38 protein-coding genes (1 of these 38 only partly in view) are annotated in these 42,212 nt (G+C 68.2%); 22 read left to right on the forward strand and 16 right to left on the reverse strand.

The features are described from left to right. From A5708_RS06405 to A5708_RS06435, 7 genes are all read left to right on the forward strand, one after another. Window positions 1-842 carry the 3' portion of an ABC transporter substrate-binding protein gene (locus tag A5708_RS06405; protein WP_065027809.1) on the forward strand. 163 nt of this gene lie to the left of the window's left edge, so only the last 842 of its 1,005 coding nucleotides appear in the window; its start codon lies off the left edge, out of view; its stop codon occupies window positions 840-842. A 112-nt stretch (window positions 843-954) separates the two neighbouring features. Continuing rightward, a complete protein-coding gene (locus tag A5708_RS06410; RefSeq protein WP_065027810.1) occupies window positions 955-1,629 on the forward strand; it encodes a 5-oxoprolinase subunit B family protein in 675 nt (224 codons plus the stop codon). Between the two features lie 37 nt (window positions 1,630-1,666). After that, complete coding sequence (locus tag A5708_RS06415; RefSeq protein ID WP_065027811.1) at window positions 1,667-2,578, forward strand: 5-oxoprolinase/urea amidolyase family protein; 912 nt, start codon at window positions 1,667-1,669, stop codon at window positions 2,576-2,578. Between the two features lie 468 nt (window positions 2,579-3,046). After that, a complete protein-coding gene (locus A5708_RS06420) occupies window positions 3,047-4,444 on the forward strand; it encodes a nitrate/nitrite transporter (RefSeq protein ID WP_081292841.1) in 1,398 nt (465 codons plus the stop codon). 89 nt (window positions 4,445-4,533) lie between these two features. Next, on the forward strand, window positions 4,534-5,685 hold the full coding sequence (locus tag A5708_RS06425; RefSeq protein ID WP_155765914.1) for a uroporphyrinogen-III synthase: 1,152 nt from the start codon (window positions 4,534-4,536) through the stop codon (window positions 5,683-5,685). After that, window positions 5,676-6,449, forward strand: a complete 774-nt coding sequence (locus tag A5708_RS06430) for a sirohydrochlorin chelatase (protein ID WP_065027813.1) — start codon at window positions 5,676-5,678, stop codon at window positions 6,447-6,449. Before A5708_RS06425 ends, A5708_RS06430 begins: the two co-directional genes overlap by 10 nt. Window positions 6,450-6,527: 78 nt before the next feature. Continuing rightward, window positions 6,528-6,980, forward strand: a complete 453-nt coding sequence (locus A5708_RS06435) for a hypothetical protein (protein ID WP_065027814.1) — start codon at window positions 6,528-6,530, stop codon at window positions 6,978-6,980. A 15-nt stretch (window positions 6,981-6,995) separates the two neighbouring features. Here the strand turns inward: A5708_RS06435 and nirD are convergent, their stop codons facing one another. Together nirD and nirB are read right to left on the reverse strand one after the other, a co-directional pair. Next, entirely contained in the window at window positions 6,996-7,364 is a 369-nt protein-coding gene (gene nirD / locus A5708_RS06440; protein WP_065027815.1) for a nitrite reductase small subunit NirD, read from the reverse strand. Between the two features lie 10 nt (window positions 7,365-7,374). Beyond that, entirely contained in the window at window positions 7,375-9,957 is a 2,583-nt protein-coding gene (nirB, locus tag A5708_RS06445; RefSeq protein ID WP_081292839.1) for a nitrite reductase large subunit NirB, read from the reverse strand. Window positions 9,958-10,184: 227 nt separating this feature from the next. Here nirB and A5708_RS06450 point away from each other — a divergent pair, with 227 nt between their 5' ends. After that, window positions 10,185-10,625 (forward strand): Hsp20/alpha crystallin family protein, encoded by a 441-nt coding sequence (locus A5708_RS06450; RefSeq protein WP_065027817.1) that lies wholly within the window; start codon window positions 10,185-10,187, stop codon window positions 10,623-10,625. 70 nt (window positions 10,626-10,695) lie between these two features. On the opposite strand, the gene A5708_RS06455 is transcribed toward A5708_RS06450, so the two are convergent. After that, complete coding sequence (locus tag A5708_RS06455) at window positions 10,696-11,457, reverse strand: isocitrate lyase/PEP mutase family protein (protein ID WP_065027818.1); 762 nt, start codon at window positions 11,455-11,457, stop codon at window positions 10,696-10,698. 106 nt (window positions 11,458-11,563) lie between these two features. On the opposite strand from A5708_RS06455, the gene A5708_RS06460 reads away from it, so the two are divergent. The 4 genes from A5708_RS06460 to A5708_RS06475 all read left to right on the forward strand — a co-directional run bounded on the left by A5708_RS06460 (window position 11,564) and on the right by A5708_RS06475 (window position 15,485). Further along, a complete protein-coding gene (locus tag A5708_RS06460; RefSeq protein WP_065027819.1) occupies window positions 11,564-11,869 on the forward strand; it encodes a hypothetical protein in 306 nt (101 codons plus the stop codon). Between the two features lie 81 nt (window positions 11,870-11,950). Beyond that, window positions 11,951-12,778 (forward strand): hypothetical protein, encoded by an 828-nt coding sequence (locus A5708_RS06465; RefSeq protein ID WP_065027820.1) that lies wholly within the window; start codon window positions 11,951-11,953, stop codon window positions 12,776-12,778. A gap of 44 nt (window positions 12,779-12,822) precedes the next feature. Beyond that, the gene (locus A5708_RS06470) at window positions 12,823-14,742 is read left to right on the forward strand and encodes a fumarate reductase/succinate dehydrogenase flavoprotein subunit (RefSeq protein WP_065027821.1); all 1,920 of its coding nucleotides are present in this window, start codon (window positions 12,823-12,825) and stop codon (window positions 14,740-14,742) included. After that, the gene (locus tag A5708_RS06475; protein ID WP_065027822.1) at window positions 14,739-15,485 is read left to right on the forward strand and encodes a succinate dehydrogenase/fumarate reductase iron-sulfur subunit; all 747 of its coding nucleotides are present in this window, start codon (window positions 14,739-14,741) and stop codon (window positions 15,483-15,485) included. Before A5708_RS06470 ends, A5708_RS06475 begins: the two co-directional genes overlap by 4 nt. Window positions 15,486-15,593: 108 nt before the next feature. On the opposite strand, the gene A5708_RS27135 is transcribed toward A5708_RS06475, so the two are convergent. The 3 genes from A5708_RS27135 to A5708_RS06485 all read right to left on the reverse strand — a co-directional run bounded on the left by A5708_RS27135 (window position 15,594) and on the right by A5708_RS06485 (window position 17,397). After that, window positions 15,594-15,770, reverse strand: coding sequence for a hypothetical protein (locus A5708_RS27135; protein ID WP_196772550.1), 177 nt, complete (start codon window positions 15,768-15,770; stop codon window positions 15,594-15,596). A 29-nt stretch (window positions 15,771-15,799) separates the two neighbouring features. After that, on the reverse strand, window positions 15,800-16,288 hold the full coding sequence (locus tag A5708_RS06480; RefSeq protein WP_065027823.1) for a flavin reductase family protein: 489 nt from the start codon (window positions 16,286-16,288) through the stop codon (window positions 15,800-15,802). Between the two features lie 83 nt (window positions 16,289-16,371). Continuing rightward, window positions 16,372-17,397, reverse strand: a complete 1,026-nt coding sequence (locus A5708_RS06485; RefSeq protein ID WP_065027824.1) for an isopenicillin N synthase family dioxygenase — start codon at window positions 17,395-17,397, stop codon at window positions 16,372-16,374. Window positions 17,398-17,597: 200 nt separating this feature from the next. On the opposite strand from A5708_RS06485, the gene A5708_RS06490 reads away from it, so the two are divergent. Then, window positions 17,598-19,433 (forward strand): acyl-CoA dehydrogenase, encoded by a 1,836-nt coding sequence (locus A5708_RS06490; RefSeq protein WP_065027825.1) that lies wholly within the window; start codon window positions 17,598-17,600, stop codon window positions 19,431-19,433. Window positions 19,434-19,756: 323 nt separating this feature from the next. Here A5708_RS06490 and A5708_RS06495 read toward each other — a convergent pair whose 3' ends face one another. After that, window positions 19,757-21,091 (reverse strand): acetyl-CoA C-acetyltransferase, encoded by a 1,335-nt coding sequence (locus tag A5708_RS06495; RefSeq protein ID WP_065027826.1) that lies wholly within the window; start codon window positions 21,089-21,091, stop codon window positions 19,757-19,759. Window positions 21,092-21,243: 152 nt separating this feature from the next. Between A5708_RS06495 and A5708_RS06500 the strand changes: the two genes are divergently transcribed. Together A5708_RS06500 and A5708_RS06505 are read left to right on the forward strand one after the other, a co-directional pair. Then, entirely contained in the window at window positions 21,244-22,608 is a 1,365-nt protein-coding gene (locus A5708_RS06500; protein WP_065027827.1) for a 3-oxoacyl-ACP reductase, read from the forward strand. A gap of 9 nt (window positions 22,609-22,617) precedes the next feature. Further along, window positions 22,618-23,460: a MaoC/PaaZ C-terminal domain-containing protein gene (locus A5708_RS06505; protein ID WP_065027828.1), complete on the forward strand. Its 843-nt coding sequence runs from the start codon at window positions 22,618-22,620 to the stop codon at window positions 23,458-23,460. A 106-nt stretch (window positions 23,461-23,566) separates the two neighbouring features. Here A5708_RS06505 and A5708_RS06510 read toward each other — a convergent pair whose 3' ends face one another. The 3 genes from A5708_RS06510 to A5708_RS06520 form a co-directional block, all read right to left on the reverse strand. Continuing rightward, on the reverse strand, window positions 23,567-24,820 hold the full coding sequence (locus tag A5708_RS06510) for a chloride channel protein (RefSeq protein ID WP_065027829.1): 1,254 nt from the start codon (window positions 24,818-24,820) through the stop codon (window positions 23,567-23,569). Between the two features lie 25 nt (window positions 24,821-24,845). Continuing rightward, window positions 24,846-25,496: a TetR/AcrR family transcriptional regulator gene (locus tag A5708_RS06515; protein ID WP_065027830.1), complete on the reverse strand. Its 651-nt coding sequence runs from the start codon at window positions 25,494-25,496 to the stop codon at window positions 24,846-24,848. Window positions 25,497-25,584: 88 nt separating this feature from the next. Further along, entirely contained in the window at window positions 25,585-26,742 is a 1,158-nt protein-coding gene (locus A5708_RS06520; RefSeq protein WP_065027831.1) for a glycoside hydrolase family 3 N-terminal domain-containing protein, read from the reverse strand. Window positions 26,743-26,862: 120 nt separating this feature from the next. Between A5708_RS06520 and A5708_RS06525 the strand changes: the two genes are divergently transcribed. From A5708_RS06525 to A5708_RS06540, 4 genes are all read left to right on the forward strand, one after another. Further along, complete coding sequence (locus tag A5708_RS06525; protein ID WP_065027847.1) at window positions 26,863-27,066, forward strand: DUF2613 family protein; 204 nt, start codon at window positions 26,863-26,865, stop codon at window positions 27,064-27,066. Window positions 27,067-27,153: 87 nt separating this feature from the next. Further along, window positions 27,154-27,327 (forward strand): DUF2613 domain-containing protein, encoded by a 174-nt coding sequence (locus tag A5708_RS06530; RefSeq protein ID WP_007769006.1) that lies wholly within the window; start codon window positions 27,154-27,156, stop codon window positions 27,325-27,327. A gap of 67 nt (window positions 27,328-27,394) precedes the next feature. Continuing rightward, window positions 27,395-31,570, forward strand: coding sequence for a DUF3367 domain-containing protein (locus A5708_RS06535; protein WP_065027832.1), 4,176 nt, complete (start codon window positions 27,395-27,397; stop codon window positions 31,568-31,570). Between the two features lie 87 nt (window positions 31,571-31,657). Continuing rightward, window positions 31,658-33,109: a lipase maturation factor family protein gene (locus A5708_RS06540; RefSeq protein ID WP_065027833.1), complete on the forward strand. Its 1,452-nt coding sequence runs from the start codon at window positions 31,658-31,660 to the stop codon at window positions 33,107-33,109. A 15-nt stretch (window positions 33,110-33,124) separates the two neighbouring features. On the opposite strand, the gene A5708_RS06545 is transcribed toward A5708_RS06540, so the two are convergent. Then, a complete protein-coding gene (locus A5708_RS06545) occupies window positions 33,125-34,279 on the reverse strand; it encodes an NAD-dependent formate dehydrogenase (RefSeq protein WP_065027834.1) in 1,155 nt (384 codons plus the stop codon). Window positions 34,280-34,383: 104 nt separating this feature from the next. Continuing rightward, the gene (locus A5708_RS06550; RefSeq protein WP_065027835.1) at window positions 34,384-35,295 is read right to left on the reverse strand and encodes a LysR family transcriptional regulator; all 912 of its coding nucleotides are present in this window, start codon (window positions 35,293-35,295) and stop codon (window positions 34,384-34,386) included. Between the two features lie 263 nt (window positions 35,296-35,558). Here A5708_RS06550 and A5708_RS06555 point away from each other — a divergent pair, with 263 nt between their 5' ends. Further along, a complete protein-coding gene (locus A5708_RS06555) occupies window positions 35,559-35,966 on the forward strand; it encodes a DUF4189 domain-containing protein (protein ID WP_231117830.1) in 408 nt (135 codons plus the stop codon). Between the two features lie 22 nt (window positions 35,967-35,988). On the opposite strand, the gene A5708_RS06560 is transcribed toward A5708_RS06555, so the two are convergent. Further along, window positions 35,989-37,638, reverse strand: coding sequence for an acetolactate synthase large subunit (locus A5708_RS06560; RefSeq protein ID WP_065027836.1), 1,650 nt, complete (start codon window positions 37,636-37,638; stop codon window positions 35,989-35,991). Between the two features lie 90 nt (window positions 37,639-37,728). On the opposite strand from A5708_RS06560, the gene A5708_RS06565 reads away from it, so the two are divergent. Continuing rightward, window positions 37,729-39,105, forward strand: coding sequence for an NADP-dependent succinic semialdehyde dehydrogenase (locus tag A5708_RS06565; protein WP_065027837.1), 1,377 nt, complete (start codon window positions 37,729-37,731; stop codon window positions 39,103-39,105). 4 nt (window positions 39,106-39,109) lie between these two features. On the opposite strand, the gene A5708_RS06570 is transcribed toward A5708_RS06565, so the two are convergent. Together A5708_RS06570 and A5708_RS06575 are read right to left on the reverse strand one after the other, a co-directional pair. Continuing rightward, the gene (locus tag A5708_RS06570; protein ID WP_065027838.1) at window positions 39,110-40,045 is read right to left on the reverse strand and encodes a R2-like ligand-binding oxidase; all 936 of its coding nucleotides are present in this window, start codon (window positions 40,043-40,045) and stop codon (window positions 39,110-39,112) included. Then, window positions 40,042-40,737: a TetR/AcrR family transcriptional regulator gene (locus A5708_RS06575; RefSeq protein ID WP_065027839.1), complete on the reverse strand. Its 696-nt coding sequence runs from the start codon at window positions 40,735-40,737 to the stop codon at window positions 40,042-40,044. The genes A5708_RS06570 and A5708_RS06575 overlap by 4 nt, the downstream gene beginning before the upstream one ends. Before the next feature lie 226 nt (window positions 40,738-40,963). Between A5708_RS06575 and A5708_RS06580 the strand changes: the two genes are divergently transcribed. Then, on the forward strand, window positions 40,964-41,890 hold the full coding sequence (locus A5708_RS06580) for a DUF5996 family protein (protein WP_065027849.1): 927 nt from the start codon (window positions 40,964-40,966) through the stop codon (window positions 41,888-41,890). 160 nt (window positions 41,891-42,050) lie between these two features. On the opposite strand, the gene A5708_RS27140 is transcribed toward A5708_RS06580, so the two are convergent. Beyond that, window positions 42,051-42,212: hypothetical protein (locus A5708_RS27140; protein ID WP_196772548.1), on the reverse strand; the 162-nt coding region annotated here is incomplete at its 5' end.

Genomic DNA, 42,212 nt, shown 5'->3' on the forward strand with positions numbered 1-42,212 from the left:
CCGTCATCAAGGAACCACCCAAGCGCGTCGTCAGCGCCGGCTATACCGAGCAGGACGACCTGCTCGCGGTCGGCGTGGTGCCGATCGCCGTGACCAACTGGTTCGGTGACCAGCCCTCCGCCGTCTGGCCATGGGCCGCACCCAAACTCGGCGGCGCGCAGCCGACGGTGTTGAACCTGGACAACGGCATTCCGGTCGAGCAGATCGCCGGTCTCAAACCGGACCTGATCGTGGCCGTCAACGCCGGCCTGGACGCCGACACGTATCAGAAACTGTCCGCGATCGCCCCGACCATCGCGCAATCGGACGGCGACGCCTTTTTCGAGCCGTGGAAGGAGCAGGCCTCCACCGTCGGCCAGGCGGTCTTCCAAGCCGACCGGATGAAGTCGCTGATCGACGGCGTCGACCAGAAATTCACCGACATCGGCAAGAAGAATCAGCAGTGGACCGGCAAGAAGGCGCTGCTGATGCACGGCGCGTTGTGGCAAGGCACGGTCGTTGCCACCATGGCGGGCTGGCGGACGGACTTCCTGAATCAGATGGGACTGCCCGTCTCCGACGCCATCAAGCCGTTCGGCACCGATCAGCGGGCCGTCATCCCCCGCGATCACATCAAATCGGTGCTGGAGTCGGCCGACGTGGTGATCTGGGCGACGCAGAACCCCGACGATCAGAAGGCGATACTGGCCGACCCCGAGGTGGCCGGGTCGCTGACCACCGCGCAGAACCGCAACATCTTCACCACAAAGGACCAGGCCGGGGCGATCGCGTTCGCGTCGCCGCTGAGCTACCCCGTCCTCGCCGATGAACTGCCGCCACTGATCACCAAGATCCTGGGCTAGCCGCGCGGCGATGCCAGGGCTGTTTGAGCGTTTGCTAAGGCAGCTCTGGCAGAGCTCGAAATTCCGTCGGCGACCCTCGCACATGCCCCGATCCCGGGGTTACCGTCGAGTAATGAGCGTGACGGACCTTAGCGGCGACCTGGCCCACAACCTGCCGACCGAGCTGGTCGGCAACACCGTCGTGGACTACGGCGACCGCGCGCTGATGGTGCAATGCGGAAGCACCGCCGAGGTATTGGCGTGGGCGGACGCGCTGCGCGCCGCGGCGATACCGGGCGTGGTCGACGTCGTCCCGGCGGCCCGCACGGTGCTGGTGAAGCTGGACGGCCCGCGCCACCAAGGCGTCATCCGCCACCGGCTGCGCAGGATGGACGTCGCCGCCACCCCGGACGCCGCCCCCGAGCGCCGCGCCGACGTGGTCATCGACGTCGTCTACGACGGTCCGGATCTGGCCGAGGTCGCAGGACACACCGGACTGACCATCGCGGCGGTGATCGACGCCCACAGTTCCACGCTGTGGCGGGTCGGGTTCAGCGGATTCGCACCCGGTTTCGCGTATCTGGTCGACGGCGACCCGCGGCTGCGGGTGCCTCGCCGCCCGGAGCCGAGGACCTCGGTGCCGGCCGGCTCCGTGGGCCTCGCCGGTGACTTCAGCGCGGTGTACCCGCGTCAGTCCCCCGGTGGCTGGCAACTCATCGGCCGCACCGACGCGGTCCTGTGGGACCTGCAGCGGCCGAACCCCGCGTTGCTGACGCAGGGCATGTGGGTTCAGTTCCGGGCCGTCTAGCCAGTGGCGGGTCGCCACCCTAGCTAAGGAGACAACCGTGGCAATCCTGGAGATCCTCCGCACCGGACCGCTCGCCGTCGTCCAAGACCTCGGCCGCCCGGGACTGGCGCATCTGGGGGTGAGCCGGTCCGGGGCCGCCGACCGGCGCGCGCACCGGCTGGCCAATCGGCTGGTGGCCAACCCCGACGACAGCGCCACCGTGGAGGTGACGTTCGGCGGTTTCGTGGCCCGGGTGTCCGGCGGCGACGTCGACATCGCGGTGACGGGCGCCGACACCGATCCCACCGTCAACGGAATCAAGTTCGGCACCAACAGCATTCATCATGTTCGCGACGGCGAGGTGATCGCGCTGGGCGCCCCCCGCGCCGGCCTGCGCAGCTACCTGGCGATCCGCGGTGGCATCCGCGTGGAGCCGGTGCTGGGCTCGCGCAGCTACGACGTGATGTCGGGCATCGGACCGGCGCCGCTGCGGGCCGGCGACCGGCTACCGATCGGCGAGCACACCGACGCCTACCCCGAACTGGATCAGGCGCCGGTGGCGGCCATCACCGGAGGCGTCGTCGAGCTGTTCGTGGTGCCCGGGCCGCGCGACGATTGGTTCGTCGAGCCGGACCGCCTGGTGCATACGTATTGGATTGCGTCCGATCGCAGCGACCGGGTGGGGATGCGGTTGACCGGCCGGCCCCTACAGCACTGCTACCCGGACAGGCAGCTGCCCAGCGAGGGTGCGACCCGCGGCGCGATCCAGGTGCCGCCCAACGGTTTGCCAGTGATCCTGGGACCCGACCATCCGGTCACCGGCGGCTATCCGGTGATCGGCGTGGTGGTCGATGAGGACGTCGACAAGATCGCCCAGGTGCGGCCCGGCCAGGCGGTGCGACTACACTGGGCGCGGCCCAGGACTTTGGTGGGCGCCCACTCCGGCGCCGCGAGTTGGCCGTTCTCCTAACGTAATTCGTTCGGTATGTGTCGGCGCCGGAGGCAAGCTGTATGCCAGCTCACACGAACCCACGGGTATGTGTGAAATCACTTGATGGCGGCGCTCATTCGGGCTTGATGAACTGCGCGCTCGCGAACTGATTGCCGCTCAGGGATTTACCAGATAACTGGTAATCAACTAACAGGCGATATTGGCCCGTTCCGGTTGACCCGCTGACGTCGTAAATGTGAGCATCGGACCGTGCGACGGGGCACGCCCCTTCATTCGGGGCGCCCAAGCGTCGAAAGCCAGCCTCCGAACAGCTTCCCGATACCGGGCGAGCGCGGTGCCCTCTGGCGTGGCGGCGGCCGGATGCGGCGGTTCGTGGGGCCTGACGAGAGGGAGCTGTATGCACGTCCACCGGTGCGATGTCGTTGGGACACAATGTATTTCCGCGAACAGTCAGCGCGCATGAGCGTGATGCCGAAGACGGGCCGGATGCGCCGCGACCACCGCATCGCGGACTGGAACCCGGAAGACACGGTGGCCTGGGAGGCCGGAAACAAGAAGGTCGCCCGGCGCAACCTGCTGTGCACCATCGCCGGTGACCACGTGGCGTTTTCGATCTGGACCCTGTGGCCCGTCATGGCGCTGTTCATGCCGGGGTCCGTCTACGGCTTCTCCGCCGGCGACAAGCTGCTGCTGGGCGCGGTCGCCACCCTGGTCGGCGGGTGCGCCCGGATCCCCTACACCCTGGGCATCGCCGCCTTCGGCGGCCGCAACTGGACAACGTTCTCGGCCTTCGTGCTGCTGATTCCGACGGCCGGCACGATCGTGTTGCTGGCCAATCCCGGTCTGCCGCTGTGGCCGTTCGTGTTGTGCGCGGCCCTGACCGGGCTGGGCGGCGGCAATTACGCGGCCTCGCTGGCCAACGTCAACGCCTTCTACCCGCAGCGGCTCAAGGGCGGCGCGCTGGCCGTCAACGCCGGCTTCGCCAACCTGGGGGTCGCGGTGATCCAGCTGGTCGGCCTGCTGGTGCTGGCTACCGCCGGGCACGAGGCGCCGTACTGGGTGTGCGCGGTGTACCTGGTGTTCCTGGTCGTCGTGGGCATCGCGGCCGCGTTGTTCATGGACAACGTCAACCACGGCACCCAGCTGAGCACCATGCGCAAGATCCTATTCGAGCGCGACACCCATGTGATCTCGCTGCTCTACATCGCGACCTTCGGCTCGTGGATCGGCTTCTCCTTCGCCTTCGGGCAGGTGATGCAGGTCAACTTCCTGGACAGCGGGGAGAGCCCCAAGCACGCGGCGCTGCACGCCGCGCAGCTGGCCTTCATCGGGCCGCTGCTGGGCTCGCTGGCACGGATCTACGGGGGCCGGCTGGCCGACCGCCTCGGCGGCAGCCGCGTCACCCTGGGCGTGCTGGCCGGTATGACCCTGGGCGCCGGGCTCCTGGTCACCATCAGCACCCTCGATGATCACCACGCAGCGTCGCGCTCGACCAGCATGATCGGCTACGTCGCCGGCTTCATGGTGCTGTTCGTCCTGTCCGGGATGGGCAACGGCTCGGTCTTCAAGCTGATCCCCTCGGTCTACGAGGCGCGCAGTCGCTCGCTGGATTTGAGCGAAGACGAACGCCGTCATTGGGCCCGGGCGATGTCGGGATCGCTGATCGGCATCTGTTCGGCCGTCGGGGCGCTCGGTGGCGTCGGAATCAACCTGGCGCTGCGCCAGTCCTACCTGAGTACCGGCACGGAAACGTCGGCGTACTGGGCTTTTCTGGCCTCCTACGTCGTGGCGGGGATCATGACCTGGATGGTCTACGTCCGCCGTCCCGCATCGGCGCCGGTGCTGTCCGGGTCGGCGCCGGAAACCGAGGCCGCCCGTGTGTGAGCGGACTCGCAATACGGGCAATGCCACAGCAATTGACAGGTAACGCAACCGAAACGTCGCAGGCATACACAGTTCATATGGCCCCCCAACTGGCCCCACCAGACTCCGCGCCGCTCACCGGCTACCGGATCGCCGTCACGTCGGCGAACCGCGCCGAGGAGCTGTGCGCGTTGCTGCGCCGTAACGGCGCGGAGGTTTCCAGCGCGGCGGCCATCAACATCATCGCGCTGCCCGAAGACGATGAACTGCAGAACCACACCGAAGCGGTGATCGCCCAGCCCCCGGATATCTTGGTGGCGCACACCGGCATCGGCTTTCGCGGCTGGGTCGCCGCGGCCGACGGCTGGGGGCTGGCCACCCAACTGCTGGCATCGCTCGCCAAGTCGCGGATCGTGGCCCGCGGACCGAAGGCGACCGGCGCGCTGCGCGCCGCCGGCCTGCACGAGGAGTGGTCCCCCAAATCCGAATCGTCGCGCGAAGTCCTGCGCTACCTCCTCGAATCGGACGTCGCCGGTAAGCGGATCGCCGTCCAGCTGCACGGCGCGGCCGACGGGTGGGACCCGTTTCCGGAGTTCATCAACGGACTGCGGGCCGCGGGCGCGCAGGTGGTCCCCATCCACGTATACCGCTGGAAGCCAACGCCGGCCGGCGGCGAGTTCGACCAACTCGTCGCCTCGGTCGCGCGACGGCAATTCGACGCGGTGACCTTCACCTCCGCACCCGCCGGCGCTGCGCTGCTGGAGCGCAGCCGCGAGCTGGGCATCGAAGCTCAACTGCTGCAGGCACTTCGCAGCGACGTGCACGCCATGTGCGTCGGTCCGGTCACCGCGCAGCCGTTGATCCGAGCCGGAATCCCCACGTCGTCGCCCGAGCGAATGCGGTTGGGGGCGTTGGCCCGCCACATCGCGCAGCAGCTCCCGCCGCTGCGGTCGTGCGCCATCCGCGCCGCCGGCCACGACATCGAGATCCGTGGCACCTGCGTACTGGTCGACGGTTCGGTGAAGTCGCTGTCCGGGTCGGGCATGGCCACCCTGCGCGCGCTGGCCCAGCGCCCTGGCGATGTCGTCGCGCGCAACGATTTGTTACGAGTGCTTCCCGGCAACAGCAACGACCCCCACGCCGTCGATACCGCAGTGTTGCGGCTGCGAACGGCGTTGGGCGACAAGAACATCATCGCGACGGTGGTCAAGCGCGGCTACCGGCTCGCGATCGACCATTCGGAAGATCCCCCATGGCATTGATTCTGGTGGCGCATGGCACCCGCAGGCCGGGTGGCGTGTCGATGATCGAAAACCTTGCGGCACAGGTGAGTACGCTGGTGCACAGCATGGTGGACGTTGCCTACGTGGACGTGGTGGGTCCCACCCCAAGTGAAGTCCTGTTGCGCGCGAAGGCCGCCGACCGCCCCGCCATCGTGGTGCCCGCGTTCCTGGCACGCGGATACCACGTTCGGGCCGATCTGCCCGCCCACGTCGAGATCAGCGGGCACCCGAATGTGATCGTCACCCCGGCGTTGGGCCCGAGCGGTCAAATGGCCCGGATCGTCGGCGATCAGTTGGTGAAATGCGGTTGGCGACCGGGTGATTCGGTGATCCTGGCGGCCGCGGGGACCTCGGACGTCAAGGCGCGCACCGACCTGCACACCACCGCGACGCTGGTGTCGGCGCTGACCGGATCGCGGGTGAGCCTGGCCTTCGCGGCGACCGGTGAGCCGCAGCTGCCCGAGGCGGTGGACCGGGCCCGGACCCGGGCGCACCGCGCCGGCGGACGCGTGGTCGTCGCCTCATATCTACTGGCCGACGGCCTTTTCCAGCAACGGCTGCACGCCTGCGGCGCCGACCTGGTCAGTGAGCCGCTGGGCACCCATCCCGGGTTGGCGCGGCTGGTCGCGAATCGATTCCGGCGGGCCCTGCCGCCGGTCCTCGCGCCCACCGGCCGGCAGTCGTCGCGCCGATCGAGCCCGCACCAGCTGGCCCACGGCCGCACCGTACGGTCCGCGCCCTAGCGCAAAACGCCTGCTGGTGAGGCGCGCCGGTGTGCGGCGTTCCTTGATCTTTGATCGCAGACGGGTGATCCTGACACCATGCCCCGCCGCGAAGAGCCATCGCCTGGGATCCTGGATCCTGTCGCCAAGATGCTGCGGTTGCCCTTCGGCACACCGGAATTCATCGACCGGATCGTCACCGGCGGGGTCAACCAGGTGGGCCGGCGGACTTTGCGCACGCTGATCACGACGTGGGACGCGGCGGGCGGCGGCCCGTTCGCGGCCAGCGCCATCGCGTCGACGGGGATGGCGAAGACCGCCGAAATCGTGCAGGGCATGTTCATCGGCCCGGTCTTCGGCCCGCTGCTGAAAATTCTGGGCGCCGACAAGGTGGCCCAGCGGGCCTCGTTGTGCGCCTCGCAGTTGGTGGGGCTGGGCATCATGCGCTACGGCATCCGCTCCGAGCCGCTGCACTCGATGTCGGTGGACGCGCTCGTCGACGCAATCGGGCCGACGATGCAGCGCTACCTGGTCGGCGACATCACCCGCTGAACCGGGCGTTAGGGCTCAGGCAGCCCGCGGCTGGTAGTCGCGCGCGACCTGAACGTAGCCGTCGTCGGTGATCCGCACCGGGTAGACCGGCACCGAAACGGCCGGATCGTCCAGGCAGGAACCGTCTTCGAGCGAGAACGCCTGCTTCAAGATGGGCGACTGAACCGTGACGCAGCCGTCGCGGTCACCCACGATTCCGCGGGAGAGCACCGCGGCACCGGAGAACGGGTCGACGTTGCCCACCGCGTACACCGAGCCGTCGTCGAGCCGGAACAACGCCGCCTGGGAACCGTCGTCCAGCAGCACGCCGACGCCGCGGCCCGGAATGAGGTGGTCGTAAGCGCACGCGCTGGTCCACACCTGGATGTCGTTGAGAAGTGTCATGATCCCTTCCTCATTCCTCCGGAGTTGTCGCTTCGCGAACCCGCGGCATACCAATGGACACAGGGATTTTGCGGCCGGCATGCTCGGTGAACGTGACCGTCGAGTCGACGGCGTCCGGGGCGTTGACGAACGACACGAACCGCGACAGCTTGTCCGGGTCGTCCAGCACGCCCTTCCATTCGCACTTGTAGTTCTCGACATGCCGCTCCATTGCGGCCTCGAATTCCTCGGCCAGGCCGAGCGAGTCCTCGCACACCACCTCGCGCACGTGGTCGAGCCCGCCGTCCAGCGAGTCGACCCAGGGCGCCGTGCGTTGCAGCCGGTCGGCCGTCCGGATGTAGTACATGACGAACCGGTCGACGTAGCGGACCAGCGTTTCGGTGTCCAGGTCGCTGGCCAGCAGCTGCGCGTGTTTGGGCGTCATACCGCCGTTGCCGCCGACGTAGAGGTTCCAGCCCTTTTCGGTGGCGATGACACCGACGTCCTTCGACCGGGCCTCGGCGCACTCGCGCGCGCAACCCGAGACGCCCATCTTGATCTTGTGCGGTGCCCGCAGTCCGCGGTAGCGCAGTTCCAGATCGATGGCCAGCTGCACCGAATCCTGCTGGCCGTACCGGCACCAGTCGGTGCCCACGCAGCTCTTCACCGTGCGCAGCGCCTTGCCGTACGCGTGGCCGGATTCCATGCCGCCGTCGACCAGGCGCTTCCAGATCTCCGGCAGTTGGTCCACCCGGGCGCCGAACATGTCGATACGCTGGCCGCCGGTGATTTTGGTGTAAAGCCCGAAGTCCTGGGCGATCTGGCCGATCAGGATCAGATGCTCGGGCCTGATGTCACCGCCGGGAACCCGCGGCACCACCGAGTAGCTGCCGTTCTTCTGGATGTTGGCCAGGAAGTGGTCGTTGGAGTCCTGCAGCGAGGCCTGCTCGCCTTCGAGGATGTGGTCCGACCCGGTGGAAGCCAGGATGGAGGCCACGACGGGTTTGCAGATGTCGCAACCCTTTCCGCGGCCGAAACGCTCCAGCAGGCCCGAGAAGGTCCGGATCTCGGTGGCCGAGATGATCTCGAACAGCTCCGCGCGCGACTGGCTGAAGTGCTCGCACAGCGCCTTGGACTGTTCCACGCCCTCGGCTTCCAGCAGCTGCTTGAGCAGCGGGACGCACGACCCGCACGAGGTGCCGGCCGAGGTGCATGCCTTGAGCGCGGGGACATCGGCGCATCCGTCGGCGATCGCACACTTCAGGTCGCCCTTGGTGACGTTGTTGCATGAGCAGATCTGTGCCGAATCCGGCAGCGCCCCAACGCCCAACGCCGCACCGCCGCCGGATTGCACCGGCGCGATCAGCGCCAGCGGGTCCCCGGGCAGCTCGCTACCGACCATGGGCCGCAGCACCCCGTAGGACGAGGCGTCGCCGACCAGCACGCCGCCGAGCAGCGTCTTGGCGTCGTCGGAGAGCACCAGCTTGGCGTAGGTCCGATTGACCGCATCGTTGATGGCGACCTCGAGGCAATTCTCGGTCGTCCCCATCGCGTCGCCGAAGCTGGCCACGTCGACGCCCAGCAGTTTGAGCTTCGTGGACAGGTCCGCCTCGCCGAACTCCGCGACGCCGTCCAGCAGCCGATCGGCCACCACCTCCGCCGAGGTGTAGCCCGGGCCCACCAGGCCGTAGCAGCGCCCGCCGATCGCGGCGACCTCACCGATCGCGTAGATGTCGGGATCGCTTGTCTGGCAAGCCACGTCGGTGAGCACCCCGCCGCGCTCGGCGCGCGTCAGCCCGGCGGCGGTGGCCAGCTCGTCGCGCGGCCGGATGCCGGCCGCGAAGATCACCAGGCCGGCGTCGATGACCTGGCCGTCGCTCAGGGTCACTCGCACCGAGGTGGTGCCGTCCGAGTGGTCGACCGCCTCGATCGATTCGGTGCCCGTGCCGACGTGCACCGAGATGCCGAGCTCGCCGATCATCCTGGCCAGCAGCCCGCCGCCGGCCTCGTCGATCTGCTGGGCCATCAGTCGCGGCATCATCTCGATGACGTGGGTCTGTAATCCGAACTGGCGCAGCGCATTAGCGGCTTCCAAGCCGAGCAGGCCGCCGCCGATCACGACACCCGCAGTGGCGTGCGAGGTTTCGACCGTGCGCTGGGCGTCGGCGCGGATGGCGTCGAGGTCGTCCAGCGTGCGGTACACGTGGCAGGCGGGCAGGTCGTGGCCCGGCACCGGCGGCACGAAGGCGTACGACCCGGTCGCCAGGACCAAGGTGTCGTAGCCGTGCCGCTGGCCGTCGGCGGTGACCACCGTCTTTGCGGCGCGGTCTATTTCGGTAACCCGCTGGTTGAGCACCAGTCGGACCAGTTCGTCACCCTCGTATTCGTTGCCGGGCAATGCCAGTAGCTTGCGATCCCAGCTGTCGGTATAGGAGGTCAGTCCCACGCGGTCATAGGCCGCGTCGGTCTCCTCGGCGAAAACCGTGATGCGCCACAATCCCTCGGTGTCACGGGCGCGGAGCGCCTCGACGAACCGGTGCCCCACCATGCCATGTCCGACTACGATGATGTGACGAGGCGCACAACTGGCGCGCGAAATCCCGTCTGCAGACATGGCTTTGAGAGTAACGGCCAGAAATTACGTTCTTTTCGCGCAATGTGACGGTCCTATGACGAGGATCTCACAACTCACAGGAAGGTCTGTGAGTGATCGTTCGCTGGCGGCGAACGACGAGGTGGAACTTTAGCGGGGTCGACTCATGTTTGTACTAGTAGCCGGTCGCGCAGGCGCCGGTCACAGGAATCTCACAATGAAGCTCAAGGAATTAGAAGGGAAGCGCCATGAGTAACCTCGCATTGTGGTCGCGACCGGCCTGGGACACCGACCGGTGGTTGCGCGACTTTTTCGGCCCCGCCGCCGCGGCGGACTGGAACACCCCAGCGACCAGCGGTTTCAAGCCCGCCGCCGAGATCGTCAAGGACGGCGACGACGCGATAGTACGTGTCGAGCTCCCGGGCGTTGACGTCGACCAGGACGTCAACGTGGAGGTCGACCGCGGACGCTTGGTCATCCACGGCGAGCACCGCGATCAGCGCTCGGAGGAGAAGGAAGGCCGCACGCTGCGGGAGATCCGGTACGGATCGTTCCGCCGGTCGTTTCAACTGCCCGCCCACGTCACCGGCGACGCCATCACGGCGACCTACGACGCCGGCGTGCTGACGGTGCGGGTCGCCGGTGCCTACGCCGGGAACCAGGCGCAGCGCATCGAGATCACCAAATAGTCTCCGACGGAGTTCGGAGAAAAGTAGCCGAATCCGGCGGAGCCGCAACGACTCCGCCGGATTCAGCGCGTCAGCCCCAGCGGGCCAGCAGCTCCGTGGCCCGGGTCGCCAGCGCGGCCTGCAGGAATGGCCCGAAGCTGATGCGCGCCACGCCCAGCGGGCCGAAGGAAGACGGGTCGTCCTGGTCGGGCAGGGCGATGGCGTTGACGGGCAGCTCCAACTCGGCGGTCAAGCGCCGCAACGTGTCGGGGTCGTGGCGACCTACCGGATACAGCACATCGGCGCCGGCGGCCGCCGCCTGATTCAGGCGCGCCACCGCGCGCTCGACGCGATCGGACGCCTCGCCGTCCTGGCGCAGGAACAGATCGGTCCGGGCATTGATGACGACATGCACCCCGGCCGCGTCGGCGGCCGACCGCAGCGCCCCGACCAACTCCGCATGTTCGTCGGCGGACCGCAGCCGCTTGCCCTCCGAGTGCACGGTGTCCTCGATGTTCAGCCCGACGGCCCCGACGCTCAGCAGGCCTTCGATCAGCCGGCCCGCCGGCTGCCCGTAGCCGGATTCGATGTCCACCGACACCGGGACGTCGACCGCGGCGGTGATCTGTGCGACCCGGGTGAGGACATCGTCGAACGACATGCCCTCGTTGTCGGGTTTGCCGATCGAGTCGGCCATCGGGTGACTGCCCACGGTGAGGGCGGCGAATCCGGCGCCGGAGGCCAGCCGTGCCGACCAGGCATCCCACACGGTCGGCAGGATGACCGGGTTGCCCGGCCGGTGCAGTTCCAGCAGCGTGGCGGCGCGCTCGGCGGGTGTGGTGGGTCCCGTCATAGGTGTTTGCTCCCTCGGCATCCGGACTCAACGGCCTGACGTCTGGCGTGTGCCGTGGATAGTATCGAGGGCGTACTGTGATCCGAAACACTGCCGAGGAGATCCGTTGACGAGCACGACTGGCACGACCGAATTCGCCGAACTGCACGACCTCATCGGCGGGCTGCGGCGGTGCGTGAGCTCCCTGCGGGCCCGATACGGTGACAGCCCGGCCATGCGGCGCATCGTCATCGACGCCGACCGCATCATGTCCGACGTCGACCTGCTCGACACCGACGTGTCCGAATTGGACCTGGCAGGCGCCACCGTGCAGCAGTCCGGCGACAAGATCGTCATTCCAGACACCCAGTACGACAGCGAATTCTGGCGCGACGTCGACGACGAGGGTGTCGGCGGTCACAGCAGGTCCTGAACAACCCAAGCCCCCCAGAAAAGGGGGGCTTGTATCTGTGTACCCTTCGACCTACAGCCCGTTCGAAGAGGAACACACTAAATGAGCGCACCTACGGCGAACCGTCCTGCGTCCGGTGTCTTTTCACCCACGCGCGCCCGTATTCAGCAACGCACCCTGCGCACCGACCGGTGGTGGATGTCGCCGCTGCGAATCGATCTCGGCTTCGCCGCATTCATTATTTATGCGACAGCGCGGGCGTTCCAACAGAATTACTTCTTCGTCCCCAAATACCACTACCTGACGCCGTTCTACTCCCCCTGCGTGAGCAAGGGTTGCGGTGAGGCCGGCGACATCTGGCCGCAGTTCCTGCCGGACGTGTGGTGGCTGCCGTACGCGGCCCTGTCGCTGCCGTTCCTGCTGCTGTTCCGGTTGACCTGCTACTACTACCGCGGCGCCTACTACCGCACGGTGTGGCAGTCGCCCAGCGCCTGCGCGGTGGCCGAGCCCCGCGTGCACTACAGCGGCGAGACGAAGTTCCCGCTGATCATCCAGAACACGCACCGCTACTTCTTCTACATCGCCGGCATCATCTCGGTGATCAACACCTACGACGCCATCGTCGCATTCCACTCCGACAGCGGACCCGGTGGATTCGGCTTCGGGCTGGGCAATCTGATCCTGCTCGGCAACGTCATCATGCTGTGGGTCTACACGCTGTCCTGCCACTCCTGCCGGCACGTGACCGGCGGCCGGCTCAAGCACTTCTCCAAGCACCCTGTGCGGTACTGGATCTGGACGCAGGTCAGCGTCATCAACACCAGGCACAAGCTGTACGCGTGGATCACGCTGGGCACCCTGATGCTCACCGACTTCTACGTCGCGCTGGTTGCCAGCGGCACCATTCCTGACCTGAGATTTGTTGGCTGACAAGCCATCTCGACATAAATCAGAATTTAGCTAGCGAGGGTTTCATGGTTGAAATCGAGCGGCACACGTACGACGTGGTCGTGATCGGTGCCGGCGGCGCCGGACTGCGTGCGGTTATCGAAGCGCGCGAACGGGGTCTGCGGGTCGCGGTGGTGTGCAAGTCCCTGTTCGGTAAGGCCCACACGGTAATGGCCGAGGGTGGCTGCGCGGCGTCCATGGGCAACACCAACCCGAAGGACAACTGGAAGACCCACTTCGGCGACACGATGCGCGGTGGGAAATTCCTCAACAACTGGCGCATGGCCGAACTGCACGCCAAGGAAGCACCGGACCGCGTCTGGGAGCTGGAAACCTATGGCGCGCTGTTCGATCGCCTCAAGGACGGCAAGATCAGCCAGCGCAACTTCGGCGGGCACACCTACCCGCGGCTGGCCCACGTCGGTGACCGCACCGGCCTGGAGCTGATCCGCACCATGCAGCAGAAGATCGTCTCGCTGCAGCAAGAGGACTACGCCGAGCTCGGCGACTACGAGGCCCGCATCCGGGTGTTCGCCGAAACCACCATCACCGAGCTGATCAAGGACGGCGACGCGATCGCCGGGGCGTTCGGCTACATCCGCGAAAGCGGGAACTTCATCTTGTTCGAGGCGCCCGCGGTGGTGCTGGCCACCGGCGGGATCGGCAAGTCGTTCAAGGTCACCTCGAACTCCTGGGAGTACACCGGCGACGGCCACGCCCTGGCCCTGCGGGCGGGCGCGTCGCTGATCAACATGGAGTTCGTCCAGTTCCACCCGACGGGCATGGTGTGGCCGCCGAGTGTGAAGGGGATCCTGGTCACCGAGGGTGTCCGCGGTGACGGCGGGGTGCTGAAGAACTCCGACGACAAGCGGTTCATGTTCGACTACATACCGTCGGTGTTCAAAGGGCAGTACGCCGAGTCCGAGCAAGAAGCCGACCAGTGGCTCAAGGACAACGACTCGGCCCGCCGCACTCCGGACCTGCTGCCGCGCGACGAGGTCGCGCGCGCGATCAACTCGGAGGTCAAGGCCGGCCGGGGCAGCCCACACGGTGGCGTCTTCCTGGACATCGCGTCGCGGCTGACGCCGGCGGAGATCAACCGTCGCCTGCCGTCGATGTACCACCAGTTCAAGGAGCTGGCCGGGGTCGACATCACCAAGGAGCCGATGGAGGTCGGGCCGACCTGCCACTACGTGATGGGCGGCGTCGAGGTGGACGCCGACACCGGAGCGGCCACCGTTCCCGGGCTCTTCGCCGCCGGCGAATGCTCCGGCGGTATGCACGGCTCGAACCGGCTCGGCGGCAACTCGCTGTCGGACCTGCTGGTCTTCGGCCGGCGGGCCGGGCTGGGCGCGGCCGACTACGTGCGGGCCCTGAGCAGCCGCCCGACGATCGCCGACGGCGCCGTCGACTCGGCGGCGAAGCGGGCGCTGTCCCCCTTCGAGGCGCCGGCCAGCGGCACACCGGAGAACCCGTACACCCTGCAGCTGGAACTGCAGCAGTCGATGAACGACCTGGTCGGCATCATCCGCAACGCCGACGAAGTCGCGGAGGCCCTGGCGCGGCTGGACAAGCTGCGTGAGCGGTTCAAGAACCTCCACGTCGAGGGGCAGCGCCGGTACAACCCGGGCTGGAACCTGGCCATCGACCTGCGCAACATGCTGCTGGTCAGCGAGTGCGTCGCGAAGGCCGCGCTGCAGCGCACCGAGAGCCGCGGCGGACACACCCGCGACGACCACCCGGCGATGGACTCGTCGTGGCGCAAGGTGCTGCTGGTCTGCGAGGCGGCCGGCGGCGGCGACGAGGTGATCCCCGACATCACCATCACGAAGAAGGATCAGACTCCGATGCGGCCCGATCTGCTGGAGCTGTTTGAAATCGGTGAGCTGGAGAAGTACTACACCGACGAAGAACTCGCCGGGCACCCAGGACGGAGTGGCAAATGACCTACAACGCGACGCTGCGGGTGTGGCGGGGCGACGACGCCGACGGCGCTCTGCAGGACTTCACGGTCGAGGTCAACGAGGGCGAGGTCGTGCTCGACATCATCCATCGCCTGCAGCAGACCCAGACGCCGGACCTGGCCGTCCGGTGGAACTGCAAGGCGGGCAAGTGCGGCTCCTGCTCGGCGGAGATCAACGGCAAGCCGCGGCTGCTCTGCATGACCCGGATGTCCACCTTCGCCGAGGACGAGGTCGTCACCGTCACGCCGCTGCGGACGTTCCCGGTGATCCGTGACCTGGTCACCGACGTCTCGTTCAACTACGAAAAGGCCCGCGAGATCCCGTCTTTCGCGCCGCCCAAGGATCTGCAACCGGGCGAGTACCGGATGGCGCAGGAGGACGTGCAGCGTTCCCAGGAATTCCGCAAGTGCATCGAGTGCTTCCTGTGCCAGAACGTGTGCCACGTGGTCCGCGACCACGAGGAGAACAAGAAGGCGTTCGCCGGCCCCCGCTTCCTGATGCGGATCGCCGAGCTGGAGATGCACCCGCTGGACACCCGCGACCGGCGCAACGACGCTCAGGACGAGCACGGCCTGGGCTACTGCAACATCACCAAGTGCTGCACCGAGGTCTGCCCGGAGAACATCAAGATCACCGACAACGCGCTGATCCCGATGAAAGAGCGGGTCGCCGACCGCAAGTACGACCCGGTGGTGTGGCTCGGTAACAAGCTGTTCCGTCGCTGAACTCCGCGCCGCGGTAATCCGGGCCGATCCCGTCATGGCACGTTAGGCCGTCGCGGTACCCGGGTAACCACACTGCATCCTGTCGGGCCGCCCCGTGCGGCCAGCTACTCACGACCGGAAAGGCAGTTCATGGAACACATGCGAGAAACCGCCAGTATCAACAACATTCGCACCGCTATTCGGCAGCTTTCGGTGCGCGCTCAGCTCGCAAACAAAGAAGGCCGGTACAGCGATGCCGCCGAACTCGAGAGCCGCATCCAGGGCTTTCGGGACGAGCTGAGCCACCGGCCCTAGCCGGTCGACCGCCGAGGCGATTACGCTCCGAGCCGGCGAAAAACGCTTCGATGGAACACGATGGGCGCCACCTCGGCGTCCACCGTGACCTCGCTGACCCGAAGCACCACGATGGTGTGATCGCCGGCCGGGATGAGCTGCTCGATCGCGCTCTCCAGCCAGAGGCCGGTGCCCTTGATGAACACCGCACCCGTCGACCGGGAAACCGTCTCCAACCCCGCGAACCTGTCGCCGGTCTTGGCGGCCAGCGTGCGCGCGGCCTCGTCGTGCTCCTCGCCGAGCACGCTGATGCCCAGCATCGGCAGATCCTTGAGCTTGGGCCACGTCGTCGAGGTGTTCTGCACGCAGAACGACACCAGCGGCGGGTCCAGCGAGACGGGGACAAAGGTACTGGCCGCCAGACCTTCCCGGGTTCCGTCCACCTCGGCGGCGATCGCCACAACTCCGGACGGGAAATGACCGAAGGCCTCACGAAGTGACGACGCTGTCAGCTTGTTATTCGAGTTCACCGGACTTATTCGCCCCTAGAGCCGGAGACGGGATTTATCGGAAACGACCCTACCCGGCGTCGGTCACCACGGCGCGGCCACCCTTACCCATTTTCTAAGCGTTCTGCCGAATAACCGTGCGCCGCGGCCACATCCGGATGGGCCCGCAGCCTGCTCTTCCAGGCGTTGCGACCGTAGACCGCGAAGATCGGATCCGAGGGATCGTCCACGCGCTGCGCGCGTGCCTCGAGCTCGTCGGGCAGCGACAGCACCGGGATCCGCGCGTCCAGGCGCGGGTTGAAGAAGAACGGCACCGAGATGCGCTCGCCCGCGGGCCCCGGCAGGTTGACCCGGTGCTCGGTGGCCCGTAGGTACCCGCGGGTGGCCACCTCCAGCAATTCGCCGATGTTGACGATGAAGGCCCCCTCGCGCGGCGGGACGTCGATCCAGCCGTCCTCGGAGTTTCTGGCCGGCCGCACCTGCAGGCCCGTGCTGCCCGGCTCGGCCAGCAACAGGGTGAGCACCCCGGCGTCGCGGTGCGCGCCCACGCCCTGCTCGCTGGCGGCGCTGCCCGGGTAGCGGATGATCTTGATCAGCGTGGCCGGCGCCTCGGCGAAGGCCGCGTCGAACACGTCGGAGGGGCTGCCCAGCGCGGCCGCCCAGTGCCGCAGCAGGGTGCGGGCCACCGCGGACAGCGCGGCGTCCCACTCCGCGACGATCCCGGGCAGGTCCGGCAGCGCGGCCGGCCACTGGTTGGGGCCCTGCAGCCACCGATAGTCGGACTTGTCCAGCCCACCGATCGGCGGGCGTTGCGGCCCGACGTCGATCTGCTCGCGCCAATCCACCTCCCCTCGGGTCAGCTCGCCGCCGAGCCGGGTGTAACCGCGGAAATGCGGGCTGCGCACCATCGCGACGGCGTCCTTGTCGGGTTGCGACAGCGCGAAGAGCCGGCGCGCGGCGTCCAGGACCCGCGCCACCAGGTCCGGCGGCACGCCGTGCCCGGTCAGATAGAAGAAGCCCACCTCGTGGCCGGCCTCGCGCAAACCGTCGCGCAGGCGGGCGGAGTCGGCCCGCAGGTCCACCGTGGGCAGCTCGGAGGGCAGCGCAGTGACGCCACGCACACCGGTCATGTGCGCGGCATCATCGCAGGTAAATCGGATTCCGACGGCATGACCTGCAGCTTCCCAACCGGTTGGTTAATTAGGCAATGAAATCTAGCTCACATTGGCTTGCATACCGCTGACGCTAGCGATATTTTAGCGGTGTTACTGGTGGGTAACTTAGACCTAGTACCCAACCACAAGTGGCATTCTCAACGAGGAGGACCGTAGTGAGCCACTACAAGAGCAACGTCCGCGACCAGGCGTTCAACCTGTTCGAAGTTCTGGGCGTTGACAAGGCATTGGGCCAAGGCGAGTACAGCGATCTGGACGCCGACACGGCCCGCGAAATGTTGAACGAGATCAGCCGGCTGGCCGAAGGGCCGGTCGCGGAGTCGTTCGTCGAGGGCGACCGCAACCCGCCGGTCTTCGACCCGAAGACGCACTCGGTGACGCTGCCGGAGTCTTTCAAGAAGTCCGTCCAGGCCGTCATCGAGGCGGGTTGGGACAAGGTCGGTCTTGACGAGGCTCTGGGTGGAGTGCCCGCGCCCAAGGCGCTGCTGTGGGCCCTGCACGAACATCTTCTGGGTGCCAATCCGGCCGTGTGGATGTACGCCGGTGGGGCGGGCTTCGCCCAGATCCTTCACCACCTCGGCACCGAAGAGCAGAAGAAGTGGGCCGAGCTGGCCGCCGAGCGCGGCTGGGGTTCGACCATGGTGCTCACCGAGCCGGACGCCGGCTCCGACGTGGGCGCCGGGCGCACCAAGGCGGTCCAGCAGGAGGACGGTTCCTGGCACATCGACGGTGTGAAGCGGTTCATCACCTCCGCCGACTCCGGCGACCTGTTCGAGAACATCTTCCACCTGGTGCTGGCGCGCCCCGAGGGTGCCGGACCGGGCACCAAGGGCCTGTCGCTGTTCTTCGTGCCCAAGTTCCTGTTCGACTTCGAGACCGGTGAGCTGGGCGAGCGCAACGGCGTCTACGTCACCAACGTCGAGCACAAGATGGGCCTGAAGGTATCGGCGACGTGCGAGCTGAGCTTCGGCCAGCACGACGTCCCCGCCAAGGGCTGGCTGGTCGGCGAGGTGCACAACGGCATCGCGCAGATGTTCGAGGTCATCGAGCAGGCCCGGATGATGGTCGGCACCAAGGCCATCGCCACCCTGTCGACGGGTTACCTCAACGCGCTGGAGTACGCGAAATCTCGCGTGCAGGGCGCCGACATGACCCAGATGACCGACAAGACCGCACCGCGGGTGACCATCACGCACCACCCGGACGTGCGCCGCTCGCTGATGACCCAGAAGGCCTACGCCGAGGGTCTGCGCGCGCTGTACCTGTTCACGGCGACCTACCAGGACTCGGCCGTCGCCGAGGCACTGCACGGTGTGGACGCCGAGCTGGCGGTCAAGGTCAACGACCTGATGCTGCCGGTCGTCAAAGGTGTGGGTTCCGAGCAGGCGTACGCCAAGCTCACCGAGAGCCTGCAGACCTTCGGTGGGTCCGGCTTCCTGCAGGACTACCCGATCGAGCAGTACATCCGCGACGCCAAGATCGACTCGCTCTACGAGGGCACCACCGCCATCCAGGCGCAGGACTTCTTCTTCCGCAAGATCGTCCGCGACAAGGGTGTGGCGCTGGCCCACGTGTCCGAGCAGATCCAGAAGTTCGTCGACAGCGAGACCGGCAACGGCCGCCTGAAGACCGAGCGGGAGCTGCTGTCCAAGGCGCTGACCGACGTGCAGGCGATGGCGGCCACGCTGACCGGCTACCTGATGGCGGCGCAGGAGGACGTGACCAGCCTGTACAAGGTGGGGCTCGGTTCGGTGCGCTTCCTGATGAGCGTCGGTGACCTGGTCATCGGCTGGCTGTTGCAGCGTCAGGCGGCGGTCGCCGTGGCGGCGCTCGACGCCGGCGCCAGCGGCGAGGAGCGGTCCTTCTACGAGGGCAAGATCGCGGTGGCATCGTTCTTCGCGAAGAACTTCCTGCCGCTGCTGACCAGCACTCGTGAGGTCATCGACACGCTGGACAACGACATCATGGAGCTCGACGAGGCCGCCTTCTAGGCCGACGCGAACGACACGCGCAGATCCCCCGCTTCGTCCGCGAAGCGGGGGATCTGTCGCTTGGCCAGGCCGCAGAAAAGCGCTGGTAGGCAGCAAAAAGGCCGCCGCTGGATCCCCTCACTCCAGCGGCGGCCCTTTTCGTACGCCGATCCGTCGAGACGGACCAACGCTCGCATTCGGGGGATGCCCCGTATTGCCGTCGGGGTCGGGGGGTCAGACCACAACACGGGGCCATCCGGTGGGTCGGATACCCGCACCCCCATCTGACTAACCAGATGTGACTCAACTCATCGAGCCACCAGGGGCGACGCGCGGACGACCCGTCAGGCTTCCAGGATCGCGGCGACGCCCTGGCCGCCGGCCGCGCAGATCGAGACCAGGGCACGCACGGTGCCGTCGCCCTTCTGCTCGGCCTTGCGCTGGGCGAGCTGCTTGGCCGCCTGGGCCAGAATCCGCCCGCCGGTGGCCGCGAACGGGTGGCCCGCGGCCAGCGAGGACCCGTTGACGTTGAGCTTCGACCGGTCGATCGAGCCCAGCGCGGCGTCCAGGCCGAGCCGCTCCTTGCAGTACTCCTCGGACTCCCACGCCTGCAGGTGACACAGCACCACCGACGCGAAGGCCTCGTGGATCTCGTAGAAGTCGAAGTCCTGCAGGCTCAGGCCGTTGCGGGCGAGCAGCCGCGGCACCGCGTAGGTCGGGGCCATCAGCAGGCCGTCGCGCCCGTTCACGTAGTCGACCGCCGCGGTCTCCGAATCCACCAGGTAGGCCAGCGGCGTCAACGAATGAGCGGCCGCCCACTCGTCGGTGGCCAGCAGCGCCACCGACGCGCCATCGGTCAGCGGAGTCGAGTTACCGGCGGTCATCGTCGCGTCGCCGGCCTTCACGCCGAACACCGGACGCAGCTTGGCCAGCTTCTCCGCCGACGAGTCCGCGCGCAGGTTGTCGTCGCGGTACAGCCCCAAGAACGGGGTGACCAGGTCGTCGAAGAAGCCGCGGTCGTAGGCGGCGGCCATGTTGCGGTGGCTGGCCGCGGCCAGCTCGTCCTGGGCCACCCGGGCGATGCCCATCTTCTTGGCGGTGAGCGCCTGGTGCTCCCCCATCGACAGCCCGGTGCGGGGTTCGCTGTTGACCGGGATCTCGACACCCAGGGTCGCGGGCAGCGTGCCGACCAGCTTCAGCCGCTGCACGTTGGACTTGGCCCGGCGCAGCTTGAGCAGCGTGCGGCGCAGGTTGTCGCCCAGACCGATCGGGGCGTCCGAGGTGGTGTCCACGCCGCCGGCGGCGGCCACCTCGTAGCGTCCGGCCGCGATGCCCTCGGCGGCGGCGACGGCCGCCTGCAGCCCGGTCCCGCAGGCCTGCTGCAGGTCGAACGCGGGCGTGTAGGAGGACAGCTGCGAGCCGAGCACGCACTCGCGCGTCAGGTTGAAGTCGCGGCTGTGCTTGAGCACGGCGCCGCCGACCACCACGCCCAGCCGTTCGCCGGCCAGCCCGAAGCGATCCACCAGCCCGCCCAGTGCGGCGGTGAACATGTCCTGGTTGGACGCCTCCGCGTAGGCGCCGTCCGACCGGGCGAACGGGATGCGGTTGCCGCCCAGGACGGCCACGCGCCGACGCTCGGAACTGCGCTGTTTGCTTGCCTCAGAGCTTGCAGGGGCCACTATTCTTCTCCGTGTTTCTGCGGTCTATCGGTTGGGGAATCGCCCGTCTGGGGCCATACTACCCACTGTTCTTACTCTGCAGTAAGTTCGTCCCCGATACGGTTGTGCTGTAGGCATACCCCGACTTCGCAAGAACATGAAAGGTAGCTCCGGTGGCTCCCAAGGCTTCGTCCGATCTGTTCTCTCAGATCGTCAATTCCGGTCCTGGATCGTTTCTCGCCAAGCAGCTCGGCGTCCCCCAACCCGAGACGCTGCGCCGCTACCGGGCCGGTGAACCGCCGCTGGCCGGGGCGCTGCTGATCGGCGGGGAGGGCAGGGTCGTCGAGCCGCTGCGCGCGGCGCTGGACGCCGACTACGACCTGGTGGGCAACAACCTGGGCGGTCGGTGGGCCGACAAGTTCGGTGGCCTGGTGTTCGATGCCACCGGCATCACCACGCCCGAGGGGCTCAGGGGTCTGTACGAGTTCTTCACCCCCCTGCTGCGCAACCTGGGTCATTCCGCGCGCGTGGCCGTGGTCGGCACCACGCCTGACGCCGCCGCCAGCCCGCACGAGCGGATCGCGCAGCGCGCACTCGAGGGCTTCACCCGCTCGCTGGGCAAGGAGCTGCGCAACGGCACCACGGTGGCCCTGGTCTACCTGTCGCCGGACGCCAAACCCGCCGCGACGGGCCTCGAATCGACGATGCGGTTCATCCTGTCGGCCAAGTCCGCCTACGTCGACGGCCAGGTCTTCTACGTCGGGGACGCGGACTCCACGCCACCGGCCGACTGGGAGCGCCCACTGGACGGCAAGGTCGCCATCGTCACGGGCGCGGCCCGCGGAATCGGTGCGACGATCGCCGAGGTGTTCGCCCGCGACGGCGCGCGCGTGGTGGCGATCGACGTGGAATCGGCGGCCGAGACGCTGGCCGAGACGGCCAGCCGGGTCGGCGGCACCGCGCTGTGGCTCGACGTCACCGCCTCCGACGCGGTCGACAAGATCACCGAGCACCTACGCGAACACCACGGCGGCCGCGCCGACGTGCTGGTCAACAACGCCGGCATCACCCGCGACAAGCTGTTGGCCAACATGGACGACGCCCGCTGGGACGCCGTCCTGGCCGTCAATCTGCTTGCCCCGCTGCGTCTTACCGAAGGGCTGGTGTCCAACGGTGCCCTCGGCGAGGGTGGCCGGGTGATCGGCCTTTCGTCGATGGCCGGCATCGCCGGCAACCGCGGCCAGACCAATTACGCGACGACGAAGGCCGGAATGATCGGCCTCACCCAGTCGCTGGCCCCGGAGCTCTACGGCAAGGGCATCACGATCAACGCGGTCGCACCGGGATTCATCGAAACCCAGATGACGGCGGCCATCCCGCTGGCCACCCGCGAGGTCGGACGCCGGATGAACTCGTTGCTGCAGGGCGGCCAGCCGGTGGACGTCGCGGAAACCATCGCCTACTTCGCCAGCCCGGCTTCGAATGCGGTGACGGGCAACGTCATTCGCGTCTGCGGCCAGGCCATGCTGGGCGCATAGGAGAACGTCATGAATCAGCCAAGCGGCCTGAAGAACATGCTGCGCGCGGCCGCCGGGGCGCTGCCCGTGGTGTCGCGCGGAAGCGAGCTGCCCACCCGCACGGTGACCATCGAGGAACTGCCGATCGACCGCGCGAACGTGGCCGAGTACGCGGGGGTGACCGGTCTGCGCTACGGCAATCACGTGCCGTTGACCTACCCGTTCGCGCTGACCTTTCCGGCGATGATGTCGCTGGTGACCGGTTTCGACTTCCCTTTCGCCGCAATGGGATCGGTGCACACCGAGAACCAGATCACGCAGTACCGCCCGATCGCGGTCACCGACACCGTCGGCGTGCGGGTGCACGCCGAGAACCTGCGCGAGCACCGCAAGGGCCTGCTGGTCGATCTGGTGACCGACGTCAGCGTCGGCAACGACACCGCCTGGCACCAGGTGACGACCTTCCTGCACCAACAGCGGACCAGCCTGTCGGACGAACCCAAACCGCCCCCGCAGAAGCAGCCCAAGCTGCCCCCGCCGTCCACCGTGTTGCGCATCAGCCCGGGGCTGATCCGGCGCTATGCCGACGTCGGGGGCGATCACAACCCGATCCACACCAACTCGGTCGCGGCGAAGCTTTTCGGATTCCCCACGGTGATCGCGCACGGAATGTTCACCGCGGCAGCCGTATTGGCCAATGTCGAGGCGCAGATTCCCGATGCGGTCCGGTATTCGGTGCGGTTCGGCAAGCCGGTGGTGCTGCCCGCGACGACGGGGCTCTACATCGACGAGCATGACGGCGGCTGGGATATTTCGCTGCGCAACATCGCCAAGGGCTACCCGCACCTGACCGGCACGGTGCGGGCGCTCTAGTGCCGACGGTGGCGACCCGCTTCGCCCGGCTCCGGCCTGTAGTGGCGACCCGCTACGCCCGGCTACGCCGCGCTCGCGATCGCCACGGCCGCGCTAGCGATCGCCACTAGCCCGCGTGCGTCGAAGTGCGGCCCTGGGCAAGCAGTTTCAGGCCGTGGGCGCTGGTCGCGGTCAGCAGGAAAAGCAGGAACAGCCACAGCGGTGGCCGGGCGAGTTCCCAGACGAAGATGGCCGCCCAGATCGGTGAACCCTGCGTCACCGCGAGCACGCCGGCCGCGCCGGCCAGCGACACCGCCGGCACGTGCAGGTGGGTGCCGGTCGCCCAGTTGATCGTCAAGACCAGCACCGCCCCGGCCGCGGCGCCGGTGGCCAGCGAGGGCGTGAGCAACCCGCCGCCCCCGCCGGCCCGCAGAAACAGTGCGGTCAGAAGGGGTTTCAGCGCCAGGATCGCCAGCGCCGACAGCAGGGTCATGCCGCTGGCCAGGCTGACCGTGAGGATGCTGCGGCCGTTGCCGGGCAGCTCGGGCCACCAGTGCGAACAGATCCCCATCACCAGGCCCGCCCCGGCGAGCGCGGGGATCAGCAGCGGAGTCCGCATCTGGCGGGCCGGGCGTGCCGCGGCCATCAACCGGTTGAAGGCCAGCCCCACCGCGAGAGCCACCGGCGCCAGCAACAATCCGTGCGCGGTCAGCAGATACGTCGACTCCTCGACCGGCCACTGCAGGTTGGGCTGATCGCGGGTGATGGCCGAACCGACGGCGACCGCCAGGCCCGAGGACAGAAACGCAGCGCCCACCGCTCGCGGCTGCCAGGTGGTGAGCAGGATCCGGATCGAGAACAGCGCGCCGGCCAGCGGCACCGCATACACCGCGCCCAGCCCGGCGCCCGCCGCGCACGCCAGCAGGACCTCACGGTCGCGCGGTGAGAGCCGCTTGAGCCATCCGATGCCCAAATCGCTTAGCGCCGCCGCGAATTGACGCGGGGCCCCTTCTCGTCCCAGCGACGCCCCCGATCCGACGAGCAGCACCTGCAGCAACGCGTCGATGCTCCAGGAAAGCCGCGGCACGGGTTCGCGGGCGGCGATGGTCTGCGCCAGTGGCGGCACCTCCGCCCGGCGGCGCAACAGCCACCACCCCAGGCCCGCCACGGCGGCGCCGATCATCGGGCCCAGCACGCGGCGCATCTGGCTGCTGGCGGCGACTCCGGCCAGCTGCGCGCCGAAGCTGTAGTTGTAGGTGGCGTGCTGGACGAGGCGCAGCACGTATGTCGTCGCCAATCCGGCAACTCCGGCGAGCAACCCGACGATGATTACCGCGCAGAAGAAGTCGAGGTTGCCGCGGTCCGAGCGGGGAACGCTCATGCGGGCCACCTGAACGAATGTAGGCCTAGTCGGCGGCGGCATCCGAGGCGCCCGCGTCGGGGTGGGCCGCGGCCGCCTCCCGCTCGGCCGGTGAGCCCTTCAGGCCGTACCAGAACAGGTCGATCATCAGCTGGGCCGCCTCGTCGACGTCGACGTCGCCGGTGCTGAGCCGGTTGGCGACCGCCTCGCCGGCGCCCACCAGGGCCACGGCCATCATCTCGTGTTCCCGCTCGGAGCGCGGGTTGCGGCTGCCCGCCCGCATCAGCCCGGCTACCAGGTCGATGATCTGCTCGCGTCCCTCGCGGACCATGTGGGCGAACGCCTGCGAGCTGGTGGCCTGGGTGTACATCACGATCCACGACGCCCGGTTGGCGTCGATGTAGCGCATGAACGACGCAATGGTGTTGCGCAGCATGTCATTGGGGCTCTGCCGGAAATCCACGTCGGCGCGCACCACGTCGATGAACCGGCCCATCTCCCGGTTCAGGCAGGCGCCGAACAGGTCCTCCTTGGAGCCGTAGTACAGGTACAGCATCGGCTTGGAGATCTGTGCCTCGGCGGCGATCGCGTCCATCGAGGTCTCGTGGTAGCCGTTGACGGAGAACATCTGCACGGCGGCGTCGAGCATCTGCTGCTCGCGAACGGCACGCGGCAACCGCTTGGTACCACCCGCCATCGTTTGCCTCTCTAGCCCGTCTATCTGACTCAAGAGTAGGCAATGCGGTGCCGGTGTCACACCCACGACTGCCTATGGCGGCGGCCCGCTAGTGGCCGCAGCTGGGGCTGGGGCCCTTCATCGTCGCCACCCGCACCAGCGAATCGTCGACCTGCTTGGCCGGCAGGTCGCCGGACGCCACCGCCTGTTGCAGCCGGTCCAAGACCGCAGGCACTTCGTCGGTGGTGACCCACAGCGCGACGTCGACGCCGGCCCGCAGGCTGCGCAGCACGGCCTCCGACACCCCGTACCGGTCGGAGATGGCGGCCATGCTGGACAGGTCGTCGCTGAACACCGGACCGGTGAACGGCGGGCCCTTGTAGCCGACCCCGTTGCGCAGCAGCTGCACCGCCTCGGGGCTCAGGCTGGCCGGGGCGTCGCCGGTGAGACCGGGAACCTGCAAGTGGCCCACCATGACCCCGACCGGCGGCGAGGTCACCAGGGTCCGGTAGGGCACCAGGTCGTTGTTCTGCAGATCGTCCAGCGGCGGCGTGACGACGCCCCCGGTGTGCGAATCGCCCGAGCCGTGCCCGTGGCCGGGGAAGTGCTTGAGCACCGGCAGCAACCCGGCATCGCGCAGGCCCTGCGCGTAGGCACCGGCGTAATCGGTGACCTTGGCCGGATCCGCGCTGAACGAACGGTTGCCGATCACGGCGTCGTCGGGCTCGTCGCTGACGTCGACGACGGGCGCGAAGTCGACGGTGATGCCCAGGTCACGCATCTTCTTGCCGCGATCGGCGGCCAGATCGTGCACCTGCTGGACGGTTTGCGTCTGCGCCAGCTCGCGGGGCGACGGGGAGGTCCCGATCAACGACTTCAGCCGCGAGACACGGCCGCCCTCTTCGTCGACGCTGACCGCCAGCGGCAGCGGGCCCGCCTTGCTCGCGATGTCGGCCAGCGGCCCCTTGAAGATCGACAGGTCCGTCCAGCTGCCGATGAAGATGCCGCCCACGTGGTAGCCGTTGACGACGGCCCGGGCGTCGTCGGCGTTCTTCACGCCCACCATCAGCAGTTGCGCGAGCTTGTCGCGGATGCCCAACGTCGCCGGAACCGCCGACGGGTCCGCACACACCGGCGGCGCCGGAGCGGCCACCGGCTTGCTCGACGTCTTCGTCGACGTGGGGGGCGGGTGCGCGGCGTGGTGGCCGCAACCGGCCACCAGCGCCGACGCGGCTGCAAGCACGGCCAAGGTGCGCGAAAATGCCATCGGGCCATGCTTTCACGGCGGGCGTTTCGTCCCGGGCTCCAGGGGGCATCAACGGTACGTTGCTGATCAGGGGGCTGGGGCTGCTCGAGGCACCCATTGACTGGCAGGGAGGAGCCAGCGATTAACGGTTTCACGTCGGCCGCCGCGGTCAGCGTCGCGGTGGGGTTGTCCGTCGGGGTGGCGACGACCGTCGGGATCACGCTCGCCGTGGCCGATTACAGCCTGGTTCAGGTGCCGAGCCTGCAGCGCCCGGCGCTTCCCGCCGGTCCCTATCAGGTGGAATACGGCGACCGCTGCTTTCACGGGCACTGTCTGCACTGGTGACCAGCGCTCCCGGTTGCCGGGCGGCCTTCTGCTAGGTTGGCGCTAGGTCGAAAGTCCCGACCGCAAGCCGACACTCAGGAGCCTTCGATGAACCGGATCGTTGCGCCCGCCGCAGCGAGCGTTGTGGTTGGTCTGCTGCTCGGCGCGGCCGCGATCTTCGGGATCACGCTGATGGTCCAGCAAGACACGAAGCCGCCACTCCCCGGGGGCGATCCGCAGTCGTCAGTGCTCAACCGGGTCGAGTACGGCAACCGTAGCTAGCCCGCCTCGAACAGGGACCGGAGCGGCGGTCTCATGCTCGACGGCTGGGCCGGTATCGCGCCGGTGGTTGTGGTTGGTCGGCGCGGTCGCCCTGGCCCTGACGTTCGCCCAGTCCCCCGGACGGATCGCCCCCGACACCAAGCTTGACCTGACCGCTAACCCGCTGCGCTTTCTGGCCCGGGCGACCAATCTGTGGAACAGCGAGCTGCCGTTCGGGCAGGCGCAGAACCAGGCCTACGGATACCTGTTTCCGCACGGCACCTTCTTTCTCGTCGGCCACGCGCTGGGCGTGCCCGGCTGGATCACCCAGCGGCTGTGGTGGGCGCTGCTGCTCACCGTCGGCTTCTGGGGCCTGCTGCGGGTCGCCGAGGCGCTGGGGATCGGCAGCCCGGCGTCGCGAGTGATCGCCGCGGCCGCGTTCGCGCTGTCACCGCGGGTGCTGACCACGCTCGGATCGATCTCGTCGGAGACCTTGCCAATGATGTTGGCGCCGTGGGTGTTGCTGCCCACGATCCTCGCCCTGCGGGCTGACGGCGGCCGATCCGTGCGAGCGCTGGCCGGGCAGGCCGGCCTGGCCATCGCGCTGATGGGTGCGGTGAACGCCATCGCGACCGCGGCCGGCTGCCTGCCGGCGGTGATCTGGTGGGCGTGCCACCGGCCGAACCGGTTGTGGTGGCGCTACACCGGGTGGTGGCTGGTGGCGCTGGTGCTGGCCACGCTGTGGTGGGTGGTGGCGCTGGTGATGCTGCGCGCGATCAGCCCCCCCTTCCTGGATTTCATCGAATCCTCCGGCGTGACGACGCAATGGTCGTCACTGGTCGAGATGTTGCGCGGCACCGACAGCTGGACCCCGTACGTGGCGCCGACCGCCACCGCGGGCGCTCCGCTGGTGACCGGGTCGGCGGCCGTGCTGGGTACCTGCCTGGTCGCGGCGGCCGGACTCGCGGGGCTGGCCGGCCGGGCCATGCCGGCGCGCGGGCGGCTGGTGACGATGCTGTTGGTCGGGGTGGTGCTGATGGCCGCCGGATACAGCGGCGGGCTGGGGTCGCCGGTGGCGCACGCGGTGCAGGCCTTCCTGGACGCCGGCGGCGCCCCGTTGCGCAACGTGCACAAGCTCGGATCGGTGATCCGGATCCCCGTGGTGCTGGGTCTCGCGCAGCTGCTGGGCCGAATACCGCTGCCGGGCAGCGCGCCGATGTCGGTGTGGCTGCGCGCGTTTGCGCACCCCGAGCGTGACAAACGGCTCGCCACCGCGATCGTGGTGGTGACGGCGCTGATGGTCAGCACGTCACTGGCGTGGACCGGTCGGCTCGCGCCGCCGGGAACCTTCACCGCGATCCCGCAGTACTGGCACGAGGCCGCCGACTGGCTCACCGAGCACAACACCGGCACACCGACACCCGGGCGGGTGCTCGTGGTCCCGGGGGCGCCGTTCGCCACCCAGGTGTGGGGCACCAGCCACGACGAGCCGCTACAGGTGCTGGGCGCCAGCCCCTGGGGGGTGCGCGATTCCATCCCGCTGACCCCGCCGCAGACCATCCGGGCACTCGACTCAGTGCAGCGCCTGTTCGCCGCCGGCCGCCCCTCGGCCGGCTTGGCTGATACCCTTGCCCGCCAAGGCATTTCCTATCTGGCGCTACGCAACGACCTGGACCCCGACACGTCGCGGTCGGCGCGCCCGATCCTGGTGCACCGGGCCATCGACGGGTCACCCGGACTGCGCAAGGTCGCACAGTTCGGCGCGCCGGTGGGTCCCGGCACGCTCGCGGGTTTCGTCGCGGACAGCGGACTGCGCCCGCGATATCCGGCGGTCGAGATTTACCGGGTCGGCGACGACAGTGACCCCGCCACACCGTATTTCGTCGACACTGACCGGCTGGCCCGGGTCGACGGCGGGCCCGAGGCGTTGCTGCGCCTTGACGAGCGACGACGCCTGCTGGGCCAGCCGCCGCTGGGCCCGGCGCTGCTGACCGCCGACGCGCGCGGCGCCGGGCTGCCGGTGGACGCCGGGGTGACCATCACCGACACCCCGGTGGCCCGTGAGACGGATTACGGCCGGGTGGACCACCATTCGTCGGCGATCCGGGCCCCCGGCGATGCGCGGCACACCTACAACCGGGTGCCCGACTACCCCGTCCCCGGCGCCGACCCGGTGAGCGGCGCCTGGACCGGCGGCCGGATCACGGTATCGAGCTCATCGTCGGATTCCACCGCGATGCCCGACGTGGCACCGGCGACCTCGCCGGCCGCGGCGATCGACGGTGACTCCGCGACCGCGTGGGTGTCCAACTCGCTGCAGGCCGCCGTCGGTCAATGGATGCGGATCGATTTCGACCATCCGGTGACCAACGCGGCGATCACGTTGACGCCCAGCGCCACCGCCGTCGGCGCCCAGGTGCGCCGCATTCTGATCGAAACCGCCACCGGCAGCACCACTTTGCGTTTCGACGAGCCGGGCAAGCCGCTTGCCGCGGCGCTCCCCTACGGCGAGACCCCGTGGGTGCGGATCATCGCCGCGGGCACCGACGACGGATCCGCCGGGGTGCAGTTCGGCATCACCGACCTGTCGATCACCCAGTACGACGCCTCAGGATTCGCCCACCAGGTCGACCTGCGGCACACCGTGCGGGTGCCAGGGCCGCCGCCGGGTTCGCCGATCGCGGGGTGGGACCTGGGCTCCGAGTTGATGGGCAGGCCGGGTTGCGCCGCGGCACCCGACGGTGTGCGCTGCGCGCCGTCGATGGCCCTGGCCCCGGAGGAGCCGGTCAATTTCAGCCGGACGCTGACCGTGCCGGCGCCGATGTCGGTGACTCCGACGGTGTGGGTCCGCCCGCGCCAGGGGCCCAAGCTGGCCGACCTGATCGCCGAGCCGAATACCACTGTCGCCCATGGTGATTCGGACACGGTCGATGTCCTGGGCTCGGCGTACGCGGCCGCCGACGGCGACCCGGCCACGGCGTGGACGGCACCGCAACGGGTGGTGCAACACAAGACCCCGCCAACCCTGACGCTCACGCTGCCCCGCCCCACCGAGGTCACCGGGGTGCGCCTGGCCCCGAGCCGGTCGACGTTGCCCGCGCACCCGACGATGGTGGCCGTCAACCTGGGCGACGGTCCGCAAGCCGCAGCGATGAAACCCGACGGCGCGCAGACGGTGCCGTTGAAACCCCGGGTGACCGACACCGTGACCATCAGCCTGCTCAATTGGCAGGACATCATCGACCGCAACGCCTTGGGTTTCGACCAGCTCAAGCCGCCCGGGCTGGCCGAGGTCGCGGCGCTGGGCGTCGACGGCAACCCGATCGCGCCCGCTGACGCGGCCCGCAACCGCACCCGGGAGATCCGCGTCGGCTGCGATCGCGGACCCGTCGTCGCGGTCGCGGGCCGGTTCGTGCACACCGCCATCCACACCACCGTGGGGGCAATCCTGGATGACGCCCCCGTCGCCGCGGTGCCTTGCGAACGCGACCCGATCGCGCTGCCCGCCGGCCAACAAGAGCTGCTGATCAGCCCCGGGGCCCAATTCGTCGTGGACGGAGCCGAACTGACCACGCCGGCCGCCACCGAAGTCGCACGGCCGCTGCGTGTTTCGTCATGGCGGAGCTGGGGGCCGGATCGCCGCGAAGTGCAGGCGCCCGCCTCGTCAACCTCCCGGGTGCTGGTCATCCCGGAAAGCATCAACCCGGGCTGGGTGGCGCGCACCGGCACCGGCGCCCGCTTGACGCCGATCGCCGTCAACGGGTGGCAGCAGGGCTGGCTGGTGCCCGCAGGCGACCCGGGCACCATCACGCTGACCTTCGCCTCCAACTCGCTCTACCGCGCCGGCCTGGCGGTGGGCCTGGCGCTGCTGCCGCTGCTGGCGATGCTCGCGCTCTGGCGCCGCCGAAGGAAGGACGACAAAGACGCGCCCGCGCGGCCATGGCGGCCCGGCCCATGGGCGGCCGTCCCGGCGCTGGCCGCCGCGGGGGTGATCGCCGGCCTGGGCGGTGTCGCGGCGATGGGGGCCGCGCTGGGTCTGCGGTACGCGCTGCGCCAGGGGCGCTGGGAACGCCTCAGCGTGCTGGGCAGCGCCGGGGGTCTGATCCTGGCCGGCGCGGTGCTGTCACGACAGCCGTGGCGGTCCGCCGACGGCTACGCCGGCCATTCCGCCGGTGTCCAGCTGCTGGCGCTGATTTCGCTTGCGGTGCTTGCCGCTTCGGTGGTTGCGCTCCCCGAACGTGCGCCGGGGCCGGGCGACGAATAGTCGGCCGGGCTATTGGCTACCCGTTTACCGGCTGATTGACTGGATATGCGGGTTGGCGTAACCGTCACCAACCGAGGAGTTAGCGCCATGGACTGGTTTTCCGCACCCGAATATTGGGTGGGCAGACTGGTGCTCGAGCGCGGCGCCGCGGCGATCTACCTGCTCGGCTTCGTTGCCGCCGCGACCCAGTTCCGTGCGCTCATCGGCGAGCGCGGCATCCTGCCCATCCCGCAGTTCTTGGCGAGGCAATCCTTTTGGCGCACCCCGAGCCTGTTCCACCTGCGCTATTCGGATCGGCTGTTCGCAGCCGTCTCCTGGTTCGGTGCGGCGCTGTCGGTGGCGATCGTCGCCGGGGCCGCCGACGCGGTGCCGTTGTGGGGCGCGATGGCGATGTGGCTGGTGCTGTGGATGCTCTACCTGTCGATCGTCAACGTCGGGCAGACCTGGTACTCGTTCGGCTGGGAGTCGCTGCTGCTCGAAACCGGCTTCCTGATGATCTTCCTGGGCAATCACGACGTGGCGCCCCCGGTGCTGACGCTCTGGATGGTTCGCCTGCTGCTGTTTCGGGTCGAGTTCGGTGCGGGACTGATCAAGATGCGCGGCGACCCGTGCTGGCGCGATCTGACGTGTTTGTACTACCACCACGAGACGCAACCCATGCCGGGGCCGTTGAGCTGGTTCTTCCACCATCTTCCCAAACCCCTGCACCGAGTTGAGGTGGCGGGCAACCATTTCGCACAGCTGATCGTGCCGTTCGGATTGTTCGCGCCGCAGCCAGCGGCCAGTGTGGCCGCCGCGATCATCGTGATCACTCAGTTGTGGCTGGTCGCCTCGGGCAATTTCGCGTGGCTCAATTGGGTGACGATCGTGTTGGCGTTCAGCGCCATCGACGACGCGTCGTTCGCGCTGCTGCTGCCCAAGGGCCTCGTCCCGGCGCATACGGGCCTGGCGGCCACACCCCTGTGGTTCGTCGGGCTGGTGACCGCCGTCACCGCCGCGGTGCTGTTCATGAGTTACTGGCCGCTGGCCAACATGTTGTCCTCCCGGCAGCGAATGAATATGTCGTTCAATTCATTTCATTTGGTGAACACCTACGGCGCGTTCGGCAGCATCGGGCGGATCCGCCGCGAGGTGGTGATCGAAGGCACCGACGAGGCCGTCATCACCAGCCAAACCGTGTGGAAGGAATACGAATTCAAGGGCAAGCCGGGGACGCCGCGCCGGCTGCCGCGACAGTGGGCGCCGTATCATCTGCGCCTGGACTGGCTGATGTGGTTCGCCGCGATCTCGCCGGGGTACGCGCAGCCGTGGCTGAGGCCGTTCTTGCAGCGACTGCTGGAAAACGATCGACCAACCCTACGGTTGTTGCGCCACAACCCGTTTCCCGATTCACCGCCCCGGTATGTGCGGGCACAGCTCTACCAGTACCGGTTCACCACGCCGGCCGAGCTGCGCCACGATCGGGCGTGGTGGCATCGCGCCCTGATCGGCGGTTACGTGCCACCGATGGCCCTGTCGACGACGACGAGCGCCAACTGAGCACCGGGCAATCGGCTACTTCTGGTAGGACAGCGCCCCGGTGCCCGCGAGCTTGCCGCCCTCGACGATCAGGTACTCGGGGCGGATGGGCTTTCCGGCGAACCAGCTCTCCAGGATTTCCCTGGTGCCGGCCGCATAACGCGCCTGGGCGGACAGCGTAGTGCCCGAAACATGCGGTGTCATGGCGTTATTCGGCATGGTGCGCCACGGATGGTCGGGTGGCGGAGGCTGCGGATACCACACGTCTCCGGCATAGCCCGCCAGCTGACCGGACTTCAGGGCGGCCGCGATCGCCTCCGGCACGGTCTCCTCGGCGCGGGCCGTGTTGACGATGTAGGAGCCCCGGCGCATGGTCGCGATCAGCTGCTCGTTGAACATCCGGCGGGTGTCGTCGTACAGCGGCGAGTGGATGGACACCACGTCGACCGCCTGCACCAGCGACTCGACCGTGGGGTGAAACGTGACGTTGAGTTGTCTCTCGGCCTCCGGTGCCAGCCGGCGGGTGTCGGTGTAGTGCAGGTTGACGTCGAATGGTGCCAGCCGGCGCAGCACGGCACGCCCGATCCGGCCGGCCGCGATCAACCCGACGTCCATCCCCTCCAGGTCGTAGGCGCGTTGGGCGCAATCGGCGATGTTCCAGCCGCCCTCGGCCGCCCACCGGTGTGAGGGCACGAAATTGCGCACCAGCGCCAGGATCTGCATCACCGTGTGCTCGGCGACGCTGATGCTGTTGCTGTATGTCACCTCGGCCACGGTGATCCCGCGCTGCTGGGCCGCGTCCAGATCCACGTGATCCGAGCCGATGCCCGCGGTCAGCGCCAGCTTGAGCCTGGGGGCGCGGGCGATGCGTTCCGCGGTCAGGTAAGCCGGCCAAAACGGCTGGGAAATCACGATTTCCGCGTCGGCCAGCTCACGCTCGAATTCCGAGTCGGGGCCGTCCTTGTCCGACGTCACCACCAGATCATGGCCGGCGTCTTCGAAGAACCGGCGCAGCCCCAGGGCACCCGAGACGCAGCCGAGCAGCTCACCGGGGGTGAAGTCGATCTTCGACGGCGTCGGCACGGTGCTGCCGTCGGGGTATCCCCGGATGGTCGGGATGCTGTCGCGCGCGTAGTTCGGCGGGTACCCGTCGACGGGGTCGGGATAGAGCACCATCACACACTTGGCCATCGAATTCTCCTTCAACCGGCGATCACGCCCAGTCTCGGAGCGCGCCTGCCCCGGTGTCCAAGACACGATTCCGACCGGCTGATAGGCGGCGCCGATCAGCGCGGCTAGGACGGCTCGCTGAGCGTCGCGCCGATGCGGGCCTCGCGCGCGGTCCGCCGTAGCGCGCGCGCCAGCAGCGAGCCCGGCTCCGCCCGGTTGGTCACCAGCGCGATCAACGCGGTGACCGACGGGCGCCGCAGCGGCAGCACGGCCACCCCGGCCGGCACGCCCAGGGTGTGAATCCACGGTTGCGGCACGATGCTCGCCCACCGGCCGGTGCGCACGTGCGCGAACAGCGCGGCCACGGAATCGGTTTCCAGCCGCGGGGTGACCTGCAGCCCATGGGTGGCCAATGCGTCGTCGATGACCCGGCGGCCCCGCATGCCCTGCGTCAGCAGGCACAGCGGCAACTGCACGGCGTCCGACCACGCGATCGTTTTCGCCTCGCCGCCAAGCAGTTCGGCGGCGGCGATGAGCACCGGCTGCTCGTGGTACAGCGGGGTGACCAGGAGATCGGCCGTGTCCTGCTGGTCCGGATACAAGATGCCCGCGTCCAATTCGAACTTGCGGACCCGCTCCACGATGCCGGCCGAGCGCAGGTTGACCTCGAGCTGGACGCGCACCAACGGATGCGCCGCGCAGAACGGATCCGTAAGCAGCGCAACGGTGGTCGAGGCGGCCGGCACCACGCCGAGCCGCAGCTCGCCGGTCAGGCCGGCCCGCAACGCGGTGACCTCCTGTTTGAGGGCGTCGCGGTCGGCCAGAATGCGGCGCGCCCACGGCACCAGCCGCTCGCCCTCCGGGGTGAGACCCTCGAACTTCTGACCGCGCCGCACCAGCGGGACGTTGAGTTCGGATTCGAGCTTGCGGATGGCTTCCGACAGCGCGGGCTGCGACACGTAACAGGCGCGCGCGGCGCGCGCGAAGTGGCGCTCTTGAGCGAGCGCGACGAAGTACTCCAGCTGACGGAACAGCATGCGCCTATTCGATCATGTGTCGCCCGCCGGTAAATATTTGCTGCGCGGCTGTCAACGATCCGTTAACCGAGTGGCCGATTCCACATCGAGCCCTGATGGTGAGAGTACGACGCCGCAGAACGTGGTGTCCCGAGGTTGGCGCGGACGGTGCGGTCCGAGTCTTGTCGGTGTGAGCCTCTCCGGTCAGTGGGTTCACCTGGCGCAGACCGTCGACTTCCAAACCAGTTGTTCGAGAGATGCTCATGTCTAAACTTGTTGCCTCCGTGTCGGTTTTCGTTCTCTCTGCGGTCGGACTGATAGCACCTACCCAGGCCCAGGCCCAGGCCGGCTTCATCGTGATCGCTGGGTCCGACTCCAGCCGTTCAGTCGAAACCACGGCGGGCGGCAACCTTGCCAGCCTGAGTTCGGTTGAAGAGTATGCGGTGAGCCATTGCGCCGAGCGGCATGGCTCAACCGACTGCCGCGTTCTTGCCGAAGGGCTGGGTGGCTGTGTGGCACTCACCGACACTGGTCATGGCTTCGTCGGGGCATGGGGCGCCACCCGCAGCGCCGCCGGAGCCGCTGCGGTGGCCAAGGTGGGGCGGCCGGGGGCGGCCGTGGCCGTCGCCCGCTGCGTAGGCGATCCCGGACTCAACTTCTCCGGCACGAACTCGTTTCTGATCACGCAGTAGCCCTACGCGTCGACGGCAGTTCTCACAGCGTTTCGTCCAGCTCGCCGAGGCGGTCGGTCAACCGCAGATTCTCGGAGTAGTCGACCGGGCAACTGATCAGCGAGACACCGTCGTCGTCGAGCGCGGTCCGCAGCGTCGGCAGCAGCTCGTCGGCGCTGCTGATCCGATATCCCTTGGCGCCGAAGCTTTCCGCGTACGTGACCACGTCGGGGTTGTTGAACTTCACATAGTAGTGAGCCCCGAGCTCGAGGTCCATCTTCCATTCGATGAGGCCGTAACCGCCGTCCTCCCAGATCAGCACCACCAGCGGGATGCGCTCGCGCACGGCGGTCTCGATCTCCTGCGAGTTCATCAGGAACGCGCCGTCGCCGACGACGGCCAGCACCTTGCAATCCGGCTGCGCGAGCTTGACGCCCAGCGCCCCCGGTAGGGCAAAACTCATGGTGGACAACCCGTTTGAGATCAGGCAGGTGTTCCGCTCGTACGTCGGGTAGAGCCGGGCCATCCACATCTTGGTGGCACCCGTGTCGACCAGGACGACGTCGCTGCGGCCCAGGGCCGCGCGGGTGTCGGCGACCACCCGCGCCGGCGCCAGCGGGTAGCGCGAATCCTGTTGACCCCGCGCGAATTCCTCGGCCAACAGGCCCGAACCGGGCACCTCGGCGGCGTGAGCAAAGGTGTGGCCGGACAGCGCGTCGGTCAGGGCGTTCAGCGAATCGCTGATGTCGCCGATGATCCCCACGTCCACCGAGTAGTGCGCGTCGACCTCGGCCGGGAACCGGTGGATGTGGATGATCTTCTTGTCGGCCTGCGGGTTGATCCGCACCGGGTCGAACTCCTGCAACTCGTAGCCGACGGCGATGACGGCGTCGGCGTTGTCGAACCCGAAGTTGACGTAGTCGTGCCGCATGAACCCCAGCGTGCCGATGCTGTTGGGGTGGTCGTCGGGCATGACGCCCTTGCCGTGAAAGGTGTTGGCCACTTGGATGCCGAACTCTTCGGAGAAGCGCACCAGGGCTTTGGTGGCGTCGGCGCGCGCGGCGCCGTGCCCGGCCAGCAGCACCGGGCGCTTCGCGTTGCGCAGGACGTCGACGGCGCGCGCCACCTGGCGGGGGGCCGGGGCGTCGGGGCGGACGACGTTGCGCGGCAACGGTCCCAGGTCGTAGTCGGTGTCGTCGGCGTCGATGTGCTCGGGCACGGCCAGGTAGACCGCGGCCGGGCGCTCGGACTCGGCGAGCTTGAACGCCTTGCGGACCATCTCGGGGATGGCGCGCGCGGTCGGGATGCCCGCCGCCCATCGGGTGATGGGGGCGAACATCGAGACCAGGTCGACGTACTGGTGTGACTCCTTGAACTCCCGGTCGTGACCCACCTGCGCGGAGATGGCGACCAGCGGGGTGCTGTTGGTGGTGGCGTCAGCAGTCCCGAGCTGCATGTTGATCGCGCCGGGCCCCAACGTGGCCGACACCACCGCGGCCCGCCCGGTAACCCTGCCGTACATCTCCGCCATGAACGAGGCGGCCTGCTCGTGCCGGGTGAGCACGTAGCGGATGGTCGAGGACGCCGCCAGCGCCTGCACGAACCGGATGTTCTCCTCGCCGGGCACCCCGAATACGACGGAAACACCCTCATTTTCCAGGCACTTGACGATCAGCTCAGCGGCTTTGCTCATCCGACACCTCCCTTAGGGGAACGATAGTGGCAGGCTGGGTGTTGGACTTTCAGCCGCCAAGCAACACGACCCCAATGAAGGAGGGCCGACGTGCCCATCGCCACCATTAACCCGGCTACCGGCGAGACAGTGAAGACCTTCACCCCGGCCACCGACCAAGAAGTCGACGCCGCGATTGCCCGTGCCTACGAACGCTTCCTCGACTACCGTCACAACACCACGTTTGCCCAGCGTGCCCAGTGGGCAAACGCCACCGCCGACCTTCTGGAGAAAGAGGCCGACGAGGTCGGCGCCATGATGACTCTGGAGATGGGCAAGACGCTGGCATCGGCAAAGGCTGAAGCGCTCAAGTGCGCCAAGGGTTTTCGCTACTACGCCGAGAACGCTGAGAAACTGCTCGCCGACGAGCCCGCCGAGGCGTCGAAGGTCGGGGCAAAGCGGGCATACACCCGCTGGCAGCCACTCGGCGTGGTGCTGGCCGTGATGCCGTGGAACTTCCCGCTGTGGCAGGCCGTCCGATTCGCCGCGCCCGCGCTGATGGCCGGCAACGTCGGGATCCTCAAGCATGCCTCCAACGTGCCGCAGTCGGCGCTGTACCTCTCCGACGTCATCGCCCGCGGCGGCTTCCCGGAGGGCTGCTTCCAAACGCTGCTCGTCTCGTCCAGCGCCGTCGAACGGATCCTGCGCGATCCCCGGGTCGCGGCCGCCACCCTGACCGGCAGCGAACCGGCCGGCCAGTCCGTCGCCGCCATCTGTGGTGACGAGATCAAGCCCACCGTGATGGAACTCGGCGGCAGTGACCCGTTCATCGTGATGCCGTCGGCGGACCTGGACGAGGCCGTCAAGACCGCGGTCAAGGCGCGGGTGCAGAACAACGGCCAGTCCTGCATCGCCGCCAAGCGGTTCATCGTCCACACCGACATCTACGAGGCGTTCGTCGACAAGTACGTCGAGCAGATGGAGGCATTGAAGGTCGGCGACCCGACCGACCCGGACACCGACGTGGGCCCGCTGGCCACCGAGTCGGGTCGCGACGAGATCGCCAAGCAGGTCGAGGACGCCGTCGCGGCCGGCGCGAAGGTGCGTACCGGCGGTAAGGCGCCCGACCAGCCGGGCTGGTTCTACCCGCCGACCGTGGTCACCGACATCACCAAAGACATGGCCCTATACACCGAGGAGGTCTTCGGTCCGGTCGCCTCGATGTACCGCGTGTCGGGCATCGACGAGGCCATCGAGATCGCCAACGCCACGACCTTCGGGCTTGGCTCCAACGCCTGGACCAACGACGAGGCCGAGCAGGAGCGCTTCATCGACGACATCGAAGCCGGCCAGGTCTTCATCAACGGCATGACGGTGTCCTACCCGGAGCTGGGCTTCGGCGGTGTCAAACGATCGGGCTACGGCCGCGAACTCGCCGGGCTCGGCATCCGCGCGTTCTGCAACGCCAAGACCGTCTGGGTCGGCTGACGGGTCAGACGCTCGCCAGGGCGCGCTCGTCCTCCTCGGCGAAGGTGTCCTCGAGCTGCAGCGGCGTGTAGTCGAGGTCGATCTCGCCGAGCGGCCGGCCTCGGGCGCTGGAGATGGTGCCGAAGCGCCGCATCCCCTTGTCCGAGGCGTACTGCATGAACTCGTCCACCGACAGCCCGAACGGCATCGGATCGTAGAGGGCGAAGCCTTCCTCGATCAGGCGCAGGCCCAGCGGCATCAGCTCGTTCATCCGCGTTTCGAAGACGCCCCAGTTGGCGTCGTCGGCGGCGACGTGGCGCCGGCAGGTGAAGGTGCCCCACGCCATGTGCCGTCGCTCGTCATCGCCGATGCGCCGCACCAACTCCTGCATGCCGGGCAGGATGCCACGTTCGACGCAGATCTTGTGCCAGCCGAAGTAACCGGTCAGCGCCAGCATGCCTTCAACCATGTGGTTGTAGGTGACCGACGCCCGCACCTGGGCGGCCGGCGACGGATCGACCGTCAGCGCGTTCAGGCAGTCCGGCAGTTCCTCGTAAAAGATCGTGCGGTAGGTCGGGACGTCGTCGAGGAAGTTGTGCAGGTCCTCGGTGATGCCGATGGCGTCGAGCCACATGCGGAACACCTGGACGTGCTTGGCCTCCTCGAAGGCGAACTGCGTCAGATACATCTCGTCGCCGAGCCGGCCTTCGGCCCGCATCGCGGCCATGAACGGCTGGATGTCCTGGGTCACCGACTCCTCGCCGGCGATGAACTCGGCGCACAGCCGGGTCGCATAGCTGCGTTCGTCGTCGGTGAGCCGTTCCCAGTCCTCGCGGTCGCGGGAGAAGTCGATGTCGGCCGGATTCCAGAACTTCGCGTTGCCGCCTGCAAACAGCTTGAGCGGCAGGCTGTCCCAGTTGAGTCCGCCCTCGACCATCGAGGCAATTCGGGTGCGATTCATGTGACCTCCTCAGATCGTTTGGGGGCTGAGCCCAGTGGCGAGGTTTTCGGCGCAGCCGCGAACGCGGCCGCCAGCACCGCGACGAGCCTGCGCACGGCCAGCGCCGGCTGTTCCGGGGTGGGCTCGTCGAGCCCCAGAATCGGGTCAAGGCCGCGCATGTAGGGCGCCAGAGCCAGATGCGGGAAGATCAACAGCAGCAACGACAACAGCGCGTCGGTATCGGAATCCGCGCGCAGGTCGCCGCGGACGTGCGCGTCGCGCACGAGCGGGCGCATCACTTCCAGGTAGTGACGGTGGATCACGTGCTGCACGCTGACGCGGGCTTCGGTGTCGACTTCCAGTGTCGCCGCGGCGTGCAGCGCGCGTTCGTGCGGGTGGTCCGCGAAGTAGGCCACCCACGTGTCGAGCCAGTCGGTGAGGAAGTCGAAGAAGGGCCGGCTCGGGTCGAGCTCACGGATACGGTCCTCCATGTAGGCACGCACCCGTTGGCTGCCGATGTCGGCGATGAACGCGTACAGGTCGCGCTTGTCCGCGAAGTACTGGAACAGGCTGCCCTTGGCGACCCCGGCGCGGCGGGCGATGACATTCAGGCTGCCCCGGGAGAACCCGTGGGCCCCGAACTCCGACTCCGCGGCCTCGATGATCGCGGCGCGACGAGCGGGATCGACGCGTGCCCAGGTGACCGTTGGCAATGCCCCTCCTTTGGTGAATGACCACTGGTCATCCTACTGTGAGCCACGCCACAGTCAAGGGCGCACGGCGGGCGGTCTCCCCGCGGCGCCGCGGCGGCCGACCGGCAGATCGCCGAGCCACACCGGCGAGAAACTCGGCCGGCGAGCACTATCGGTGATAGCGGCGCGGTGCAGGGCGGACGCCGACCAGAACTGAGGAGTGACCGTGACGACGCAGCACGACAGCATGGCGTGGCCCAGCCTGCGGGTAGACGACTGGGCCCCGACGAGGCAGACACTGCACATGTGGGCTCAGATCGTCGGCAAGGTCCGGCTGGCCCATTCGCCGTTGGTCAACCACTGGTGGCAGGTCACCTCGTATGTGACCCCGCGCGGTTTGACGACGTCGGCGATCCCGTACGGGACGGCGGTCTTCGATATGGAGTTCGACTTCATCGACCATGTGCTGATGATCCGCAGCAGCACCGGCGCGACCCGCGCTGTGCGCCTGGAACCGAAATCGGTGGCCGAGTTCTACTCGCAGACGATGCGGGCACTCGACGAACTGGGTTTCTCCACGCGCATCCAAGCGCACCCCAACGAGGTGGATCCGGCCCTGCCGTTCGCCGACGATGTCGAACATGCGTCGTACGACCCTGATGCGGCAAACCTGTTCTGGCGCCAACTGCTTGCAGCGAACCGCGTGCTGGGCCAGTTTCGGTCACGGTTCATGGGTAAGGTGAGTCCGGTCCATTTCTTCTGGGGCGCAATGGATCTCGCGTGCACCAGATTTTCCGGGCGCGGTGCGCCCCGCCACCTGGGCGGCGCACCCAATTGCGGAGACTGGGTGATGGTCGAGGGCTACTCGCGAGAACTGAGCAGCTGTGGGTTCTTTCCCGGCGGGGGCGACGAGGGCGCTTTCTACGCCTACGCCTATCCCGAACCCGACGGCTTCGCCGACCACCCGGTCGGTCCCGAGGAGGCGGGCTACGACAAGGATCTCGGTGAGTACCTGTTGCCATACGAGGCGGTGCGGCGGGCAGCCGACCCCGACCAGACGCTCCTGGGGTTCTTGCAGGACACCTACGAAGCGGCCGCGGTGCATGCCGGCTGGGACCGCACCGCGCTCGAAGACGACCCCGATCGCTGGAAGGCCCATCAAATTCGCGCATGAGCGCGTTTCGTGCGGCCGAGGGTCGTTGTCGCCGAGCGCCCGGCTGGGCGGGCGCTCGAATCCCGACGCCCGGCTGGGCGGGCGCTCGGCGAGCGGCGAGCGGTTGGGCGGCGAGTGGCGAGCGGCGAGCGGCGAGCGGCGAGCGGTTGGGCGGCGAAGGCTACGGCCGCATCTGATAGGCGCCGCTGAGCGGCAGCACGTGGTCCTTCCAAATCTGGTCGTAGCGCGCGGGATCGTGGTCGGGCCGGCGGATCATCCGCAGCGCGAAGCGGGCCTGTTCGTCCGTCGTCGCCGGCTTGTCGGACAGCTCCACGGCGTAGGC

The sequence above is a fragment of the Mycobacterium colombiense genome (genome assembly GCF_001672755.1).
Classification (GTDB): Bacteria; Actinomycetota; Actinomycetes; order Mycobacteriales; family Mycobacteriaceae; genus Mycobacterium; species Mycobacterium colombiense_C.

What these genes read in the sequence shown, in the direction of transcription:
- A5708_RS06485 (WP_065027824.1), bottom strand. Translation starts at nt 17,397, where the DNA reads ATGACCGGTGTGCGTGGCGTCACTGCGCTGCCCTCCGAGCTGCCCACG.
- A5708_RS06420 (WP_081292841.1), top strand. Translation starts at nt 3,047, where the DNA reads ATGCGCCGCGACCACCGCATCGCGGACTGGAACCCGGAAGACACGGTG.
- A5708_RS06410 (WP_065027810.1), top strand. Translation starts at nt 955, where the DNA reads ATGAGCGTGACGGACCTTAGCGGCGACCTGGCCCACAACCTGCCGACC.
- A5708_RS06430 (WP_065027813.1), top strand. Translation starts at nt 5,676, where the DNA reads ATGGCATTGATTCTGGTGGCGCATGGCACCCGCAGGCCGGGTGGCGTG.
- A5708_RS06455 (WP_065027818.1), bottom strand. Translation starts at nt 11,457, where the DNA reads ATGACGGGACCCACCACACCCGCCGAGCGCGCCGCCACGCTGCTGGAA.
- A5708_RS06465 (WP_065027820.1), top strand. Translation starts at nt 11,951, where the DNA reads ATGAGCGCACCTACGGCGAACCGTCCTGCGTCCGGTGTCTTTTCACCC.
- nirB (WP_081292839.1), bottom strand. Translation starts at nt 9,957, where the DNA reads ATGTCTGCAGACGGGATTTCGCGCGCCAGTTGTGCGCCTCGTCACATC.
- nirD (WP_065027815.1), bottom strand. Translation starts at nt 7,364, where the DNA reads ATGACACTTCTCAACGACATCCAGGTGTGGACCAGCGCGTGCGCTTAC.
- A5708_RS06450 (WP_065027817.1), top strand. Translation starts at nt 10,185, where the DNA reads ATGAGTAACCTCGCATTGTGGTCGCGACCGGCCTGGGACACCGACCGG.
- A5708_RS06550 (WP_065027835.1), bottom strand. Translation starts at nt 35,295, where the DNA reads ATGCTGTTCCGTCAGCTGGAGTACTTCGTCGCGCTCGCTCAAGAGCGC.
- A5708_RS06540 (WP_065027833.1), top strand. Translation starts at nt 31,658, where the DNA reads ATGGACTGGTTTTCCGCACCCGAATATTGGGTGGGCAGACTGGTGCTC.
- A5708_RS06435 (WP_065027814.1), top strand. Translation starts at nt 6,528, where the DNA reads ATGCCCCGCCGCGAAGAGCCATCGCCTGGGATCCTGGATCCTGTCGCC.
- A5708_RS06515 (WP_065027830.1), bottom strand. Translation starts at nt 25,496, where the DNA reads ATGGCGGGTGGTACCAAGCGGTTGCCGCGTGCCGTTCGCGAGCAGCAG.
- A5708_RS06505 (WP_065027828.1), top strand. Translation starts at nt 22,618, where the DNA reads ATGAATCAGCCAAGCGGCCTGAAGAACATGCTGCGCGCGGCCGCCGGG.
- A5708_RS06475 (WP_065027822.1), top strand. Translation starts at nt 14,739, where the DNA reads ATGACCTACAACGCGACGCTGCGGGTGTGGCGGGGCGACGACGCCGAC.
- A5708_RS06520 (WP_065027831.1), bottom strand. Translation starts at nt 26,742, where the DNA reads ATGGCATTTTCGCGCACCTTGGCCGTGCTTGCAGCCGCGTCGGCGCTG.
- A5708_RS06510 (WP_065027829.1), bottom strand. Translation starts at nt 24,820, where the DNA reads ATGAGCGTTCCCCGCTCGGACCGCGGCAACCTCGACTTCTTCTGCGCG.
- A5708_RS06570 (WP_065027838.1), bottom strand. Translation starts at nt 40,045, where the DNA reads ATGAATCGCACCCGAATTGCCTCGATGGTCGAGGGCGGACTCAACTGG.
- A5708_RS06530 (WP_007769006.1), top strand. Translation starts at nt 27,154, where the DNA reads ATGAACCGGATCGTTGCGCCCGCCGCAGCGAGCGTTGTGGTTGGTCTG.
- A5708_RS06545 (WP_065027834.1), bottom strand. Translation starts at nt 34,279, where the DNA reads ATGGCCAAGTGTGTGATGGTGCTCTATCCCGACCCCGTCGACGGGTAC.
- A5708_RS06580 (WP_065027849.1), top strand. Translation starts at nt 40,964, where the DNA reads ATGGCGTGGCCCAGCCTGCGGGTAGACGACTGGGCCCCGACGAGGCAG.
- A5708_RS06470 (WP_065027821.1), top strand. Translation starts at nt 12,823, where the DNA reads ATGGTTGAAATCGAGCGGCACACGTACGACGTGGTCGTGATCGGTGCC.
- A5708_RS06560 (WP_065027836.1), bottom strand. Translation starts at nt 37,638, where the DNA reads ATGAGCAAAGCCGCTGAGCTGATCGTCAAGTGCCTGGAAAATGAGGGT.